Annotated in this window: 50 protein-coding genes, 4 tRNA genes and 1 other RNA gene; 38 read left to right on the top strand and 17 right to left on the bottom strand. The window is 72.3% G+C overall.

The features are described from left to right. Positions 1–67 precede the first annotated feature (67 nt). The 3 genes from AB0H12_RS40470 to AB0H12_RS40460 all read left to right on the top strand — a co-directional run bounded on the left by AB0H12_RS40470 (position 68) and on the right by AB0H12_RS40460 (position 5,080). A complete protein-coding gene (locus AB0H12_RS40470; RefSeq protein WP_499630569.1) occupies positions 68–1,048 on the top strand; it encodes a hypothetical protein in 981 nt (326 codons plus the stop codon). Between the two features lie 83 nt (positions 1,049–1,131). After that, the gene (locus tag AB0H12_RS40465; protein WP_499630566.1) at positions 1,132–4,221 is read left to right on the top strand and encodes a carboxypeptidase-like regulatory domain-containing protein; all 3,090 of its coding nucleotides are present in this window, start codon (positions 1,132–1,134) and stop codon (positions 4,219–4,221) included. 109 nt (positions 4,222–4,330) lie between these two features. Beyond that, a complete protein-coding gene (locus AB0H12_RS40460) occupies positions 4,331–5,080 on the top strand; it encodes a sulfite exporter TauE/SafE family protein (protein WP_499630563.1) in 750 nt (249 codons plus the stop codon). On the opposite strand, the gene hisC is transcribed toward AB0H12_RS40460, so the two are convergent. After that, positions 5,070–6,137 carry a histidinol-phosphate transaminase gene (hisC, locus tag AB0H12_RS40455; protein ID WP_499630560.1) on the bottom strand — a complete coding sequence of 356 codons (1,068 nt, stop codon included), beginning with the start codon at positions 6,135–6,137 and terminating at the stop codon, positions 5,070–5,072. The two genes, AB0H12_RS40460 and hisC, sit on opposite strands and share 11 nt — an antisense overlap. 121 nt (positions 6,138–6,258) lie before the next feature. On the opposite strand from hisC, the gene AB0H12_RS40450 reads away from it, so the two are divergent. The 7 genes from AB0H12_RS40450 to AB0H12_RS40420 all read left to right on the top strand — a co-directional run bounded on the left by AB0H12_RS40450 (position 6,259) and on the right by AB0H12_RS40420 (position 12,184). Next, complete coding sequence (locus AB0H12_RS40450) at positions 6,259–6,933, top strand: dienelactone hydrolase family protein (protein ID WP_499630557.1); 675 nt, start codon at positions 6,259–6,261, stop codon at positions 6,931–6,933. Between the two features lie 174 nt (positions 6,934–7,107). After that, a complete protein-coding gene (locus tag AB0H12_RS40445) occupies positions 7,108–7,716 on the top strand; it encodes a hypothetical protein (protein WP_499630554.1) in 609 nt (202 codons plus the stop codon). Further along, positions 7,716–9,047, top strand: a complete 1,332-nt coding sequence (locus AB0H12_RS40440; protein WP_499630551.1) for a PPE domain-containing protein — start codon at positions 7,716–7,718, stop codon at positions 9,045–9,047. The genes AB0H12_RS40445 and AB0H12_RS40440 overlap by 1 nt, the downstream gene beginning before the upstream one ends. Next, positions 9,044–9,808, top strand: coding sequence for an ESX secretion-associated protein EspG (locus AB0H12_RS40435; protein WP_499630549.1), 765 nt, complete (start codon positions 9,044–9,046; stop codon positions 9,806–9,808). The genes AB0H12_RS40440 and AB0H12_RS40435 overlap by 4 nt, the downstream gene beginning before the upstream one ends. A gap of 59 nt (positions 9,809–9,867) precedes the next feature. Next, positions 9,868–11,865, top strand: coding sequence for an acetoacetate--CoA ligase (locus tag AB0H12_RS40430; RefSeq protein WP_499630547.1), 1,998 nt, complete (start codon positions 9,868–9,870; stop codon positions 11,863–11,865). A 117-nt stretch (positions 11,866–11,982) separates the two neighbouring features. Next, positions 11,983–12,072 (top strand) — tRNA-Ser (locus tag AB0H12_RS40425). Positions 12,073–12,111: 39 nt separating this feature from the next. Then, positions 12,112–12,184: transfer RNA gene (locus tag AB0H12_RS40420), tRNA-Arg, on the top strand. A gap of 170 nt (positions 12,185–12,354) precedes the next feature. On the opposite strand, the gene AB0H12_RS40415 is transcribed toward AB0H12_RS40420, so the two are convergent. Further along, complete coding sequence (locus tag AB0H12_RS40415; protein ID WP_499630544.1) at positions 12,355–12,600, bottom strand: HNH endonuclease; 246 nt, start codon at positions 12,598–12,600, stop codon at positions 12,355–12,357. Continuing rightward, positions 12,597–13,295: a hypothetical protein gene (locus AB0H12_RS40410; RefSeq protein ID WP_499630541.1), complete on the bottom strand. Its 699-nt coding sequence runs from the start codon at positions 13,293–13,295 to the stop codon at positions 12,597–12,599. The genes AB0H12_RS40415 and AB0H12_RS40410 overlap by 4 nt, the downstream gene beginning before the upstream one ends. 242 nt (positions 13,296–13,537) lie before the next feature. Between AB0H12_RS40410 and AB0H12_RS40405 the strand changes: the two genes are divergently transcribed. From AB0H12_RS40405 to AB0H12_RS40385, 5 genes are all read left to right on the top strand, one after another. Then, a complete protein-coding gene (locus AB0H12_RS40405) occupies positions 13,538–14,077 on the top strand; it encodes a SigE family RNA polymerase sigma factor (protein WP_499630538.1) in 540 nt (179 codons plus the stop codon). Then, complete coding sequence (locus AB0H12_RS40400) at positions 14,067–14,930, top strand: hypothetical protein (RefSeq protein ID WP_499630535.1); 864 nt, start codon at positions 14,067–14,069, stop codon at positions 14,928–14,930. The genes AB0H12_RS40405 and AB0H12_RS40400 overlap by 11 nt, the downstream gene beginning before the upstream one ends. A 92-nt stretch (positions 14,931–15,022) precedes the next feature. Continuing rightward, positions 15,023–15,442, top strand: coding sequence for a hypothetical protein (locus tag AB0H12_RS40395; RefSeq protein ID WP_499630532.1), 420 nt, complete (start codon positions 15,023–15,025; stop codon positions 15,440–15,442). Further along, a complete protein-coding gene (locus AB0H12_RS40390) occupies positions 15,443–15,667 on the top strand; it encodes a helix-turn-helix transcriptional regulator (RefSeq protein WP_499630529.1) in 225 nt (74 codons plus the stop codon). Continuing rightward, entirely contained in the window at positions 15,664–16,626 is a 963-nt protein-coding gene (locus AB0H12_RS40385) for an NAD(P)-dependent alcohol dehydrogenase (RefSeq protein ID WP_499630526.1), read from the top strand. The genes AB0H12_RS40390 and AB0H12_RS40385 overlap by 4 nt, the downstream gene beginning before the upstream one ends. On the opposite strand, the gene AB0H12_RS40380 is transcribed toward AB0H12_RS40385, so the two are convergent. Next, positions 16,627–18,600, bottom strand: a complete 1,974-nt coding sequence (locus tag AB0H12_RS40380) for a glycosyl hydrolase family 28-related protein (RefSeq protein WP_499630523.1) — start codon at positions 18,598–18,600, stop codon at positions 16,627–16,629. A 217-nt stretch (positions 18,601–18,817) separates the two neighbouring features. Beyond that, entirely contained in the window at positions 18,818–19,642 is an 825-nt protein-coding gene (locus tag AB0H12_RS40375; RefSeq protein ID WP_499630521.1) for a serine hydrolase domain-containing protein, read from the bottom strand. 17 nt (positions 19,643–19,659) lie between these two features. Here AB0H12_RS40375 and AB0H12_RS40370 point away from each other — a divergent pair, with 17 nt between their 5' ends. Beyond that, complete coding sequence (locus tag AB0H12_RS40370) at positions 19,660–20,547, top strand: ribonuclease Z (RefSeq protein WP_499630518.1); 888 nt, start codon at positions 19,660–19,662, stop codon at positions 20,545–20,547. 102 nt (positions 20,548–20,649) lie between these two features. Here AB0H12_RS40370 and AB0H12_RS40365 read toward each other — a convergent pair whose 3' ends face one another. Beyond that, positions 20,650–21,534 carry an NAD-dependent epimerase/dehydratase family protein gene (locus tag AB0H12_RS40365; protein ID WP_499630515.1) on the bottom strand — a complete coding sequence of 295 codons (885 nt, stop codon included), beginning with the start codon at positions 21,532–21,534 and terminating at the stop codon, positions 20,650–20,652. 117 nt (positions 21,535–21,651) lie between these two features. Between AB0H12_RS40365 and AB0H12_RS40360 the strand changes: the two genes are divergently transcribed. Together AB0H12_RS40360 and AB0H12_RS40355 are read left to right on the top strand one after the other, a co-directional pair. Beyond that, positions 21,652–21,864 (top strand): hypothetical protein, encoded by a 213-nt coding sequence (locus tag AB0H12_RS40360; RefSeq protein ID WP_499630512.1) that lies wholly within the window; start codon positions 21,652–21,654, stop codon positions 21,862–21,864. A gap of 148 nt (positions 21,865–22,012) precedes the next feature. Continuing rightward, entirely contained in the window at positions 22,013–23,443 is a 1,431-nt protein-coding gene (locus tag AB0H12_RS40355; RefSeq protein WP_499630508.1) for a hypothetical protein, read from the top strand. Here the strand turns inward: AB0H12_RS40355 and AB0H12_RS40350 are convergent. Next, positions 23,433–24,251 (bottom strand): hypothetical protein, encoded by an 819-nt coding sequence (locus AB0H12_RS40350; RefSeq protein WP_499630505.1) that lies wholly within the window; start codon positions 24,249–24,251, stop codon positions 23,433–23,435. The genes AB0H12_RS40355 and AB0H12_RS40350 overlap by 11 nt on opposite strands. An 83-nt stretch (positions 24,252–24,334) precedes the next feature. Here AB0H12_RS40350 and AB0H12_RS40345 point away from each other — a divergent pair, with 83 nt between their 5' ends. From AB0H12_RS40345 to AB0H12_RS40330, 4 genes are all read left to right on the top strand, one after another. Continuing rightward, entirely contained in the window at positions 24,335–25,546 is a 1,212-nt protein-coding gene (locus AB0H12_RS40345; RefSeq protein WP_230570105.1) for a DNA cytosine methyltransferase, read from the top strand. 393 nt (positions 25,547–25,939) lie between these two features. Further along, on the top strand, positions 25,940–27,193 hold the full coding sequence (locus AB0H12_RS40340) for a thioester domain-containing protein (protein WP_499630501.1): 1,254 nt from the start codon (positions 25,940–25,942) through the stop codon (positions 27,191–27,193). Between the two features lie 187 nt (positions 27,194–27,380). Then, complete coding sequence (locus AB0H12_RS40335; RefSeq protein ID WP_499630499.1) at positions 27,381–28,007, top strand: putative glycolipid-binding domain-containing protein; 627 nt, start codon at positions 27,381–27,383, stop codon at positions 28,005–28,007. A gap of 361 nt (positions 28,008–28,368) precedes the next feature. Then, positions 28,369–28,659, top strand: coding sequence for a hypothetical protein (locus AB0H12_RS40330; protein WP_499630496.1), 291 nt, complete (start codon positions 28,369–28,371; stop codon positions 28,657–28,659). 129 nt (positions 28,660–28,788) lie between these two features. Here the strand turns inward: AB0H12_RS40330 and AB0H12_RS40325 are convergent, their stop codons facing one another. The 5 genes from AB0H12_RS40325 to AB0H12_RS40305 form a co-directional block, all read right to left on the bottom strand. After that, the gene (locus tag AB0H12_RS40325; protein WP_499630493.1) at positions 28,789–29,973 is read right to left on the bottom strand and encodes a thiolase family protein; all 1,185 of its coding nucleotides are present in this window, start codon (positions 29,971–29,973) and stop codon (positions 28,789–28,791) included. Between the two features lie 13 nt (positions 29,974–29,986). Continuing rightward, positions 29,987–31,789: a fibronectin type III domain-containing protein gene (locus tag AB0H12_RS40320; protein WP_499630490.1), complete on the bottom strand. Its 1,803-nt coding sequence runs from the start codon at positions 31,787–31,789 to the stop codon at positions 29,987–29,989. A 67-nt stretch (positions 31,790–31,856) separates the two neighbouring features. After that, complete coding sequence (locus tag AB0H12_RS40315) at positions 31,857–33,620, bottom strand: hypothetical protein (RefSeq protein WP_499630487.1); 1,764 nt, start codon at positions 33,618–33,620, stop codon at positions 31,857–31,859. Positions 33,621–33,629: 9 nt separating this feature from the next. Continuing rightward, on the bottom strand, positions 33,630–34,580 hold the full coding sequence (locus AB0H12_RS40310) for a prephenate dehydrogenase (RefSeq protein ID WP_499630484.1): 951 nt from the start codon (positions 34,578–34,580) through the stop codon (positions 33,630–33,632). A gap of 189 nt (positions 34,581–34,769) precedes the next feature. Further along, positions 34,770–36,005 (bottom strand): M20 metallopeptidase family protein, encoded by a 1,236-nt coding sequence (locus tag AB0H12_RS40305; RefSeq protein ID WP_499630481.1) that lies wholly within the window; start codon positions 36,003–36,005, stop codon positions 34,770–34,772. Positions 36,006–36,094: 89 nt separating this feature from the next. Here AB0H12_RS40305 and AB0H12_RS40300 point away from each other — a divergent pair, with 89 nt between their 5' ends. The 5 genes from AB0H12_RS40300 (at position 36,095) to AB0H12_RS40280 (ending at position 40,632) form a co-directional block, all read left to right on the top strand. Next, on the top strand, positions 36,095–36,583 hold the full coding sequence (locus AB0H12_RS40300) for a tRNA adenosine deaminase-associated protein (RefSeq protein WP_230570096.1): 489 nt from the start codon (positions 36,095–36,097) through the stop codon (positions 36,581–36,583). Positions 36,584–36,614: 31 nt separating this feature from the next. Beyond that, positions 36,615–37,049 carry a nucleoside deaminase gene (locus AB0H12_RS40295; RefSeq protein WP_499630610.1) on the top strand — a complete coding sequence of 145 codons (435 nt, stop codon included), beginning with the start codon at positions 36,615–36,617 and terminating at the stop codon, positions 37,047–37,049. Positions 37,050–37,132: 83 nt separating this feature from the next. Continuing rightward, positions 37,133–37,217, top strand: a tRNA-Ser gene (locus tag AB0H12_RS40290). Between the two features lie 154 nt (positions 37,218–37,371). Next, positions 37,372–37,911, top strand: a complete 540-nt coding sequence (locus tag AB0H12_RS40285; RefSeq protein WP_499630478.1) for a hypothetical protein — start codon at positions 37,372–37,374, stop codon at positions 37,909–37,911. A 270-nt stretch (positions 37,912–38,181) separates the two neighbouring features. Continuing rightward, the gene (locus AB0H12_RS40280; RefSeq protein ID WP_499630475.1) at positions 38,182–40,632 is read left to right on the top strand and encodes a DUF8508 domain-containing protein; all 2,451 of its coding nucleotides are present in this window, start codon (positions 38,182–38,184) and stop codon (positions 40,630–40,632) included. Between the two features lie 67 nt (positions 40,633–40,699). Here AB0H12_RS40280 and AB0H12_RS40275 read toward each other — a convergent pair whose 3' ends face one another. Both AB0H12_RS40275 and AB0H12_RS40270 read right to left on the bottom strand, forming a co-directional pair. Continuing rightward, complete coding sequence (locus tag AB0H12_RS40275; RefSeq protein WP_499630472.1) at positions 40,700–41,317, bottom strand: hypothetical protein; 618 nt, start codon at positions 41,315–41,317, stop codon at positions 40,700–40,702. A gap of 125 nt (positions 41,318–41,442) precedes the next feature. After that, positions 41,443–41,527: transfer RNA gene (locus AB0H12_RS40270), tRNA-Ser, on the bottom strand. Positions 41,528–41,788: 261 nt separating this feature from the next. On the opposite strand from AB0H12_RS40270, the gene ffs reads away from it, so the two are divergent. From ffs to AB0H12_RS40245, 5 genes are all read left to right on the top strand, one after another. Further along, positions 41,789–41,883: signal recognition particle sRNA small type (ffs, locus tag AB0H12_RS40265), an RNA gene on the top strand. Between the two features lie 31 nt (positions 41,884–41,914). Beyond that, the gene (locus AB0H12_RS40260; protein ID WP_499630469.1) at positions 41,915–44,119 is read left to right on the top strand and encodes a DNA polymerase III subunit gamma and tau; all 2,205 of its coding nucleotides are present in this window, start codon (positions 41,915–41,917) and stop codon (positions 44,117–44,119) included. Between the two features lie 53 nt (positions 44,120–44,172). After that, positions 44,173–44,520, top strand: a complete 348-nt coding sequence (locus AB0H12_RS40255) for a YbaB/EbfC family nucleoid-associated protein (protein WP_082403290.1) — start codon at positions 44,173–44,175, stop codon at positions 44,518–44,520. Next, positions 44,520–45,113, top strand: a complete 594-nt coding sequence (gene recR, locus AB0H12_RS40250; protein ID WP_123744628.1) for a recombination mediator RecR — start codon at positions 44,520–44,522, stop codon at positions 45,111–45,113. The genes AB0H12_RS40255 and recR overlap by 1 nt, the downstream gene beginning before the upstream one ends. 11 nt (positions 45,114–45,124) lie before the next feature. After that, on the top strand, positions 45,125–45,595 hold the full coding sequence (locus AB0H12_RS40245) for a uridine kinase family protein (RefSeq protein WP_499630465.1): 471 nt from the start codon (positions 45,125–45,127) through the stop codon (positions 45,593–45,595). Between the two features lie 114 nt (positions 45,596–45,709). Here AB0H12_RS40245 and AB0H12_RS40240 read toward each other — a convergent pair whose 3' ends face one another. Next, positions 45,710–48,970: an AfsR/SARP family transcriptional regulator gene (locus tag AB0H12_RS40240; protein WP_499630462.1), complete on the bottom strand. Its 3,261-nt coding sequence runs from the start codon at positions 48,968–48,970 to the stop codon at positions 45,710–45,712. A gap of 231 nt (positions 48,971–49,201) precedes the next feature. On the opposite strand from AB0H12_RS40240, the gene AB0H12_RS40235 reads away from it, so the two are divergent. From AB0H12_RS40235 to AB0H12_RS40215, 5 genes are all read left to right on the top strand, one after another. After that, positions 49,202–50,881, top strand: a complete 1,680-nt coding sequence (locus tag AB0H12_RS40235) for an ABC transporter substrate-binding protein (RefSeq protein WP_499630459.1) — start codon at positions 49,202–49,204, stop codon at positions 50,879–50,881. 72 nt (positions 50,882–50,953) lie between these two features. Continuing rightward, entirely contained in the window at positions 50,954–51,958 is a 1,005-nt protein-coding gene (locus AB0H12_RS40230; RefSeq protein WP_499630456.1) for an ABC transporter permease, read from the top strand. Beyond that, positions 51,955–52,881: an ABC transporter permease gene (locus tag AB0H12_RS40225; RefSeq protein WP_230570077.1), complete on the top strand. Its 927-nt coding sequence runs from the start codon at positions 51,955–51,957 to the stop codon at positions 52,879–52,881. The genes AB0H12_RS40230 and AB0H12_RS40225 overlap by 4 nt, the downstream gene beginning before the upstream one ends. A 6-nt stretch (positions 52,882–52,887) precedes the next feature. Beyond that, a complete protein-coding gene (locus AB0H12_RS40220; RefSeq protein WP_230570076.1) occupies positions 52,888–53,886 on the top strand; it encodes an ABC transporter ATP-binding protein in 999 nt (332 codons plus the stop codon). After that, entirely contained in the window at positions 53,883–55,025 is a 1,143-nt protein-coding gene (locus AB0H12_RS40215; RefSeq protein ID WP_499630452.1) for an ABC transporter ATP-binding protein, read from the top strand. The genes AB0H12_RS40220 and AB0H12_RS40215 overlap by 4 nt, the downstream gene beginning before the upstream one ends. A 43-nt stretch (positions 55,026–55,068) precedes the next feature. On the opposite strand, the gene AB0H12_RS40210 is transcribed toward AB0H12_RS40215, so the two are convergent. Next, positions 55,069–55,770, bottom strand: coding sequence for an SDR family oxidoreductase (locus AB0H12_RS40210; RefSeq protein WP_499630449.1), 702 nt, complete (start codon positions 55,768–55,770; stop codon positions 55,069–55,071). A gap of 81 nt (positions 55,771–55,851) precedes the next feature. On the opposite strand from AB0H12_RS40210, the gene AB0H12_RS40205 reads away from it, so the two are divergent. After that, entirely contained in the window at positions 55,852–56,280 is a 429-nt protein-coding gene (locus AB0H12_RS40205; RefSeq protein ID WP_499630446.1) for a winged helix-turn-helix transcriptional regulator, read from the top strand. Here the strand turns inward: AB0H12_RS40205 and AB0H12_RS40200 are convergent. Beyond that, on the bottom strand, positions 56,277–56,510 hold the full coding sequence (locus AB0H12_RS40200) for a hypothetical protein (RefSeq protein ID WP_499630443.1): 234 nt from the start codon (positions 56,508–56,510) through the stop codon (positions 56,277–56,279). The genes AB0H12_RS40205 and AB0H12_RS40200 overlap by 4 nt on opposite strands. Positions 56,511–56,739: the final 229 nt, after the last annotated feature.

Raw genomic sequence — 56,739 nt, 5'->3', positions numbered from 1 at the left:
CGCGTTGACGGGTATCAGAGCTCTGATCTAGCTTCGTACACATACATACACAAGTGGACGGAGCATCATGCGTTTCCTGATGGTTCTCGTGCTGGTGATCCTCACCGCCACCCCGGCCGCCGCCACGGCCGCGCCGGGCGTGATCACCGGCCGGTCCGCCGCACTGCACCCCGAGGGCATCGCCTGGGATCCCCTGCGGCACACGTTCCTGCTCGGCTCGATCCGGCGCGGCACCGTCGAGGTCGTCCGCGACGGCTCCACGAAGACGCTGATCAGCGACCCCCGGATGGTGTCGACGTTCGGCGTGCACGTGGTCCGCGACCGCGTCTACGTCGCGTACGGCGACATGGGCCTCGGCGCCCGGTCCACGCCGGACACCACCTACCGGGCGTCCGGGCTCGGCGTGTTCGACCTCGCCACGGGACGGCCGGTGCACGTGGTCGACCTGGCCATCGGCCCCGGCCGGCACAGCGCCAACGACGTCGCCGTCGACCGCGCGGGCAACGCCTACGTCACCGACCCCGCCTCCGACGCGCTGTACCGGGTCGACCGCGACGGCCGCCCCACCGTGCTGGCCCGCGACCCGCGTTTCGGCAGCGACACCATCGGCCTGAACGGCATCGTCTGGCACCCCAGGGGTTTCGCGCTCGCCGTCCGCTACGACACGGGCGCGTTGTTCAAGATCACCCGATCGGGTCGGGTCTCGGAGGTCGCCCTCGACCGGCCGCTGGTCGGCGGCGACGGCATGGACCTGCGCCCGGACGGCACGCTCGCCGTGGTCACCAACTCCCTAGGCGCACCGGGCGAAGCGGCCGTCAGCGTGCTGCGGTCGGTCGACGACTGGGGCGCCGCCCGCACCGCCCACCGCGTCGCGCCGTGGGGCGACGACGAGCCGACCACGATCGCCCGTTCGCCGCACGGCAGCTACGTGGTCGACGGCGATCTGGGCGTGCTGGTCAGCGGCGCGGGGCTGTCGGACGCGCACACCTTGCGGAAGTTCCGCGAAAGCCGGGGACGGCACGGCGGCGAACCGGTAGCTTCCGCGTGATCGTGCAAGGGCCCTGCCCGGCGGCGGCTCGGGGGACGCCGGCAACCCGCGGTGGGCAAGGACCTACCTACGGGGGACACCCGATGTCCGGCAGCACCAACGCGGGGCGAATCGCGCGGGCGGTCACGGCGGGCGCGCTGGCGCTCGCCGCGGCGCTCGGCGGTCCGGTCGCCTCAGCGCAGGAAACCACGACCACCACACCCACCACCACGGCGCCGTCCGAGACACCGACGGAAACGCCCGTCGAAACGACGACACCCACGACGACGACCACGACCGAGCCGTCGGTGGAGACCTCGTCGCCGCCCGTCCCGACCGATCCCACCACCGCGCCGGCCGAACCCGAGCCTGCGCCACCGGCCGTGCCGCGGGCCGCAGCGGCGCCCGTGCCGCGGGCCGACCTGAAGGTCTCGCTGGCCTTCGACCGCGCCGAGTACCCGCCGGACTCCGACATCGGCTTCACCGTCACGGTCCGCAACGCGGGCTTCGCGCCCGCGGTCGACGTCCGCTTCACCCACTGGGGCGACCTGCGGCTCACCGCGGGCGCGGCGGAGCTGCGCCGCGTCCCCGGCGCGACCATCGCGCCCGGTGAGGCGAAGACCTACCGGCTCGTCGGCCGGCAGCAGGTCCCGCTCTACGACCGCGTCGAGTACTCGGTGACCGCCTACACGGGCCCGCAGACGCTCCCGGACATGGACCCGACGCCGGAGGACAACACCGGCCGGGCCGGCACCCGCGTGCCGCTGACCTGGGGTTCGGCCCGCGGCGTGCTCTACCGCGACGCCGACGGCGACGGCGCGTTCGACGAGGGCGAGGGCGTGGCGGACTCGCCGGTCTACGCCGACGGCGGCCTGCCCTCGACCTGGCTGAGCGGTCGCACGGACGCCACCGGCCGGTTCACCTTCGGCGGCGACGTGCCCACCGGCCGCTACCGCGCCTACCTGATCGAGCACGGCAACCCGTTCGTCATCGCGCCGGGCCACGCCGAGTTCACCGTCGAGCAGGGCGTCACCACCGAACTCGCGCTGCCGATGACCTCGCCGGTCCTCGAAGTGCTCCGGCCCCGGCTGGAGCTCGACCGCGAGTCCTACCGGCCCACCGACCCGGTCGGCGTCGACGTGACCCTCACCAACACCGGCGCGACCGCGTTGACCGGGGTCGTCGCGGTGTGCGACGAGGAGCCGGACGAGGGTCGGCTGACCGGCGACGGCCCCGCGTGGGCCGCGCTGAGCCCGGACGGCCCCGGCGTCGCGCTCGCCGCCGGCGAGACGAAGGTGCTGCGGATCACCGACACCGTGCCCGAGGACGCGGCGGCGGTCGGCCGGATCGGCGTCGCCTGCAACTTCGGCAACAGCGGTCGCAGCACCGCGGGCTACATCGGCTCGTCGGACTTCGCCGAGGTCGGCTGGTTCGGCGCGGTCGAGGGCACGGTGCGGCACGCCGGCGGGGCGCCGCTGGACGACGCGCGGCTCGTCGCGCTCGACGGGCGCAGCGGCCTGCCGGTCGCCGAGGCCCGGTCGCACGGCGGCGGCGCGTTCTCCTTCGCCAAGCTGCCGGCGGGCCGCACGAAGGTCCTGGTGCTCGGCGAGTACCGGGACGCGGTCACCGGCGACGGCTGGTTCACCGTCGACGTCGTCGCCGACACGACCACGCGGGTGGAGCTCGCGGTCGCGCCGGGCCCGGAGGTGGCCGAGCCGGTCGAGGTCGACAAGCTGGAGGTCACCGCGTCGTTCGACAAGGCGGCCTACGACATCGCCGGCACCGTGACCGCCCGGATCAAGGTCACCAACGCGGGCGTCGGGCCGCGCAGCCCGGTCCGGTTCGTGCCGGAGTGGGTGCCGTCCACGATGAGCTACGACTACGACCAGTGGGGCCCGCTGTACCCGTTCCTGAACCCGACCGAGGGCCTGTACCTGTGGCCGGGCGAGTCGTACGAGGTCACCATCGTCGGCGAGCCGCGGCCGTGGGTCGGCGACCTGGTCTCGCTCAAGGGCCGGATCACGGTCGGCACGCGCGGCGCGTCGGCGCCGCTCGACCTGTCCGCCGCGGTGAGCCACGGCGTGGGCGACGCCACGATCCTGGTCTACGGCGACGCCAACGCCAACGGCGTGTTCGACGCCGGCGAAGTGCTGCCGCACCTGGACGTGACCGTCGAGGGCGGCATCCCCACGGTGTTCCACCGGGGCATCACGGACGCCGCCGGCCGCTACCGGCTCCAGGACGTCCCGGCGGGCAACTACCGGGTCCGCGCCTGGCACTCCTCCAGCTGGGCGCTGCCGATCGACTTCTACGACCGGTTCACCCTCGCCGCGAACGGCGACCTGACGTTCGAGATCGGCCTGGTCCGGCCCGCGAACACGCTGACCGCCGTGATCGCCTGGGACAAGCCCGAGTACCGGCCGGACGAGCGGCCCAGGCTGAACGTCACGATCACCAACAACAGCCTGGCGGACCTCACCGTGCACGCGGTGTGCGGCGGTGTCGGCACGCCGTACCAGGTCGAGAACGGCGACGAGTGGGGTCCGCTGGCCGAGCTCGGCGACGGCGTCCCGGTCGCCTCACGCAGGTCGTGGTCGACCACCGTGGAGGAGACCATGCCCGCCGGGTCGCCCGACCACGGGCTGATCACGGCCACCTGCGGCTTCGGCACGCGTGACGCCGACGGCCGGTTCCGCGAGCTCGCGCCGATCGCCAGGGCCAGGGCCAAGGTGCCGGGCGCGGTGTGGACCACGACCGGCCGGGTGGTCGAGTGCTGCGGGACGCAGTGGGTCGGCGTGCCGAACGTGACCGTGGTCCTGGTCGACCCCGACACGAACGAGACCGCGGCCCGCGCCACGGCGGACGCCCACGGCGTGTTCACGTTCCCCGACCTGGCGGTCGGCCACTACACCCCGCTGGTCCTCGGCCCGTGGGAGGTGGTCCCGACCCACGAGGGCCCCCTGTTCGAAGCGGTCCGCGGCTCCACGACGCCCCAGCTGATCGCGGTCAGGCCGGGGCCGGTGGTCGTCGACCCGGACGTCACCGCGCCGGGTGGCACACCGGCCGGTGGTGGCGGTCCGCCCCGGGACGCCTTGGCGACCACGGGCGCGAGCGTGCTCGGGCTCGGCCTGATCGGCTTGGTGCTGCTGGCGTTCGGCGTGGGCGCACGGGCGTTGGGACGACGCACGACGTAGCCCGCAAACCTCCGGCAGGCGGGGCGCCGTGTCGCAATCACCACACCGCGCCCCGCCTGACGCGGTGTTAGCGTCGCTGGCGAACCGCGAGAACCAGGGGAGAGTGGCCGTGACGACGGTGGAGGCGATCGTCGTCGTCCTGGCCGGTGTGTTCGCCGGCGGGATCAACACGGTGGTGGGTTCGGGCACCCTGGTGACGTTCCCGGTGCTGATGGCCGTCGGCTACCCGCCGGTGGTGGCCAACGTGTCCAACAGCCTCGGCCTGGTGCCCGGCTCGCTCAGCGGCGCGTGGGGCTACCGGCGCGAGCTGACCGGGCAGGCGGGCCGGGTGAAGCGGCTGCTGCCCGCCTCGGTGCTGGGCGCCGTGGTCGGCGCGATCCTGCTCGTGGTGCTGCCGGAGGACGCGTTCTCCGCGATCGTCCCGGTGCTGATCGCCGTCGCGCTGGTGCTGGTGGTCGCCCAGCCGTGGCTCAACCGCAAGCTCGCCGAACGGGAGCGGCACGAGCACGGCGGCGCGGCGCTGTGGATCGGCGTGTTCTTCGCGGGCGTCTACGGCGGCTACTTCGGCGCGGCGCAGGGCGTGCTGGTGATGGGCCTGATGGGCGTGCTGATGAGCGAGCACATCCAGCGGATGAACGCGCTGAAGAACGTGCTGACCGCGTTCGTGAACCTGGTCGCGGGCGTGCTGTTCATCTTCATCGCCGACGTGGCGTGGCTCGCCGTCCTGCTGCTGGCGGTCGGCTCGGTCATCGGCGGCCAGCTCGGCGCTAAGGTCGGCCGCCGACTCCCACCGGCCGCGTTGCGCGCGGTGATCGTGGTGGTGGGAGTCGTGGCCATCGCTCAGATCCTCACCCGCTGAACGATTTCGCCGCAGCCAGGAACACGTCGTTCTCCTCGGGCTCGCCGATCGTGACGCGCGCCCCGTCGCCGGCGAACGCCCGCACGACCACCTTGTGCGCCAGGCAGTGCTCGTTGAACGCCGCGGTCCGCTCGCCGAGCGGCAGCCACACGAAGTTCGCCTGCGACTCGGGCACCTCGAACCCGGCGGCCAGCAGCTCGCCGCGCACCCTGGCCCGCTCGGCCACGATCGCCCGGCACCGCGCCATCAGCTCGGCCTCGGCGTCCAGCGACGCCAGCGCCGCGACCTGCGCCAGGGCGTTCACGCTGAACGGCACGTAGACCTTGCGCAGCGTCTCGGCCACGGCGGGCGACGCGACCGCGTACCCGACGCGCAGCCCGGCCAGCCCGTACGCCTTGGAGAACGTGCGCAGCACGGCCACGTTGTCCCGGCCCGCGGCCCACTGCGCCTTGGCCAGCTCCACGCCGTCGGGCACGTCCGGGTCGTCGACGAACTCCTTGTACGCCTCGTCGATCACCACGAGCACGTCCGAGGGCACCCGCTCGACGAACCGCTCGATCTCCGCCCTGCGCAACGCCGTCCCGGTCGGGTTGTTGGGGTTGCACACGAACACCAGGCGGGTGGCCGGCGTGATCGCGTCGGCCATCGCGTCGGGGTCCAGCGCGTGGCCCGGCGTCAGCGGCACCCGGTTCTGCCGCGCGCCGACGACCGCGGTGATGATCGGGTACGCCTCGAACGAGCGCCACGGGAACAGCGCCTCGTCGGCCTCGGTGCACGTCGCCTGCACCAGCTGCTGGCACAACGTCACCGAGCCGCAGCCGACGGCCACCTGCCCGGCGGGCACGTCGAGCTTGTCCGCCAGGCGCGCCACGAGCTCGGTGGCGGCGGTGTCGGGGTAGCGGTTCACGGCGGTGGCGGCGTCCGCGATCGCCCGCACCACGCTGGGCAGCGGTCCGGCCGAGACCTCGTTGCTGGCCAGCTTGATCGCGCCGGGGATCGTCTTGCCGGGCACGTATCCGGGCAGCGCAACGAGGTCGGCACGGGTTCGCACGGTCATCCAAGGACTCCCTTCGGGGTTCTGAGCTGGACGTTATCCGGTGAAAGACCCGGATGGGGCATACCTGCCGTACGGATGCTCACGTTGACTGCCGTTCACCCCCTCGTGGAAGGGTTGGGCCATGACTTCTACCCGCACCGAGACGCTCTCCCTCACCGACGGCCGCGAGCTGCGGCTGACCGTCGCCGAGCCGGAGAACGCCGTCCGCGGCGGCCTGGTCGTGCTGCACGAGGCGCGCGGCGTGACCGACACCGTCCGCGGGTTGGTGAGCGGCCTCGCCGCCGAGGGGTGGTTGGCGGTCGCGCCGCACCTCTACGACGAGGTGTCCGGCGACGAGGCGCCGGCGATGGTGAGCGGGTTGTCCGGCGACGCCGTGCTGGCCGACACCGACGTCGCGTTCGTCTGGTTGGCCCAGCGGGGCGTCAGCCAGGACCGCATGGGTGTCATGGGCTTCGACCTGGGCGGATCGGTCGCGATGGTGGTTGCGGGAAGCCGAACCGTCGGCGCGGCGGTGTCCGTCGGCGGTGGTGGGATCCTGGAACCGCTGGCCGAAGGGTTGCCGTCGCTGGTGGAGATCGCGGAAGAGCTGACCTGCCCGTGGCTGGGCCTGTACGGTGACGACGACGAGATCCCGTTCAGCGACGTGGAGAAGCTGCGCGACGCGGCGGCGGCGGCGCCGGTGGCGACCGATGTGGTCCGGTTCTCCCGCACCAGCCACCGGTTCGACACCACGCCGGAGGCCGGCGCCGAGGCGTGGCAGCGCGCGTTGAACTGGTTCGACTCACATCTTCGCTAAGCCTCTGGTCGGCGGCTTGGAACCGAACGGGCTTCCCGGTACATCTAAGGAAGGCGTCCGGAACGCCTGATTTCGGTCGTCGTCGGCTAACGCGTGGTGGGCCTGCGGCGAATCGCAGTGCAGGGGGTAGTGATGAGCGACGGGAACACGGTCCCACTGGCGGGTGCACAGACGGTGCAGATCCCGCCTGGCTTCACGCCGTCCGCGGCGGTCCAGCCCGGTGCGGTGGCGGACGCGCCGGTGGCCGTCGTGCCACCGACTCCCACGGCGACCGCTCCACCGGCGACCGCTCCACCGACCGCGGCGCCCGCCACCGACGCCACCGTGACCCTGCCCGCCGCGGCCGAGTCCGAGCCCGACGCGGCCAAACCCGTGGCGGAGAGCTTCGCGAAGGCCGCGCAGACCGACCTGGACAAGGCCACCACCGCGCTGGACGCGGTGGACAAGGGCTCGGTCCAGCTCGACCTGGACAAGCAGGGCGTCGACGACCTGCTCAAGCTGGTCGTGCAGGCGCGCAACCTGGTCGACACCGTGCACGGCCGCGCGGTCGACAACCTCGACGTCGAGCTGAAGTTCGGCAACAACTGGGTGAGCGACGCGATCAGCAGGCGGCTGCGCGAGGTGGCCGTGGGCAACGAGGAGTCGGCGGTCAACGTGATCGGGGACTTCATGCAGGTGCTCTTCGAGGTCGAGGAGACCATCCGCGAAGCGGCGCGGAACCTGGAACAGGCCGACGACGAAGCGGCGGACGCCTTCGGATCCGCCGGGGAGGCCAAGGGCTGATGGGCGACAACAAGCACGGCGGCGGTCAGGGCCAAGGGCACGGCGGCGGCCAGGGGCAGGGCCACGGTGGCAACCACGGTGGCGGTCAGGGGCACGGCGGTGGCCACGGCCACGGCCACGACAAGCCCACCGACCTCGGCCAGAAGGTCGACTGGATGACCTACAGCCACCAGGAGCTGTGGGAGATGATCAACACCGGCGTCGACCTGAAGGCCGCGAGCAGCGCCCAGGCCGACTGGGCGGCGGTGGGCAAGGCCCTCGGCGAGGTGCAGGAGTACCTGGCCAAGGCGATCGGCCGGTCCAGCCAGGCGTGGACGGGCGAGTCGGCCGAACGCGCCCGCGAGGCGCTGGAGTCGGTGGAGAAGTGGGCGCTGAACACCAGCGAGCACGCCGACAACGTGGCCAAGTGCATCGCCACCGAGATCGACCACGTGCAGACGGCGCGCGAGATGATGCCGCCGCCCGCGCCCGCGCCGCCGGTCGTCACGCCGGTCGCCGACGGGTCCTCGACCCCCGTCGCCACCCCGACCCCGGCCGTCACGCCTCGTTCGCCGTTGGTCGACAACCGGCTGGCGGAGGACGCCGGCTACCGGTCGCCCACCCTCTCGTCGCACGAGGGCCTGACCGCGGGCTCGACCCCCATCACCCGCTCGCCCGGCGCGTTCACGGGCATCGACACCATCGCCGGTCCCGCGATCGACTCGGTCGTCACCGCGGACGCGACGCACCGCCAGGCCGCCGAGGTCATGGCGATGTTCCAGCAGAACTCCTACGAGGTCGACCGCACGGTGCCGTCGTTCAGCCCGCCGACCAACCCGGTCGCGCCGCCCCCTCCGCCGCCCGTGGTCGTCACGCCGAACCCGCCCGTCACCGACGGTGGCGGCAGCGGTGGCGGTGGTGGCGGCAGCCAGCCCGTGGTGAGCACCCCCGGCGGCGCGCCGAACCAGCGCCCCGGCGGCACGTCCGCCCAGTTCGGCCGCGGTGGCTTCGCCGGTGGCCGCGGCGGCTACGGCGGTCGCGGCGTCATGCCCACCCCGGTCGGCATGGGCGGTGGCGGTGGTGGCGGCGGTCCGGTGGCCGGTCCCGGCGGCGCGACGGGTGCGATCGCCGCCGACCGCGGCTCCGCCAACCCCGGCAGCGTGACCAGCCAGTTCCAGGCGCCCAAGTCGGTGACGCCGCAGTCCGGCATGATCGGCGCCGCGCCGATGGCCGCGCCGCCGCCCGTCGCCGGCGGCGGTGAGAAGGACCGCAACCGGCCCGGGTACCTGGAGGACGACGACAACGTCTTCGGCGTCGACCGCAAGGCCGCACCACCGGTGATCGGCCTGTGACCGAGCGCGTCTTCCGGCTCAGTGAAGTGGAGTTCTTCCTGCTCTGGCAGGCGGTCCACCGCGACGCCCACCCGGTCCCGCTCGGCGTCCGGCACTTCGGGCACACCCAGCGGGAGCGGGACGCGCTGATCGAGACCGCGTCCCGCGACCTGGCGGCCCGCGGCCTCGGCACCGTGCGGCGGCCGGACGAGGAGCTGTACGGGCTGCTGCGCGGCCTGGCCGAGTTCGAGATCGGCCTGGAGGTGTTCTTCACCGTGCGCGGCGCGCAGGCGCGCGGCCTGGCCACCGCCGCGTGGCACGGCGCGTTCGCGGGCAGGCTCGGCAACCAGGTGCAGGTGGCCGGGTTCCGGCCGACCGCGCTGGCCGCCACCACGGTCAACACGCTGCCGGCCGCGCCACCCGGCAGCGGCCGGTCGGTGAACGTGCGCTGGGACGACTACCTGGCCGCGGGCCGGGCCGGCGAGCACGACGGCAGCGAGGGTTTCCTCGACGCGCTGCGCGGCGTCGGCCTGCGCGAGCCGGAGGCCAACACCCTGATGCGCGCCGTGACCACGCGCAGCGGCGGCGGCCAGGTCGGCGTGATCGCCCGCAACCGGGCCGGCTACCTGCACCCGACCGGCGCGGCCGTGTCGTGGCTGGACACCGCCGAGGGCCGCTACCTCGTGCGGCGGGACGACGGGTGGCTGGTCGTCGCGCCGGCGGACGCGCCGAGGCTGATCTCCGCGGTCGAGGGACTGGTGGCGAGCGCCGGCCGGAACTGATCCGGTGTGTGGATGCCTGCTGTGGTTCCGGGCCGTCCGATCGGCTAGGAACTTCAGGTATGACCGAGATGCGTGCCGGCGCCGCCGCCGGCGAGGCGGAAGTCCTGTGGCGCCCCGACCCCGACCGGGTCGGCGACACCAGGATGGCCGCGTTCCGCTCCTGGCTCGCCTCGACCAAGGGCCTGGACCTCCCCGACTACGAGTCGCTGTGGGAGTGGTCCACCTCCGACCTGGAGGGGTTCTGGGGCGCGATCGCGGAGTTCTTCGAGGTGGTGTTCCACAGCCCGCCCACGCGCGTGCTGGAGGCGCCCGTGATGCCCGGGGCGGTCTGGTTCCCCGGCGCCACGCTCAACTACGCGGAGCACGCCCTGAGGGGCCCGGACGGTGACCTGGCGGTCGTGTTCCACCGCGAGGACGGGCTGTCGTCGCAACTCACGTACGGCGAGCTGCGCCGCCGCGTGGCCGCCGTGCGCGCCGGGTTCGTGGAGCTGGGCGTGCGGACCGGTGACCGCGTGGTGGCGCTCGTGCCGAACTCGCCGGAGGCGCTGATCGCGTTCCTGGCGGCGGCGTCGCTCGGCGCGACCTGGTCGTCGTGCTCGCCGGACTTCGGCGCGCGGGCGATCTCCGACCGGTTCGCCCAGATCTCGCCGACCGTGCTCGTGGCCGTCGACGGGTACCGGTACAACGGGCGGGCGTTCGACGTGCGGCCCACCGTGGAGCGGCTCAGGTCGGAGATCCCGTCCCTGCGCGCCACCGTGATGATCGACTACGTGGGCGGCGGCCCGTTGCCCGGCGCGGTGACCTGGGACTCCCTGCTGTCCGCGCACGCCGGCGCCGAGCCGGCCTTCGCGCCCGTCCCGTTCGACCACCCGCTGTGGGTGCTGTACTCGTCCGGCACCACGGGGCTGCCGAAGGGCATCGTCCAGGGCCACGGCGGGATCGTGGTCGAGCACCTGAAGATGCTGGCGCTGCACAGCGACCTCGGCCCGGGCGACCGGTTCTTCTGGTTCACCACCACCGGCTGGATGATGTGGAACTTCCTCGTCTCCGGTTTGCTGGTCGGGTCCACGATCGTGCTGTTCGACGGCAGTCCCGCGCACCCCGACCTGAACGTGCTCTGGCACCTGGCCGAGCAGCACCGCGTCACTTACTTCGGCACGTCGGCGCCGTACATCCAGTCGTGCCTGAAGGAAGGCGTCCACCCGGCGGAGCGCTACGACCTGACGGGTTTGCGCGTCGTCGGCTCCACCGGCGCGCCCCTCACCCCCGAGGGCTTCCGCTGGATCGCGTCGGCCGTCGGTCCGGACGTCCAGATCGCCTCGGTCTCCGGCGGCACCGACCTGTGCACCGCCTTCGTCGCCGCCGCACCCGACCTGCCCGTCTGGCTGGGCGAACTCTCGTGCCGCGCCCTGGGCGCCGCCGTGGAGTCGTTCTCGGAGTCCGGCGTGCCCGTCGTCGACCAGGTCGGCGAGCTGGTGATCACCAAGCCGATGCCGTCGATGCCGGTGTGGTTCTGGGGTGACGAGGACGGCACGAAGCTGCGTGAGGCGTACTTCGACACCTTCGAGGGCGTCTGGCGGCACGGCGACTGGATCAGGATCACTCCGCGCGGCTCGGCGGTGATCTACGGCCGGAGCGACTCCACCCTGAACCGCGGCGGCGTCCGCATGGGCACCAGCGAGTTCTACCGGGTGGTCGAAGGCATGCCGGGCGTCGCGGACTCCCTCGTGATCGACACTTCGGGCGCCGGCCAAACCGACGGCGAACTGCTGTGCTTCCTGGTCCTGGAGCCGGGCGTCACCCTCGCCGACCTCGAACCCCGGCTTCGCTCGGAGCTGCGGACCAACCTCTCACCGCGCCACGTCCCGAACCGCTTCGTCGCCGTGGCCGAGATCCCGAGGACCCTCAACGGCAAGAAGTGCGAGGTCCCCGTGAAGAAGATCCTGGCGGGCACCCCACCCGAGCGCGCCGTCAGCCTGGACGCCCTGCGCAACCCGGCAGCACTGGACCCATTCCTCGCCCTGTCCCGAGACCTACCTCACCCCACCACTGCCTGAGGCCGCTCCAGCGCCCCCTTCTACCCCCTCTGACCAGGTCGGATGCGGTAAAGAGGGGGGCGTTTTGCTAGAGTGGTGGGGGCATGTGTAATCTATGCGTCGTAGCCGAGGGCTCCGGGAGGCTTCGCCTAGTCTGGTCTATGGCGCCGCACTGCTAATGCGGTTTGGGTTTACCGCCCATCCCGGGTTCAAATCCCGGAGCCTCCGCAACACCCGGCTTCGGCCGGGTGACAACTGAAGAACGATGCGCTCGTAGCTCAACGGATAGAGCATCTGACTACGGATCAGAAGGTTGCAGGTTCGAATCCTGCCGAGCGCGCAAGAGTAAGTCCAGGTCAGGGCCTTGTTTCGGTTAACGGAACGGGGTCCTGATTTGTTGTGTGTCGTCACTCCTCTGTGGAGCTTGCCGAGAGTCTCGGTGCCGTGGGGAGACCTTCATCACGCGCGGGCTCAGGTCGAGTGCACGAGTCGGGCACGCAGTTGCTCAGCTCAGCGTCGGTGCATGGCCCAGTGCTTCGCGATCCAGTCCTGTTGGCGATCGGTGAGTTCCACGTGCAGCTTCTTGCCTTGGAGGCGGTGGTACTCGGGATAGTCGCGGATGGTCTCCGAGACGTCGACGGTGTGGTCTCGCGGGTCCACGGCGAGGTGGCCGAGGTCGAAGAGGCGGTGGACGTCGCGGCGGAGGAGAAGTCCGCCTTGGTCGTGGTGTCGCCCGTCGGCGGCGAAGCTGTTCAAGTGTGCGGCTTCGAGCGCGGAGTGCGGCCGGTGAACGCGCAGGTGTCGTCGTACGCGTCCAGGAGCAGGCGGCGGAAGGCGCCCTGTCCTCGCCGCACGCGCACGACCGCCGTGGTGTGGCCGCCTCTCAGGGTGGTGGCCAAAGCGGCCTCGACCGGTGACAGGGACGGTCGTCCCGGTGCCGCCCGCACGGCCTCCTGGAACCTCGGGTAGTCGAGTTGGCGGATGCTGAGCTGTGACTTCGGCAGCGTGCACAGCCCGCGCAACCGGTCACCGGTCAGCTCCCCGGTGAGATCCACCCAGGCGATGTCGTGGTGCGACCGGTAGGTGGTGACGCTTTTCCGGGTGGTGGCCACCTCCGCCTCCTCGAACGTGCCGGTGCACCTGGAGCACCGGTAGGGCGGGTTCTCGGTTTTTCGCAGCTTGATACCGGCCTTGCCGCAGTGCGGACAGCGGTGGAGGGCCTTCTCCTCCTCGCCGATGACGATCTTCTGGATCACCGACGCACCCAGCAGGATTTTCTTGTCCCACAGGACGATCACATCACCCGCCTGCGGTAGCTGGTGGTTCGGGACCGAGCTGTCCCAGCTGTAGTGGGCCGCCGGCGCGTCGTCGTAGCCGTCGTTGCTGCGGCGCGGCCGGTCGTCCCCGACCGCGAGCATCAGCCAAGCGCCCCGCTGTGCGTCTGTCCGCATGATCCCCCCACGACGATGCAACCGTTTCGCGAAGGTCATCGCCACGCACTCGTGTCGCGTTAGGCAGGCCACCCGTTGCTCAGCACGAACGCTCCAAGTGCAACCGCGAGTGGCGCCGGCCGTTCGGTGGACCGCCCGGTCGCGACGCGGTCCGCGGGCGAGCAGACGCCGTGCCCTGACTGCCGTGAAATTCCTCGACTAGCGTGACAACCCGGTCGGGTGGGAGGACGTTCATCCTGGTTGTGTTCTTCAGACGGAGTACCGGCGGGCTGCCCGACGCCCGCTTCGAGGAGTTCGTGCGCGCGCAGTCGCCTGGCCTGCTGCGCTTGGCGCTCCTGCTGGTCAACGACCGCGGGCACGCCGAGGACCTCTTGCAGACCGCCCTGCTGAGGACCGCGCTGCGCTGGCACCGGGTGCTCGACCACCCCGAGGCGTACGCGCGGCAGGTGGTGGTCAACCTCGCGCGGGACCGGTGGCGGCGGGTGAAGCGGCGGGTCGGCGAACTGCCGCTGAACGACTTGGTCGCGCCGCCGGCTCCCGGTGACCACGCCCGCACCGTGGTGGACCAGCAGGCCGTGCGGCAGGCGGTGGCGGCGCTGCCCCAGCGGCAACGCGAGGTGGTCGTGCTGCGGTTCTTCGCGGACCTCACCGTCGCCGAGACCGCGCGGACGATGGGCACCACCGAAGGAACGGTGAAGTCCCAGACCCACCGGGCCCTCTCGCTGCTGCGGCAGTCGCTCGACGGCTCCGAGACCTTCCAGGAGGCCAACGATGTCCACTGACGACCGGCTCGACGACCCCTTCGTGCACGAGCTGCGCGTCGCACTGCGGTCGGGCGCGGACGAAGTGCCGCCCACTCTGCTGCCATCGCTGGCCAAGCGCTACGGCCGCCGCGTCGCCCTCCGACGGGCAGGACTCGTCGCGGTGCCCGTCGTGCTCGCGCTCGTGGTCGGGATCGTGGCCGTGCGCCCCGGCCCGACCTCGCCGGACCCGGACGCGCGCCAAGGGCCCTCGTCGGTCACCACCGCGCCGAACGTGGACATCGCGCTGGTGGCGCGGCAGGTCACGACCGCTCTCGACGGCGTGGACGGCTGGGTCGTGCACCGGACCACGACCGAGGAGTCCGGCAAGTACGGCAAGCCGGGCAGACCCGCGGTCTACGACAACTACAGCCTCGGCGACGGCACCGCCTTCCGGTCGTCGGTCCTCGTGGAGGGCAAGCCCGTCATCGACACCAGCACCGGGCGCGACGGCGCCACGACCGCGGTCGACCACGTGAACCGGACGTGGCGGCACACCCCCGGCTACTACTCGCCGGGACGGGCGGTGGTGGACACCGACGTGGTGACGCCGGCGCGGATCAAGCAGGCCCTCGCCGACGGTCGGCTGCACGTCGTCGCCCAGGGCGAGTCCGTCAACGGCAAGCCGACCGTCCACCTGGAAGGAGACCTCGGGCTGAAGGCGACCCCGCCCGTGGGCCTCTGGGTAGACCTCGGAACGTGGCTCCCGGTGCGGCAGCAGTACCTCCAGGACGACGCCGCGCCGCCCACCCAGGTGGAGTGGCTGCCCCCCACGCCGGAGAACCTGGACAAGCTCGTCGCGCCCGTGCCGGACGGGTTCACCGAAGTGCGGTGAACGGGACGTTGCATGTCAAAGATACTTGACATCGAGTCAAGAAGAGCTGACACTGACGATGTCAAGTTTCTTTTACATCGGAGCGGGGTGCCATGTCGTACGAGGAGAAGGGGATCTTGGTGTACCTGGTGGTCAGCGTGCTGACCTACCTCGGGTACGTCGTGGTCGTCCTGGGACGGGCCGGTGACGGGCCGGTGGCCGAGGTGCCGTACGTGTCGCCCATGTTGTGGGCCGTCGGGATCGCCGTGGCACTGGCCGTGGTCGGCCGGGTCGTGCTGGAGATGGCCAAGCCGAGCGAGAGCCACAAGGCCGATGCCCGCGACCGCGACATCAACCGGTTCGGCGAGCACGTGGCCGGCGTCGTGCTGGGCGTGGGCATGGTGCTGCCCTTCGGGCTCGCGCTGGCCGAAGCGCCGCACTTCTGGATCGCCAACGCGATCTTCCTGGTGTTCAACGCGTGGGCCGTGCTCGGGGCCGCCGTCAAGCTCGTCGCGTACCGCCGGGGGTTCTGAGTGGGCAAGCCGACCAGGATCACCAACTCGATCCGCGCACTCCGCTTCGCGCACGGCGAGATGACGCAGGCCGAGCTGGCCCGCCGACTCGACGTCACGCGCCAGACCGTCATCGCCATCGAGCAGGGCCGCTACTCGCCCTCGCTGGAGATGGCGTTCCAGATCGCCCGGGTGTTCGAGGTCCCGCTCGGCGACGTGTTCCAGTACCCGGAGGACGACTCATGAGAGCGATCACCCAGGACGCGTACGGCGTCCCCGAAGAAGTGTTCCGGCTCGACGACGTCGACAAGCCGGAAGTGGGTGACGGCGAGGTGCTGGTGCGCGTGCGGGCCGCCGCGGTCTCCGGCTCGGACTGGCACCTCCTGCGCGGCCTGCCCTACGCGGCACGGCCGGTGGTCGGGGTGCGCCGACCGCGCAACCGGGTGCCCGGCCTCGAACTGGCCGGCACGGTCGAAGCGGTCGGCCGGGGCGTGACCGGCACGAAGATCGGCGACGAGGTGTTCGGGTGGTGCTCCGGCGCGTTCTGCGAGTACGCGGCCGTGCCCGAGGGCCAGGTGACGGCCAAGCCCGCCAACCTCACGCCGGAGCAGGCGGCGGCCGTGCCGATCGCCGGGTTCACCGCGTTGCAGGCGGTCCGGGACGCCGGACGGGTCGGCGCCGGGCAGAAGGTGCTGGTGCTGGGCGCTTCGGGGTGCGTCGGGGTGTACGCCGTGCAACTCGCCAAGCACTACGGCGCCGAGGTGACCGCGGTGTGCAGCGCGGCGAAGGCGGACCTGGTCACCGGGCTCGGCGCGGACCACGTGCTCGACTACGCCGCCGGGCCGTTGACCGCGAGCGGCTTCGACGTGGTGATCGACCTCTACGGCAACCCGCCGCTGCGGACCCTCAAACGGCTGCTGAAGCCCGGTGGCACGGTCGCGCTCGTCGGCGGCACGGGCGGGCGGTGGTTCATGGGTGTCGACCGGTGGCTGCGCGCGCCGCTCGCCGCGCCGTTCCTCGGGATCAAGGCCCGGCCGCTGGTGCACAAGGACCGCCTCGACGACTTGGTGCTGCTCCGCGAGCTCATCGAAGCCGGCGCGGTCACGCCCGCGCTCGACCGCACCTACCCGTTGGCCGACGCCGCCGCCGCGATCGAGGACGTGCGGCGTGGCCGGGTGCGCGGCCACGCCGTCGTCACGCCCTAGTCACCACCGCGAGGGCGCGGGTGGCGGGACGACCTGAGGGCGGTCGTCGCACGTGATCGTGTTCGGCAGCAACCAGGGCGCGAGCCAGCCGTCGTTGCCGCCGAGGTCGGTCAGCGCGAACTCCGAGCCGGTGGCCGGGAAGTTGAACGAACCGCAGTTGTTCACGGGCACCGCGCCGACGTTGCGGGCGTCCACGTTCTCGAACGTCGCCGAACCGGCCGCCCGCGCGCTGACCACCGACGTGCCCGTGCCGTCGACGCGGACGTCCTCGAAGCGCACGCCGGTGATCGAGTGGAGGTCCTTCACCGACCACTCGCTCACCAGCATGATCGCGTTGTAGGTGTTGTCCAGGAAGTGGTTGCCCACCACGCGCACGTCCGCGTCGATGTCCCGCTCCAGCGCGTAGAACCAGATCGCGCCGAGCCCGATGTTCCAGTTCAGCTCGTGCGTGCCTGCCCGGACGGTGGTGTTGTCGGTGATCAGGACCTGCCCGGTGAACGGCTGCGCGCCGAACCGCGACCCGAGCTGGATGCCGCTGCCCTCCCGCACCGGGTCGGCGACCAGGTTGCCCACCAGGGCGTTGTCCGCGCCGCCGTAGAGCGCGATGCCGTTGGCCAGCACGGGCGACTGCACGGTGTTGCGCTCGAACCGGTTGCGCGCGTCCTGCTGGTGCTCCGACCACATGGCGAGGCCGTCGTCACCGGTGTTGCGGATGAAGTTGTTGCGCACCAACGAACCGGTGACGCCGGTGTGGAAGTTCAGCGCGTCCGCGACCTGGTCGGCCACGATGTTGTCGGTGACCGAGACGTTCGACATCGGACCGTCGAACCACAGGCCGACCTTGGTGTGGTGGAGGTACAGGCCGTGGACGGTGGAGTCGCTGAGCGCGCCGCCGATCCCGTTGACCTGGTCGGTGTCGACGCGCTCGCGCACGTCGCCCTCGATGGCGAACCCGCGCAGGTGCACGTTGCGACTGCCGCCCTCGGCGGCGGGCTTGCCGTAGAAGCCGACTCCGGTGTGGACGGAGCCGTCCGGCGCGGGGGTCGGGAGGGCGACTTCACGGCCCTTGATCACGGTGTGCCAGTTGCCCGCGCCTTCGACGGTCACGTCGTCCACGACGATGTGCCGGTTGACCTGGAACGTGCCCGGCGGCACGTAGACGGGGAGCCGGTGGCGCCTGGCGAACGCGATGGCGCGGTCGAAGGCGTCGGCCGAGTCGCGCCGGCCGGTCGGGTCCGCGCCGAACAGCAGCACGTTCGCCGCGACCGGGTTGACGTGCGGCGGTGCGACCAGCTCGGTGTCCAGCAGGTCGATCACGGTCCACGCGGCGTTCGTGCCGGCGGGGGCGGTGAGGCGGATCCGGTCACCGGCGCGGTGCGTCCTGCCGAGCTTGAGGCGCTGCTCGTCGTAGAAGTGGCTGGGGCGGAACGGCTTGCGGATGACGGGCGCGGGCGTGGTCTGGGACGGCACGCAGGCGCACTCGGCGATCCACCAGTCCGGGTGCAGCAGGTCGGCGTTCGGGTCGTTGGTGAAGGGGTACTGGTTGTAGAGCCACGCGTACTGCGAGGTGAGCGTCATCGTCTTGCGGTGCTTGCCGTTCACCGTCACGTCCAGCGGCGCGGTGATGCCGCCGCCGGTCGGCGCGTCCGGGATGCTGTAGCGGACGGTGATCGCGTTGGCGGCCTCCGGCAGGGTGAACTCGACGTGCTGGCCGGGCATGAGCCGGACCGCCCGCCTACCGGAGGCCTCGGACGGCAACGCGTAGGCCGCCCGGTCGGGTCCGATCACGGTGCCGGTCGTGGTGGCGTTCTCCGCCTCCTGCTCGACGAACGCGACGTCCGCGCCCCGGCCCGCGACGAGCGCGGGGTCGAGCGCGGCCCGCGTGACGACGGGCGCGGGCGCGGCGTCGGCGGCGACGGGCACCGCGAGCCCCGACGCCACCACCGCCGCGACCAAGCCGAACCTGGCAGGCATCCGCAACATCGAGGACTCGCTTCTCTTGAGGCCGGGGAGCCGACCTTAGGCACGCTGTGGCGCAACCCACAAGGTGTTGGCGAGTAGTTGCGTACTTCTGTCAGGCGTTTGCGCGCATGGCGCATTCAGTTGCGGTAACTTGCCGCTGGTTGCGCAGCACCGCAGGCGCGGTGTCGGCACCGCCGTGCTGGGCGCACCGTCCGCGAGCCGGTCGACGTCAGCCGCGCGCTCGACCCAGCTCCGCCAGCACCCCGTCGGTGAACGCCGGCCACGCCGACGCGGCCCACTCGCCGAAGTCGCGGTCGGTCAGCGTCACGCACGCCACCCCGGCGTCCGGGTCGACCCACAGGAACGTGCCGCTCTGCCCGAAGTGCCCGAACGTCCGCGGCGAGCTGGCCGTGCCGGTCCAGTGCGGCGACTTCCCCGCCCGGATCTCGAACCCGAGCCCCCAGTCGTTCTCCTTCTGCGACCCGAAGCCCGGCAGCACACCGCGCAGCCCCGGGAACGCCACCGTCGTCGCCTCCGCCGCCTGCTCGGCCGACACCAGCTTCGGCGCCTGCACCTCCGCCGCGAACCGGACCAGGTCGGACACCGTGGACGTGCCGCCCGCGCCCGCCGAGCCGTCCAGCGTGGACGACGCCATGCCGAGCGGCTCGAACACCGCCTCCGCCAGGTACCGCTCGAACGGGATCCCGGTCGCCTCCGCCACGAAGTCCGCGAGCACCTGGAACCCCGTGTTGGAGTAGATCCGCCTGGTTCCCGGCGCGGCCTGGACGTCGTCCGAGTCGAACGCCAACCCGGACGTGTGCGCGATCAGGTGCCGCACCGTCGACCCCGCGGGCCCGGCCGGCTGGTCCCACTCGACCGCGCCCTCCTCCACCGCCACCAGCACCGCGTACGACGTCAGCAGCTTGGTCACCGACGCCAACGGGAACCGGCGGTCGACCGGCCCGTGCGTGCCGAGCACCTCACCCCGCACGTCGACCACGGCCGTCGCCGCGGTGTCCACCGGCCACGACGAGACCGCCTGCAAGCTCTCCATGCCGCAGACTCTGCCATGTGTCACCACGAGAGCTGGTCGTGCTCGGCACCGCGAGCCAGGTGCCGACCCGCACCCGCAACCACAACGGCTACCTGCTGCGCTGGGACGCCGAGGGCTTCCTGTTCGACCCGGGTGAGGGCACGCAGCGGCAGATGGCGCGCGCGGGCGTCGCGGTCACCGACGTCACCAGGCTCTTCATCACCCACTTCCACGGCGACCACTGCCTCGGCGTGCCGGGCGTGGTGCAGCGCATGTCGCTCGACCGGGTGGCGCACACCGTGTGCGCGCACTTCCCCGCAGAGGGGTCGGAGTACTTCGAACGGCTCCGGCACGCCAGCTCGTTCCACGACGTGGCGGACGTCCGCGCGCACCCGGTCGCCGAGCCGGGCTTGCTCGCCGAGGGGCCGTTCGGCCGGCTGGAAGCACGGCGGCTCGACCACACGCTGCCCGCGTACGGCTACCGCCTGGTCGAGCCCGACGGCCGCACGATTATCCCCGAACGGCTGGCCGAGCGCGGCATCCGGGGCCGCGCGATCCGCGACCTCCGGCCGCCGCTGCTGGACGAGGTGAGCGTGCCGCGCCGGGGTCAGCGCTTCGCCTTCGTGATGGACACCCGGCTGTGCGACGGGGTGTTCGAGCTCGCCGACGGCGCGGACATGCTGGTCATCGAGTCGACGTTCCTGCACGTGGACGAGGCGCTGGCGGTGGAGTACGGCCACCTCACCGCTCGTCAGGCGGCGCGGGTCGCGGCGGAGTGCGGCGTGCGCAAGCTCGTCCTCACGCACTTCTCGCAGCGCTACACCGATCCCCGGCTGTTCCACGACGAGGCGGCGGAGGTGTTCGACGGCGACATCGTGGTGGCCGCCGACCTGGAACGGGTGCCACTGCCCCGCCGGCGCGCGTGACCCCGGATCACCGCGCGCCGGGCCGACCGCCGAAGTGTCGACCACCGCACTGTCGGCCGCGGCGCAGTCGACCACCGGAATTGTCGGACCCCGTCGGTAGAATCACTGCAAGGGTTCCCCTTGGCGGGGACGCTCGCGCAGCCCTCCGGTCCTGCCCGGCCGGCACTCGGCGGCCCACTGGTCGCGGACCACGGTGTCCAGGTCCGAGCAGGTCGGCAGCCAGCCCGACGAGCGAAGCCTGGTCGTGTCCGCGCGCAGCACGGGCGCCTCGCCGGGGTGCGCGGGTCGCCGCACGACCGGCACCTCCCGACCGGTCACCCGGGCCACCGACGCCAGCACGTCCGCCACGCTCGCCGGCGTCGCGCCCACGTTGAGCGCCACGTACCCCTCCCCGGCGCACTCCACCGCCGTCACGAACGCCCGCGCCACGTCGCGCACGTGCACGAAGTCCCGCACCGCCGACCCGTCGCCGAACACCTCCATCGACGGCAGCCGCCCGGCCGCCACCCCGCACGCCCTGGTGATCAAGCGCGTGTCGTCCACGTCCCCACCCCCGGCGACGTTGAACAGCCGCAGCGCCACCCCGCGCACCCGCCCGGCCGCGGCGGCCCAGGCCAGCACGTCCTCGGCGGCGGCCTTGGAAGCCGCATAAGGACTGCCCGGCGCACGCGGGCAGGACTCGTCGATCGTCGCGACGCCGCCCGACCCGTACACGCCGGCCGTGGACGCCAGCACGAACCGCGGCGGCGGCGAGCGCAGCAGGTTCACCGTGCCGCCCACGTTCACGTCGTAGTACCGCACGGGATCGGCGAACGACTCGCGCACCCGACCGAGTCCCGCCAGGTGCACGACCGCGTCGACCGACCCGTCGACGGACCCGACCCGCACATCACCCGAAAAGGGGATGGGGGTGTGGCCCGCGGCGGACAACTCCGCCGACACCACCCGTCCGACGTACCCGGTCGACCCGGTGACCACAACGCGCATGGCGACATCCCAGCACGTCCGGCGCGTCGTCCGCCTCTTCGAACTCGGTGCAAATTCACCCTAAAGGTCGGGACAGGTGGGGCCGATACAACCCAAGTGAGTTACCCGCATCCAGTCATGCGCACGAGCATCGAGGGCGTTCTCGCCGAGCACGCCGCGCACGAGGCCAAGCGGCAGCGGTTCCTGGAGAACGCCGCCGCGATCGTGGCCGCCGCGCCTCCGTCGGTGGACGACACGCTGCTGGGCCTGCTGCTCCCGTTCCCCAAGGCCCGGGGTCCGCGTGCCTTCCTCAACCGGGTTGACCAGGTACTTCGCGACGCCGCTCGATGATCTCGCGCAACCGCCCCTGATCCCATCGGCAAGTTTCATCGGTCGTTGCCGGACCGTGCTGGGCCGATCCCGTCGCCTGCCTCTACAGTGCGTGGCACCGGCGCTCGCCGGCTGTCTCGTCTGCTTCTCATAAAGCGAGTTCTCGGCGATGGATGACGTCCTTTCCGCGCTTCAAGCGCGCCTCGGCACCCTGTTCGGCGACCGGTTGGTCGTGCTCGCGGGCGGCACTCGGCTGAGTAGTCGCGTCGGCGAGCTCCACCAGCTCGGCGCCCGCCATACGCTCGTGCTGTCGACGGACGACCACGCGCCGCTGCACGACTCGGACGTGGCCCGCTGGGTGCCGCTCGGCATCGCGGGCGGCTTCGTCGCGGTCGAGCAGAACCGGCTCACCAAGCTCCTCACCGCGCCCGGCCCCAAGGTCCGCGCGGTGCTGGAGGACTTCGACCCGCGCGGCGAGGCGCTGGTGATCAGCACGCCGTACGCGCACACGCCGGAGTTCGCGGGCCGTCCCGTGCTCAACGCCCGCCGCCCCGAGTGGGTCGAGCTGGAGAACAAGACGACGATCGACGGCCTGTGGGACGAGCTGTCCGCGCCACGCGCGCCCGCCGTCGTGCTCGGCCTCGACTTCGACGGCCTCTGGGCGGCGACCCAGCGCCTGGACCGCGGCGCGGGCGTCGTCTGGTCCGGCGACGGCCCGGCGATCAACGGCGGCGCGAACTTCGTCCGCCGCGTCCGCGACCGGCAGGAGGCGCGCGACGCGTTCGACGTGCTCGCGGCCAAGTGCGAGTTCGTCCGGGTCATGCCGTTCCTGGAGGGCATCCCGGTGAGCGTGCACGGGATCGTGTTCCCGGACGGCACCGCCGTGCTGCGGCCGATCGAGATGGTCGTGCCGCGCCGCGCGGGCCAGGCCCGGTTCCTGTACGCGGGCTGCGCGTCCTACTACGACCCGCCCGCGTGGATCCGCGAGGAGATGCGCAACCTGGCCCGCCGGGTCGGCGAGCGGCTGCGCGAGTCGGTCGACTACCGCGGCACGTTCACCCTCGACGGCATCGCCACCGCCGACGGCTTCCTGCCCACCGAGATCAACACCCGTTACGGCGGCGCGATGGTGTGCTTCGAGGACGCCCTGCCCCAGCTGCCGCTGTCGCTGGTGCAGGTCGCGCTGGTGGCCGGGCACGACCTCGGGGTGTCGTCCATCGAGTTCGAGGAGCTGCTGGTCTCCGCCGCGGACGACTACCGGCACGGCTCGGTCGGCGCGAACGTCCGCGCGGTCCACCCGACCGAGGTGGTGGAACGCGCGATCGTGTTCACCGAGTGGTCGTGCCGGTTCGCGCACCCCGAGGAGACGCCGCACGGCGTGCTGCGCCTGCGCCCGTCACCGCTCGGCGCGCGGCTGGAGCTGGACTTCTACGCCGACCAGCTGCCGCCGGCCCGTCCGGTGGTGGCGCTGACCGTGGCCGCGTTCGCCCTGGCCGACCAGGAGTGGGGCACCGGTCTGGGCCCGCTGGAGCCGGCGGTGCCGGTCGCCGACGTCGAGGCCGCCGCCGCGGTCGTGGAGCCGACCGCCGTCACGGCGTGATCGTCAGGTCTTCCTCGCCGTCGTCCGGACGGGGCTCGCCGTGGGGCGTGCCCTCGTACGCGGCGAGGAAGGCGTACCGGTAGCCCATCAGCTGCAAGGTCACGTGCGGCGGCTGGTTCGCCGGGTAGGCCTTGTCCCGGTAGGCGCGCAGCAGGTCCTGGTTGCACTGCGCGGTGGCGCGCAGCAGCGTCGGCGTGATCGGCGTGTCGCTCACGAGGTGCAGCGCGACCCGGGCCGCGAGCGCGAGCAGCCGCGGCGAGCGGTCGGCGGAGGACAGGGCCTCGGCCACGGCCACCACGTGCCGCGGCACGGCCTCGGGCACCGCGATCGCCAACGCCATGGAGCAGGCCACCTCCGCGCCCGCCAGCGCCTCGAACACCTTCGGCGCGCCCTTGGCCACCTCGTACCGCGTCTGCGTGATCCAGTCCGGCGGCCGACGGGGCAGCTCGCGCCCGAGCGCGTTCCAGCGGCGGCGCGTGCGCTTGCCGTCGTCGGTGAAACCCGCGCTCGCCAACGCCATCGCGGCCAGCAGGAAAATCACCCGATCGCGGCTGTCCGCGGGCACCCGGTAGCTCGCGCCCATCTCGACCAGGAAGGGCACGGCCCACACGCTCGCCTCGGACACCGTGTCGTCGACGAGCAGCCGGTCGGTGAGTGCCTGGCAGGCGACCTCGCGCGTCACGCGCTCACCGTGCACCACGCGGCGCATCAGGTCGTCCACGCCCGCCCCGTGGGCGAGCACCGACCAGGGCATGTCCTCCAGTCCACGCAACGGGTCCGGCCGTTGCCACGCAGGTGGGAGCTCCATGGCGCGCAACGTACGCGATCATCGGGATCGGTACCGGCGGGATCACTCGCCTGTGGGTGGTGTCCCCACCGTACGATCACGCGGTGCGCGGACCCACCTTCAAAGTCGTCGACCTGTTCTCCGGCGCCGGTGGCATGAGCCTCGGCTTCCAAGCGCACCGGGACTTCACCATCGTCGGCGCGGCCGACGCGCAGATCGGCAAGCCGTCGTCCCGGCTGGGCTCGTTGCGCTGCAACGGGATCTACCGGGACAACATCGGCGTCGACCCGCTGCAGGTCGACCTGGGCCGGCTCGACCCCGCCGTGCTGCGGCAGGTGTGGAACCTCGCGCGGGGCGAGCTGGACGTGCTGGTGGCGTGCCCGCCGTGCTCGGGCTTCACCCGGATCGCGCCGGCCAACCACCTGCGTGACGACCCGCGCAACTCGCTGGTGGGGCGGGTCGCGGCGTACGTGGCCGAGTTCCGGCCGCGGGTGCTGGTGCTGGAGAACGCGCGCGAGCTGGTGAAGGGCAAGCAGCGGCACCACCTGGACGGGTTGGCCGAGCAGCTGCTGGAGCTCGGGTACGAAGTGGACGCGAGCACGCACATGCTGTCGCGCTTCGGGCTGCCGCAGCTGCGCGAGCGCGCGATGGTGGTGGCGGTGGACGCCGGCGTGCCGCTGCGCACGTTGGAGGACCTGTGGCAGGGCTGGGAGGTCCGGCCCGGCGCGGTGACCGTGCGGCGGGCGATCGGCAAGCTGCCGCCGGTGGAGGCGGGCGAGGCGCACCCCGAGGACGGGATGCACGTGTCGCCGTCGTTCCGCCGTGACCGGTCGCTCGACCGGATGCGGGCCATCCCGGCCGACGGCGGGTCGTGGGGCGACCTGGTCGGCTCGCCCGCGGAGCAGCTGCTGAACCCGGCGCAGCGCAAGATCATCGAAGAGGGCAAGTGGGGTTCGCACCCGGACGTCTACGGCCGGCTGTGGTGGGACGAGCCGGCGCGCACGATCAAGCGGGAGTGCGGGCACGTCGGCAACGGGCGGTACGCGCACCCCGAGCAGCACCGGTTGTGCACGGTGCGGGAGATGGCGCTGCTCCAGGGCTTCCCGCGCCGCTTCCGGTTCGACGTGTCGGTGATCGGCAACGCCTACCGGCACCTGGGCGACGCCGTGCCGCCGCTGATCTCCTACCAGCTGGCGTCGCTGGTGAAGTGGATGCTGAGCGGCCGGCCGCCGACGGCGCGCGACCTGTGCCTGCCGGGCACGTCGTTGCGGGTCGGCGACATCCGCCCGGTCACGCCGTCCGCCCTGGTGGCCTAGATCACCGTTTGGCAACGGTGTGGCGTCGAAACCGGGTCGGCAGCTATTACGTGCAATCCACTGTGGATCGTCTGAGCTGCGAGAACGCGCTGCTTCGGGGTTCCGCGCCCGGTTCGCGGTCCGCCGAAACGGACCCCCGGTGGTCAGTGGTCGACGGTCCGTCGACTATGGTGGATCATCCATTGTGGATGGACGACCCCGGTCTCCGCTGCTGGCAGGCGGTTCTGCGGTCGGTGTCACCCATCCTCGATCGGGTGGGGCACGATCAGCTACTGTTCGGCTCATTCCTGTCGTTTCGGTGTCGGAGCGCTCTGCCAAGTTGCTCCCCGGACGACACGGACCGCCGCCTTGAACCACACCAACGGGCTACCCTCGCGAGCCTCAAGGAGACAAATGGCATCCCGGTCGACTGTGAAGCGCTTCGGCGCTGCGATCCTCGGCGCCGGCCTCGTGCTGATGTCGGCCCTCCCCGCGGCCGCCGACAAGCCGAAGGTCGAGCCCTACGACGGCGCGAACGAGTCCGGCATGGGCGTCTACCTGGAGCGTGACGGCCAGGTCCTGGACAACGACAAGGACAAGCCGGGCATCCAGGCGTTCAACGCCAGCCTCCTCGGCCTGCGCCTGCAGGAGGGCAACGACTCGCAGACCGCCAAGGCGTACTGCGTCGAGCTGCCGACCCCGCTGCAGGACGGCAAGCCGCTGGTCGAGGTGCCGTGGGGCGAGCACCCCAACCCGGACACCAAGTTCAAGGAGAACGCCGCCAAGATCAACTGGGTGCTGCAGAACAGCTACCCGGCGCTCGAGGTGGAGGACGCCTACGAGCTGTACGGGCTGGACCCGAAGAACAAGCGCAGCATCCTGATCGCCGCGACCCAGGCGGCCGTGTGGCACTTCAGCGACGGCGTGGACCTGCGTGAGGACGACTCCACCACGGAGAACGAGGACGTCCACGGCGGCACTGTGGACGGACTCGTCTACAAGGTCTACGAGTACCTCACCACCAAGGCCGTGGACCTGGCCGAGCCCAAGCCGACCCTGTCCATCGAGCCGGGCGAGCTGACCGGCAAGGCGGGCGAGAAGATCGGCCCGTTCGTCGTCTCCACCACGGCGACCGAGGCCGTGCTGACCGCCGACCTGCCCGAGGGCGTCACCGTCGTCGACGCGAACGGCAACCCGCTGCCCATCGCGGACCCGGACGCCATCGGCGTCGCGGCGGCGTCGAACGTCGCCGAGGTGTGGGTGAAGGTCGACGAGGGCGTCGAGCCCGGCGAGGTCGAGTTCACCGTCACCGCCAGCGCCAAGCTGCGCAGCGGCCGGCTGTTCGTGTCGAGCGACCGCAACCAGAAGACGCAGTCGCTGATCATCGCCAAGTCCGAGGTCTTCCCGGTCAAGGCGAAGGCGAAGGCGAAGTGGGTCGAGGGCACCGTCGTGACCACGACGACCGAGGCGACCACCACCACCGCGCCGACGACCACCACCACGACCGAGGCGCCGGTCACCAGCACCACGGTCCCGGCCGGCGGCGGCAGTGACGACGACCTGGCCGACACCGGCGCGTCCATCTTCGTGCCGCTGCTGATCGGCATCGGCCTGCTGGGCGCGGGCGCCGGGGCGCTGCTGTTCCTGCGTCGCAAGCGCACTGCCTGATCCTGATCGCTCGGAACGGCCCCCCGGGAGTCCCGGGGGGCCGTTCCGGCGTCCGGGGGCGGTTGCCGCTGGGGACGTGGCGTCGATTCAGGTAGCCTGCGTCAGGAGTGCGAAGGAGCACGATGAACTTCGACGAGCAGGTCACATCGGCGGCCGAGCAGGCCAAGGACGTCCTTCCGGGTGGAGAGTGAACTCGTTCAACACGGCTGAGCGGGCGAACCCGTCCGGGGAGAGCGCCCGTTCCGCCGCCGCGCAGATGGTCACCTGGCAGGGCTACGACGTGCCCAGGCTGGAGCAGGTGCGGTTCCTGCTCTCGGAGCGCAAGCTCCGCGCCTCGGGCAGGTTGGTGACCGCCGGTCCGGCCGAGCAGTTCAGCGGGTCGTTCGAGGTGTCGGTCGGCGAGACCGGCGCGGTGAAGCGGCTGCTGCTGCGGACGGCGACGGTGTCGGAGGAGCGGCAGATCTCGGTGAGCCGCTCGCCGGAGGGCGTCTGGCTGGTCGACTCCGGCCAGGGCGCGGAGCGGGCGGACTTCGAGGGCGCGGTGGACGTGGACGTGCAGTTCGCGGTCCTGTTCAACGCCATCCCGATCCGCCGCCTCAACCTCCAGCTGGAGGAGGGCGACCACGAGATCCCGGTCGTCTACGTGACCCTGCCGGACCTGTCGGTCCAACTGGTCCGCCAGCGCTACCGCACGGTCTCGATCGGCGAGGACCGGGCGGTCGTCTCCTTCACCCACGGCGAGTTCGAACAGGACATCACCGTCGACCGGACCGGCCTGGTCGTCGACTACCCCCGCATCGCCTACCGGATCTGAGCCAGGCCGGGACGACGTCGCCCCGGCCTGGCGATCGGTCATCAGGTCGGGCGAGCAATCGTTTGCCCGTCGTGCGAGCGCGCAACGATTGTTGGGTGCGCACCCACGCCTTCGTCGACGAGTCCCGTCGATCCAGCTACCTGCTCGTGGCCGCGTTCGTGGAAACGCGTCAGCTCCCCGGGGCCCGGACGCTGATGCGACGGCTCCGCGTGGCCGGTGAGCGCAGGCTGCACTTCAAGAGCGAGAGCGACACCGTCCGCGAGGACGTCATCGGGCGGTTGGACGACGCCGGTTTCCGCAGCCGCATCTACCCGGGGCGCGGGCCTCGGAGGCCGTCCGGCAGAGGTGCCTGGCGAGGTTGGTGGTCGACCTGGTCGAAGGACGCGTCACGCGACTGGTGCTCGACGGGCGTGGTCCGATCGAGGACCGCGTCGGCCGCCGCGTCATCACCCGTTCGCTACGGGAGTGCGGTGTGCCGGACGACTCGATCTTGTACGAGCACCTGAGCTCGCACGGCGACCCGGCGTTGTGGGTGCCCGCTGCGATCGCCTGGTGCCACGATGCCGGGGGCGAGTGGCGCAAACGCGTCTCGCCGCTCGTGGAGGCGGTGGTCGACATCGGAGTCGTCACCCGACGCGAACAAGTGCGGTGAAAAGCGCGAAGCCCTGACTCCCGCCGTCCGACGGGCCTACCAGGGCTCACTTCCTCGGTCGAGCGACCTCGGCTGTGGCCAAACTTAGCAAGCCGTCGACGGCGGCGCTGTCGCTCGATCAGGCGATCTTCACACCCGGACCGCGATCGCCATGCCCTGGCCGACGCCCACGCACGCCGCCGCCACGCCCAGGCCGCCGCCGCGCGCCCGCAGGTGCCGGCACAGGTCCACGATCACGCGCGGGAACGAGGCGCCCAGCGGGTGGCCGTACGCGATCGCACCGCCGTGCACGTTGACCTTCTCCCGGTCGACCTCCGGCAGGTGGTGGAGCACCGACAGGGCCATCGCCGCGAACGCCTCGTTGATCTCCCACAGGTCGACCTGCGACGACTCGATCTTCAACCGCCCCAGCAGCTTCCGGATCGCCGACACCGGCGCGAGGGTGAACCGCTGCGGGTCCTCCGCGGTCACGGCCGAGCCGAGGAACTCGCCCAACGGGGTGATCCCCAACGAGGTCGCCACCTCCTCCGACCCCATCAGCACCGCCGTCGCGCCGTCGTTCAACGGCGACGAGTTGCCCGCCGTCACCGGCCCGCTCTCCGAGAACGCCGACTTCAGCTTCCCCAGCTTGTCCGCCGACGTCTCCGGCCGCACGGACTCGTCCCGCCGCACGGGCGCCCCGTCCCTCAGCTGCACGGGGAACGCGAACCCGTCGTGGACCCCGGCGTCCCAAGCCGCCGACGCCCGACGGTGCGACCGCAGCGCGAACAGGTCCATCTGCTCCCGCGTGATGCCCAACGACACCGCGACGTCCTCCGCCGCACGCCCCAGCGGCACGGTCCACTCGGCCTTCATCCGCGGGTTCACCAGCCGCCACCCGAGCGCCGTCGACACCGACTCCAACCGGTCGGCGAACGGCTTGTCCGGCCGCGGCACGACGAACGGCGCCCGCGTCATCCCCTCCACGCCACCGGCGACGAGCAGCGAGGCGTCACCGAGCGCCAACGCCCGCGCCGCCTGCACGATCGCCTCACCGCCCGACGCGCACAGCCGGTTGATCGCCACCCCCGGCACCGAGGTCGGCAGCCCGGCCAGCAACGCCGCCATCCGCCCGATGTTCCGGTTCTCCTCGCCGGCGCCGTTGGTGTTGCCCATCAGCACGTCGTCGATCGACGCGGGGTCCAGCGAGGGGTGCCGCCGCAGCAGCTCCACGATCGGCAGCGCGGCCAAGTCGTCCACGCGCACACCGGACAGCCCACCGCGGTAGCGGCCGAACGGGGTGCGGGCGGCGTCGAGGACGAGGGGGCGCGACATGCGCCCCATCCTCTCACCGGCCGACGAAGAACGGGATGTAAGCCGAGGTGGGACGGGTCTCACCGGACGTGCCGAACAGCCGGACCTCGATCAGGTGCGGCCCGGGCGACATGCCGCTGGTGTTCAGCGCGAACCGGTACCGCCCGGCGATGCCCGGCCCGCCGGACGCGGTCGGCACGACGGCCACCCGGTCGTCGTCCACCCGCACGCTGAACCCGGCCAGCCCCGCCAGCAGCACGCCGGTCCGCCCCTCCAGCGCGAGGTCGAACACCATCCGCCCGGGCTGCACCGCCGCGCCCTCCGGCACGGTCTGGCCGCTCGCGTCGAGCACCGTGCCGTTGACCCGCGGCAGCTCCGGCACCCGCGCGATCAACGGCGCCTTCGCCGTGCTCGGCGGCGTGCCCGAGGACGAGCCGCTCAGCTCCAGGTCCACGTGCGTCGCCTGCACCCGCAGCCCGGTCACCAGCGTGACCGCCAGCTTCCCCGACGACCCGACCCGCAACGCCTCCGCCGGCAGGTCCGCCACCAGCGGGTACGCCACACCGGCCCGCCACGGCGCACCGGCCGCCGCGGGCCGCGCCGGCACCACCACCCCGCCCGCCGACACGCTGAACGACGGCGCTTCCGGCGACGCGTCGGTGTGCAGCAACGCCATCCGCAGCTGCCCGCCCGTGACCCCCGGCAACGCCCGCGACTCCTCCACCGCCGCCTCGACCGCCACCGACACCTCGACGTCGGGCCCCGGCACCCACGGGGGCGCGGTGGCCTCCGCCGCGTCGAACGCGATCAGGCTGATCGCCGCGCGCTGCCCGGTCGGCCCCGCCACGGACACCAGCGCGGTCGCCTCACGCCACGCGGGCACCGCCGGACTGGTCGCGACCAGGTCGCCGTCGAGCAGCACCCGTGCGCCGTCACGCCGCAGCAGCAGCTCCCAGCGGTGGCTGAGCCCGGTCTCCAACACGGGCACCGCCCGCACCGCCGTGGTCGGCGTCCCGGCGGGCACGAGCACCTGCACGGACGTCGTGCCGGCGCTCGTCGCCACCCGCAGCCGCACCGCGTCCGGCGGCAGCGCGTCACCGCTGACCAGCGACACCGGCCCCGGCACGAGGTCGAGCACCAGCTCGCCGTCGCCGCCGGGCGCGTCGGTCTCCACCACGAACCGGCCGAGCTCGTCGGCGTCCCGCAGCACGAACGGCGTGCGCGATCGCAGCGTCGCCGGAGCCGCCGCGCAGTTGTTGCCGAGCACCAGCCGCCGCCCGTCGTCGTCCTGACCGGGTGTGGCGCGCGCGCAGTTGCCGCGCGACGCCAGCCGCCACCGGGTCGGGTCGGGCGCGTCCGGCTGGTCGAACCGGTCCTCCAAGGCGTAGTCGCCCGCCGGGCTCGCGTGCGGCGTCCCGGTGGACCTCGCGGGCGAGGAGCGCTGCCCGAACGCGTCCACGGCGGACACCGCGACCTCGTACATCCGCTCGTCCTCGAGCCCGTCGATCTGGGTCACCCGCTCCGTGACCAGCTTGGTGCGGTCGAGTCGGCCGACCTCGCCCCACCGCACCTCGTAACCGGGCGCGTCACCGTCCCACCGCAGCTGCAACCGACGAGGTCCGGAGGTCACGCGCACCTCGCGGGGCGACTCCGGCGGCGGACCGGCCGTCGGCGCCAGCACGCCCTCGGCGGCGTACGGCTCCAGCGACGTGGGCGGCGGCGCGGACGCGCTCGTCCTGGCGACGGGTTCGCCGACGCCCTCGGTCCGCAGCACCGTGATCACCCCGGCGAACAGCACCACACCGGCGGCGATGAGGGCGATCCGTCGACGTTCCATTGAGTCAAGCTAGGTCGCGTGGTGACCGCCGTCACCAGGTCGTTGCCCACCCGATACCAAGAAGGGCCTAGAGCGGCCGGATCTCGAACGTCTGCTCGTACGACTGCACGCCCCGCCGTTCGTCCACCGGGAGTACCCGCACGTCCAGCTCGTGCCGCCCGCCGGCCAGCCCGGCGAGGTCGATCAGGAGCTCGTGCCGCCCACCGGCCGAGCCGTTCGTCGGCAGGACGGCGATCCGCTCGCCGTCGAGGTCGACCTCCACTCCCTTGACGGCGGCGACCTCGCGCGCCCGCGTGTCGGCGAGCTCGACGGTCAGCCGCACCTTGCCCTCGTGCGGGAAGAGGGGGAACGACGAGTCGTTCACCGACTCGTGCACCACCGACACCGCAGGTGGGGGCACCAGCGGGTCGGGCAGCGGGCGGCTGACGAGCCGGGGGAGCGGGTGGCGCGCGTCCTGACCGTCGGCGATGACGAGGTGCGCGTGGTAGGCGGTGAGGCCGCCGTCGGAGCGCAGCCCGACCTTCGGGTTCGAGTCCGGCGACGGCAGCGGGAAGTCGGCGTAGACGACGGACGGGCGGGACGGGTCGAGGCCGAGGTCCGGCGGCATGAACACCGCGGGCGCGGACCGCGTGCCGAACTCCACGGTGACCGGCGCGGCGCGTTCGGACACCACGGACGCCACCACGCGCACGGAGGACGCGCCGGCCAGCTGGGAGTTGGCCACGTTGCCCATCGACACCCCGCCGGCGTCCTTGGCGCTCGGACCGAGCGGCGCCACCGACCCCGCCGCGGGCGTGCCCGGCACGCCGCCGATGCCGAAGGTGTCCAGGTGAGTGCCCTGCGCCTGCCGGAACGCCAGGCGCACCCGGGCGGACGTCCACGGCAGCCGGACCGGCGCGGACGCCACTTCGACCCCGTCGCGCAACGCCACCGCGGAGCCCGCCAGCACGCGCAGCTCCCAGCGGTGGCGGACGCCCGACGTCGGCGGCGGGTACGTGCCGAACGTCTCACCGGGCGGCGCGTCGTGACCCAGGTCGAACTGCGCGCCGAACGGCGTGATGCGCAGGACCAGGGCGCCCGGCGGGAACGGTTCTTCCAGGTGGCCGAGGTCGTGCACCGGTTCGGGCAGCAGGGCGATCAGCACCGCGCTGTGGTCCGGCCGGTAGCCGATCGGGCCGTCGGTGGTGAGCGAGACCCTGGCCACCGCGCCGTCCGCCGCGGGCGCGCCGAACCGCAGCGGCACGTTGGACTGGAGGTCGACGCGGTCGCAGTCGATCTCCAGCCGCTTGCCGTTGAGCGGGCGGAGGCAGAGGCAGTCGGTGTTGCCGCGGTCGAACACCCGCCACCGGCGCGGGTTGAGCGCTTCCGGGCCGTCGAACAGGTCGAGCGGCGTCATCAGGCCGTCGAGCCACGTGTCGTCGTGCGCGAGCCTCGGCACGGCCTTCGCGGTGGCGGGGGCGGAGCGGTTGCCCATCGCGTCCAGCGCGCGCACCTCGACGGTGACGTCGGCGTTGGCGTCGAGGTCGGTCAGCTCCGTCTCGGTGCCGCGGACCAGGCGGGACCGGCCGTTCCAGCGCACCTCGAAGCCGCCGTGGCCGATGCCGTCGGTGGCCGTCCAGGTGGCGCGCAGGCTCGTGCGGTCCAACGCGGTCAGCACCAGGTCGGTGGGCGTGGCCAGGCGTTGGGTGTCGGGGACGTACTCGACCGCCTCGTCCAGGAACCGTTCGAAGGCCTGCGGGGGAGGGGGAGCGGATTCGTTGCGCAGCACCACCACCGCACCGCCGAGGAGCGCGAGCCCCCCTAGGACGGCGATGAGCCTGCGACGCTCCACTGGTGCACCTTATGGGGTGCGCGCGAGCGCGGTTGTGCCGTTCAGCGCAACGACGCGGCCTCCGCGTGACCCCAGGTCGCGCAGGGCGCGCAGGGCGTCGGGCGCGGTGAGGTCGATGGTCAGGTCGGTGCGCGTGGTCTGGTTCTGCAACGCCACGCGTGCGGCGTGACCGGCGTCGATGGTCTTGGCCAGGCCGCCGGTCGAGGCGAGCGAGCCGCGGGCCGCGCCGAGCCGGCCGAGCGCGTCGTCCACGGCGTCGAGCAGCGCGCCGCGGTTGCCCTCGCACATGGCGCGGACGAGTTCGGGTCGGCTGCCCGCGACGCGCGTGCCGTCGCCGAACGAGCCCGCGGCCAGGGAGAGCGCGAGCGGTCCGCCGTCCGCGCCGACGCTGGCCAGCACGGCGGCGAGCAGGTGGGGCAGGTGGGAGATGCGGGCCACCGCGGCGTCGTGCTCCAGGGCGGTGGTGGGCACGACGTGCGCTTTCGCCGCGAAGGCCAGCTCCATGACGTCGGTGAGGACGTCCGGGTCGGCGTCGTCCTCGGCGGTGACGACCCAGGCGGCGTCGTGGAAGAGGTCGGCGCGGCCCGCGGGCCAGCCGGAGGAGGAGGTGCCGGCCATGGGGTGGCCGCCGACGTACCGGGCGTGCGGCGCGACCCGGCGGACCAGGTCGGCGACCGGGCCCTTGACGCTGACCACGTCGGTGAGCCGGACGCCCTCGGGAAGGGCGCGGAGCACTTCTTCCACAGCCGGCAGCGGAACCGCCACGACGACGAGCGCGTCGTGAAGACGCGCGCGTTCGAGTGCGCCGGCGAGGTCGACCACGTCGTAGCCGTCCTGCCGGGCCGCCTCCGCGTCGGCTGTCGAAGCGGTCGCGCCCCAGGTCACGCACCCCGCGGCGGCTGCCGCGCGCAACACCGAACCACCGATCAACCCGAGCCCGACCACGCAGACGCTTCGCACGGCGCTCATCCTGCCGGCGCGGACCGGCAACCCCTATTTGTCCACAGGACAGGAGTTGTCCACAGATCGGCGATCGCGCCTCGCACCACCCCGCGCCCGACGGCAAAGTCGAGGCCATGAACACCACGGCCCCGACCCCGCCTCACACCCGGCTTCGGCCTCCCGCAGGGCCTTCTACCGGCGACCGCCCTACCGCAGGGCGTCCAGCGCGAACGCGGTGTAGACGACGACTCCGTGCTCCATCGCCGCTTCGTCGAAGAGCACCCGGTTCGAGTGGTTCGGCTCCGCCCGGTCCAGCTCGACCCCGCGCGGGCAGGCGCCCAGGAAGGCGATCGCGCCCGGCACCCGTTGCAGCACGTACGAGAAGTCCTCGGCGCCCATCAGCGGGTCGTCCATGGGGGAGGCCCACCGCGAACCGAGGGCCGCCGTGGTGATGTCGATGACGTGCGGGCCGACCGCGTCGTCGTTCACCGTGACCGGGTAGCCGGGGATGATCTCGACCTCGGCCGTGCAGCCGTGCGCGGCGGCCACGTGAGTGACGACCTGCTGGAGCTCGCGGTGCACCAGGGCCCTGGTGTCCTCCGAGAGCGTCCGGATGGTGCCCTCGACCAGGGCGGTCTCCGGGATGATGTTGGTCGTCGTGCCCGCGGCGATGTGGCCGATGGTGACCACGGCCGGGTGGTGCACGCTGACCCGCCTGGCGACCATCGTCTGCAGCGCGCCGACCATGGCGGCGGCGGGCGGCACGGGGTCGATCGCGTCGTGCGGCATGCCGCCGTGCCCGCCGCGGCCCTTGACCGTGATGTGGAAGGTGTCCGCCGAGGCCATCGTCGGCCCGGGGCGGCAGACGACGACGCCCGACTGGAGCGTGGAGGTGATGTGCAGGGCGAACGCCTTCTCCACCGGTGTGCCCGCGGCGTCGAGCACGCCCTCGTCGAGCATGTGCCGCGCGCCGTGCTGGCCCTCCTCGCCGGGCTGGAACATGAACACGACCTGACCGGCCAGCGCCTCGCGGCGTGAGGAGAGCAGGCGCGCGGCGGAGGCGAGCATGGCGACGTGCGTGTCGTGGCCGCAGGCGTGCATGGAGCCGTCGATCTCCGAGGCGTACGCCAGGCCCGTCTCCTCCTGCAGCGGCAGCCCGTCCATGTCGCCGCGCAGCAGGACGGTCGGTCCCGGCTTGCCGCCGCGCAGCACCGCGGTGACCGAGCTGCTGGACCCGCCGGTGGTCACCTCGAGCGGCAGGCCGGACAGCGAGTGCTGGATCGCGGCCTGGGTCGCGGGCAGGTCCAACCCCTGCTCCGGGTGCCGGTGCACCTGCCGTCGCAACGCCACTGTCCTGGGCTGGAGGGCTCGGGCGGCTTCCACCAGCCCGGTGAACCGGGGCTCGGGGGCGGTGGGCCTGGCGTTCGGCAGAGTTGTGCTCATCCCTCGATAGTGGCATCGCTCGGCCCCCCGTGCCCGTGGCCGAGGCCCCCGTGCTACCGGGTGCCGAGGTGTGGCCCTACGGTGTGCACATGGCACACCAGGAGCCGGTCAACGGCTTCGCTGTCGCGGTCGTCCGTGAAGACGGCCGCTGGCGGTGCAGCAAGATGGACAGCTCCGCGCTGTCCGAGCTCGACGCGGCGATCACGGAACTGCGCCAACTGCGCTCGACGGGTGCCGTCTTCGGGCTGCTGGCGGTGGACGACGAGTTCTTCATCGTCCTGCGCCCGGTGCCGGGTGGGGTGTCGCTCCTGCTGTCCGATGCCGCGGCCGCGCTCGACTACGACATCGCCGCCGACGTCCTCGACCTGCTCCGGGTCGACCCGCCGGACGAGGAGGACGACGAGCTCTGGCCCGAGGGCGACCTCGCCGTGCTCGCCGACCTCGGCATGCCGGAGCACGAGATGCAGGTGATCGTCGACGAGGTCGACCTGTACCCGGACGAGCAGCTGCAGATGGTCGCGCAGCGCTGCGGGTTCGGCGACGAGTTCACCAAGCTGCTGGACAGCCTCCAGGCGTGATCGCGTGATCAGCCAGGCGTCCGACGAGGCGATGGTCGAAGCTGCCCTGGAGGTCGCCGCCGAGGCGCCCAGGACCGGCGACATCCCGATCGGCGCGGTCGTCTACGGGCCGGACGGCGCCGAACTGGCGCGTGCCTGCAACGCCCGCGAAGCCCTGGGCGACCCGACCGCGCACGCCGAGCTCCTGGCCCTCCGCGCCGCAGCCGCGGCCTACGGCGACGGCTGGCGCCTCACCGGCTGCACCCTGGCGGTGACCGTGGAGCCGTGCACGATGTGCGCGGGCGCGCTCGTCCTGGCCCGCGTGGACCGGGTGGTCTTCGGCTGCTGGGAACCCCGGACCGGCGCCGTCGGCTCCCTGTGGGACGTGGTGCGCGACCGCCGCCTCAACCACCGCCCGGAGGTCGTCGGCGGCGTCCTGGCCGAGCGGTGTGCCGCCCTGATGGAGTCCTTCTTCGCCGACCTGTGACCCCACTACCGCTCTGACCAGCGCAGATCTGATCGACCACCCCCTGTTGGGGCGGAGCTCGCCGGTCTTGTATTGTTCTCGGCGGTGGCGTGTCCGAGCGGCCGAAGGAGCACGCCTCGAAAGCGTGTGAGGTGAAAGCCTCCGTGGGTTCAAATCCCACCGCCACCGCTGCTCAGAGCCCCGGTTGCCGATCACGGCAACCGGGGCTCTGACGTTTCACGGCCCCCTGGCTCGCCCTCGCCGAACGCACGGTCCGGTCGACCTGTGATCGGTAGGGCGGGCGCCCGCGGTCTCCTTCCGGCACGTCGGAAGGAGAGTGGCGATGAGGCGGTTCCTGCGCGTGCTGGTGGGCCGGGGTGCGGTGGTCCTGGCGCCGGCGTCGGTCGGCTACTACCTGTGGAACGGGATCACGGGCAGCGCTGACGACCGGTGGTACGGCGAGGCGATGGTGTACGTGATCATCGCCCTCACCCTGATCACACCAGCGTCGCTGATCGCGACGTTCAGCACGTCGAGGGTCCGGCAGGGGTGGCTGCGGGTCGAGCACAGCGGGCCGTCGGACCTGTCCGAGGGGTTCGAGCAGTGGCACGCGTGGACCGACCACGACGACCCGATGACGCACCCGCTCTACCGGTCGACGGTCGGCATCCGGGTGCGGATCGACCGGATCGCCGACACCAAGCACTCGATCCGCGGACACCCCGTCGTGCGACTCGCGGTGCGTGGCGAGATCGAGGGCGGGTTCGAGGTGGTGGCTGTCGTGCCGCGGATCGCGGTGCCGCGCGTCGGGGACGTCGTGCGGGTGGTGGCCCACCCGACCGACCCGAACCGCTACCGGTACGCGGGCCCGGTCGACCACTAGCGCCGCCTGCGACGAGGGCGGCGGCACGGCAGGCCGACCACGCGCACGGGCGCCGATCCGGGCCTCGTCAGGTCCGGGCCGGCGCCCCTGTTGTGCGTGTCGCGTCCGCACCGGCGCTGGGAGGGCCACCGGGCAGGCACGGCCATGACCCTACCTTACGTTCGAACACACGTTCGAGATCGGGTAATGGTCAACCGTTAGTGACGGTGTCTTCCGCCGTTCACTCGATACGGGGAGGATGCGCCCAGCCGCCAACTACCGGAGGACCCGTTGAGACCTATCCCGCTCCGCGTCGGACTGGCGGTCACCGCCGCCTCGGCCGTGACGTTCGCCCTCGCCACGCCGATCCACGCGGCCCCGAGCCAGGACGCCCTGATCGCCGAGGTCTACGGCGGTGGCGGCAACTCCGGTGCCACGCTGACCCAGGACTTCGTCGAGCTGGCCAACGCGGGCGCCGCGCCGGTCGCCGTCGACGGCTGGAGCGTGCAGTACCTCCCGGCGAGCGCGAGCGCGTCCAGCCAGTGGCAGGTCACCCCGCTGACCGGCTCGATCGCCGCGGGCGGGCGGTTCCTGGTCGCTCAGTCGAAGGGCGCGGGCGGCACGGTGGAGCTGCCCACCCCGGACGTCACCGGCACGATCGCCATGGGCGGCTCCGGCGGCACGATCGCCCTGGTCGCCGAGACCTCCGCGTTGACCTGCAAGACCGCCGCCGACTGCGCTGCCGACGCACGCGTGCGCGACCTCGTCGGCTACGGCTCGTCGACCGTGGTCCGCGAGACCACGCCGACCGCGAACCCGGGCAACGCCACCTCGGCCGCCCGCCCCGCGCTGACCGACACCGACAACAACGCCGCCGACTTCACCATCGGCGCGCCCACCCCGGTCAACTCCAAGGGCCAGGGCCCCGGCAACCCGGACCCCGACCCGGAGCCCGAGCCCGGCGACAAGCGCGTCCGCGACATCCAGGGCACGACCCGCATCTCGCCGCTGCTCGGGCAGAAGGTCACCGGCGTGCCCGGCGTCGTCACCGCGACGCGCGCCACCGGCGACCGCGGTTTCTGGCTCCAGGACACCGCGCCGGACACCGACCCGCGCACGAGCGAGGGCGTGTTCGTCTACACCGCGGCCCTGGCCCCGACCGTCGAGCCCGGCGACGAGGTGCTGGTCTCCGGCACCGTCGCCGAGTACCGGCCGGGCGGTGACGCGGCGAGCAACTCCAACCAGACGCTCACCGAGATCACCGGCGCCGCGGTCACCGTGAAGTCCAAGGGCAACGCCCTGCCGACCCCGGAGACCCTGAACCCGCCGGCGGGCTACCTGCCCACCGCGAACGGCGGCAGCATCGAGGCCCTCCCGCTCGACCCGGCCACCTACGGCCAGGACTACTACGAGTCCCGCGAGGGCATGTACGTCCAGGTGGCCGACGCGCGCGTGGTCGGACCCACGAACAGCTTCGGCGAGACGTGGATCACCACCAACCCGACCCAGAACCCGACCGCCCGCGGCGGCACGATCTACCTCGGCTACGACCAGCCCAACAGCGGCCGGATCAAGGTCAAGCCCGGTGCGGCGGCGCCGCAGACCAGCAACGTCGGCGACGTGTGGCGCGGCGCGACCGTCGGCAACGTCGAGTACACCAACTTCGGCGGCTACACCCTGGCCACCAAGACCGTCGGCGAGCACGTGTCGGGCGGCATCACGCCGGAGGTCACGAACGCCCAGCGCGCCTCCGAGCTGTCGGTGGCCACGTACAACGTGGAGAACCTGGCCGCCACCAACGACCAGGCGAAGTTCGACCGACTCGCCGCGGCCGTGGTCGGCAACCTGAAGAGCCCGGACGTCGTGGTGCTGGAGGAGATCCAGGACAACAACGGCGCGACCGACGACGGCACGGTGGCGGCGGACGCGACGTTCGCCAAGTTCACCGACGCCATCGTGGCCGCGGGCGGCCCCCGCTACCAGTGGCGCCAGATCGACCCGGTGAACAAGGCCGACGGCGGCGAGCCGGGCGGCAACATCCGGGTGGCGTTCCTGTTCAACCCGGCCCGGGTGTCCTTCGTGGACCGCCCGGGCGGCGACGCCACCACGCCGGTGTCCGTCGTGAAGCAGCACGGCCGTGCCGCGCTGTCGGTGTCGCCGGGCCGCGTCGCGCCGGCCGAACCGGCGTGGAACAGCAGCCGCAAGCCGCTGGCCGGCGAGTTCACGTTCCGCGGTCGCACGGTGATCGTGGTCGCGAACCACTTCAACTCCAAGGGCGGCGACCAGGCCATGCACGGCCGCTACCAGGAGCCGGCGCGCAACTCGGAGGTGCAGCGCGCTCAGCAGGCCGCGCTGCTGCGCGGTTTCGTGGACCAGGTCAAGGCGGTCGACAAGGGCGCCAACGTGGTCCTCGCGGGTGACATCAACGACTACCAGTTCTCCCCGGCGGTCGGCACCCTGACCGGCAAGGGCGACGTGGTGGCCCTGATGGACACCCTGCCCGCGGCCGAGCGGTACAGCTACGTGTTCGAGGGCAACTCGCAGACCCTCGACCACATCCTCATCAGCGCGAACATCACCCGGTACCGCTACGACGTGGTGCACATCAACGCGGAGTTCGCCGACCAGGCCAGCGACCACGACCCGCAGGTCGTGAAGCTGCGCCCGAGCACCGGCAACGCCCACGTCGACCAGTGGGTGTTCCTGCTGGAGGACATCGCGGAGCACCTGCCCAGGGGATAGCTCCCGCAGCGGCGAACGGGCCCCTCGGACACCACGTCCGAGGGGCCCGTTCTCGTGTCGCGACCGGTTACCGGCTGGACGTGGTGGTGACGGTGGGGCGGGCCGTCGTGGTGACGGTCGGCTGGGGCGGCGTGGTCACGGTGGGCCGCGCCGTCGTGGTGACGGTCGGCTGGGGCGGCGTGGTCACGGTCGGCCGGACCGTGGTGGTCACCGTCGGCCGGGGCGGAGTGGTGGGGATGCCCGTGGTGGTGGGGGCGGGCCTGGTCGTGGTGGGGACGGGTGTGGTGGTCGGGGGCTTGGGCGCGTCGGCGCAGTGCGCCTCCTTGGGCAGGTTGGCGAACTCGTCCCCGGCGAAGTAGATGGCGCTGGACCACTGGGTGCCGCCGTCCTGCCTGCCGACGTTCAACCAGACGTCGTTGGTGTAGCCGTAGTCCGTGACCGTCTGGCCGTGCACCCAGCAGTAGACCCCCACCGTCGTGCCTTCGAGGATCTGACCACCCGCCGCCGGCAGGCACGCCGTCGACGGGCAGATGCGGACGTTGACGTTGTGCCAGGCCGTGGCGCTGTACTTCGGCGCGGCGCTCGCGTCGGCCTCGCCCGCGGGCTGGGCCAGTGCCACGGCGCCGCCGGCGAGCAGGCCCGAACCGGCCAGTGCCACGGCGACGGCCGTGTTGACGATCCTCATGTCCGTGTCCTCCCAGTAATCAGTCGATCACTGGTTAAGACGCGTCAGGGTGGTGCGATGTTGCATCGACGCGGCGGCGCATGCGCAGAGCCCCGGTCACCTGACGGCGCCGGGGCTCTGGACTGCGGAGGATACGGGATTTGAACCCGTGAGGGGGTTAACCCAACACGATTTCCAGTCGTGCGCACTAGGCCACTATGCGAATCCTCCGTGGCGGAGTCTAACGGAGGGTTCGGGCGTCCCCCAAAACGGGTGGTCGGTGGGCCGGACGCATCGGCCGCCGATAAGTACGGCTAGCGGAGGTGGCCCCTGACGCCGGGGTCGAAGTCCATGCTCGCCGCCCGCCCGCTGTGGACGGGGTGGGCCCTCGTCTGGTTCCTCCTTCACCGGGTAGCGCCACTAGCCGGTGAAAATCTCCCTTGCCCGGAGTGGGTGGGGACAGAGCCGGGTGGGGCGACCGGCTACACTGGTGGCGGACCTCGTGCGGCACATATCTCGCGAACCTCCCCAGGGCCGGAAGGCAGCAAGGATAAGCGGGCTCTGGTGGGTGCACGGGGTCCCCTTTCTTTGTCGGACCCTCCCGGTAAGGTCCCCGGCGTGGCGCTCGCCCTCTACCGCAAGTACCGTCCGGCGACCTTCGGCGAGGTCGTCGGCCAGGAGCACGTCACCGAACCGCTGCGCACCGCCCTGGCGGCCGGTCGGGTCAACCACGCGTACCTGTTCTCGGGGCCGCGAGGGTGCGGCAAGACGTCCAGCGCCCGCATCATGGCGCGCTCGCTGAACTGCGTGCAGGGCCCGACACCCGACCCGTGCGGCGAGTGCAACTCGTGCGTCGGCCTGGCCCCCAACGGTCCGGGCACCGTGGACGTGGTCGAGCTGGACGCGGCCAGCCACGGCGGCGTGGACGACGCCCGCGAGCTGCGGGACAAGGCGTTCTACGCGCCGGCCGAGTCGCGGTACCGGGTGTTCATCATCGACGAGGCGCACATGGTCACCACGCAGGGCTTCAACGCCCTGCTGAAGATCGTGGAAGAGCCGCCCGAGCACCTGATCTTCATCTTCGCCACCACCGAGCCGGACAAGGTGCTGCCCACCATCCGCTCGCGCACGCACCACTACCCGTTCCGGCTGATCCCGCCGAGCTCGATGCGGGCGCTGCTGGAGCGCAACTGCGCGGCCGAGGGCGTCACGGTCGACCCGTCGGTGTTCCCGCTGGTGATCCGCGCGGGCGGTGGGTCGGCGCGGGACACGCAGTCGGTGATGGACCAGCTGCTGTCCGGCGCGGGCCCCGAAGGGGTGCGCTACGACCGGGCGATCGCGCTGCTCGGCGTGACCGACGTGGCGTTGATCGACGACGTGGTGGACGGCCTGGCGAACGGCGACGGCTCGGCGGTGTTCGGCACCGTCGACCGCCTGGTCGAGGCCGGGCACGACCCGCGCCGGTTCGCGTCCGACCTGCTCGACCGGCTGCGCGACCTGGTGCTGCTGCACGCCGTGCCGGACGCGGCGGACCGCGGCCTGGTGTCCGCGCCGGACGACGAGCTGGCCAAGATGATCGCGCAACGCGACGCGACCCGGCCCGCGACGGTCACCCGGTGGGCGGAGATCCTGCACCAGGGGTTGACCGAGATGCGCGGCTCGACCGCGCCCCGCCTGCTGCTCGAACTCGTCTCGGCGCGGATGCTCCTGCCGTCGGTCGGCGACGTCGAGTCGGGCCTGCTGCAACGCGTCGAACAGCTGGAACGCCATGGCCCGCCGGCCGGCGGCGCACCGGCGGGACCTGCGGAAACTCGCTTCCAGCGCCCCTCGCAGCGTGCCGCCGAACCCGCCGCGCCGCAGGCCTCTGCCGCGCCACCCGCCGCCATGCCCGCCGAGACCGCGCTTCCGGCGGCTGCCGCGCCGCAGACCGCTCCGCCCGGACTGCCCGCCCCGCCCGTGCTGCGGTCGGCGGCGATGAGGTCCGCCGGCGGAGCCCTGGGCGCTGCCGAGAGCCCGCACGCCGGCGCGCCGGACGTCGACCAGCGCGGCGGGGGCGTCGCGCCGTCGGCGGACGCGCCGCAGGGTCGGCCGAGCACCGCGCCGCCGCCGCACGCCGTGGCACCGGGCACGTCGCCGGGTGCCGCGCAGCCGCCGCAGGGCGCTCACCCGGGCGCGTCCGGCAACGCGCCCGGCGCTCCACCCGCGGACCTGCCGGCCGAGGCAGCCGCACCGGCGGCGCCCACCGGCGGTGTCGACGCGGTCGAGGTGCGTCGGCGCTGGTCGGAGCTGTTGGGCGTGGTCCGCGGCACGAGCCGGAGCACGGAGGCGATGCTCACCAACGCCACCGTCGCCGACGTCGACGGCACCACGGTCACGCTCACCCACACCTCCGCGCCGCTGGCCCGCCGGCTCGCCGAGCCGCGCAACGCCGACGCCATCGCCGCCGCGTTCGCGCAGGTCCTCGGCGGCACGTGGCAGGTGCGGTGCGTGCACGGCGACGCGGCTGCCGCGCCGGCCCGCCAGGCTGCGCAGAAGCCGCAGCGACCGGCGGTGACCAGGCCGAGCCAGGCGCAGCAGCCCGGCCAGGCCCGCCGGCCGGAGTCCCCTCCGGCGCCGTCCGGCCGACCACCGGCCGACGACGTGCCGCCGCCCCCCGAGCCGCCGGAGCCCGATGAGCCCCTCCCACCGGAGCCGGTGGACGAGGAGGAGATGCTGGCCGAGGCCGCCCTGCCCGGCGACGCGGACGACCAGCGGCTCGACCCGGAGGCCGTCGTGCTCAAGCTCCTCGCCGACGAGCTTGGCGCTCGGCCGTTGAAGGGCTGATCGACGCGACTACGCTGGTGAACGGCGGCATACCCCGAAGAGAGGAACCCGCGGTGCAACCCGGTGGGCCCAACATGCAGCAAATCCTCCAGCAGGCGCAGAAGATGCAGCAGCAGCTCGCTGAAGCCCAGCAGGAGCTGGCCGAGGCCGAGGTCACCGGCACTGCCGGCGGCGGTCTGGTCACCGCCGTCGTGTCCGGCGGCGGCGAGCTCAAGAGCCTGGACATCGACCCGAAGGCGGTCGACCCGGACGACGTCGAGACGCTGTCCGACCTGGTCGTCGCCGCCGTGCGCGACGCCAACCGCGCCGCGCAGGAGTTGGCGGCCCAGAAGATGGGCCCGCTCGCCAGCGGCATGGGCGGGATGGACGACCTCGGCGGTCTCGGGAAGCTGTTCGGCTGATGTACGAGGGGCCGGTCCAGGACTTGATCGACGAGCTCGGCAGGCTGCCGGGCGTCGGTCCGAAGAGCGCGCAGCGCATCGCCTTCCACCTGCTCGCCGCGGACCCGGCCGACATCGGCCGGCTCCAGGACGCGCTGCAGAAGGTCAAGGACGGCGTGGTGTTCTGCGACGTGTGCGGCAACGTCTCGGCCGAGGCGACCTGCCGCATCTGTCGCGACCCGCGCCGCGACCTGACCCTGATCTGCGTGGTGGAGGAGCCGAAGGACGTCCTGGCGGTCGAGCGGACCCGTGAGTTCAAGGGCCGCTACCACGTCCTGGGCGGCGCGCTCGACCCGTTGTCGGGTGTCGGGCCGGACCAGCTGCGGATCAGGCAGCTGCTCACCCGGATCGGCACGGACGTGTCGGAGATCATCATCGCCACGGACCCGAACACGGAGGGCGAGGCGACCGCGACGTACCTGGTGCGGATGCTGCGCGACTTCCCGGGCCTCACCGTCACCAGGCTCGCGTCGGGCCTGCCGATGGGTGGTGACCTGGAGTTCGCCGACGAGCTCACCCTCGGCCGGGCCCTGTCCGGCCGGCGCAGCATGTGAGGCTCGTCGCGGTGGACGGGCCGTCGGGCTCGGGCAAGTCGACGTTCGCGGCGCGCCTGGCGTCGGAGCTGGGCGCGACCGTGGTGCCGACCGACCACTTCGCCACCTGGACCGACCCGGTGTCGTGGTGGCCGCGCCTGGTCGCCGAGGTCCTCGACCCGCTCCGGCACGGCCGCGAGGCCCGCTACCGGCGGGTGGAGTGGACCGGCGGCGTGCCGCGCCTCGGCGGCCTGGTGCACGTGCCGGTGCCGGACGTGCTGGTCATCGAGGGCGTCTCGGCGGCCCGGCGCTCGATCGCGCCCCGCCTGGACGAGGCGATCTGGGTCGAGGTGCCCGACCCGGAGGAGCGGCTGCGCCGGGCCGTCGAGCGGGACGGCGAGTCGAGCCGCGCCCACCTGCGGCGCTGGCAGGCGTTCGAGCGCGGGTGGTTCGCCGTGGACGGCACGAAGGCCCGCGCCGACCGGATCATCACGCCCGCCTGAGGACACCCGACCGAACTCCGGCCATCGAGCCTGCGCCCAGCCGAGCCCCGCCTTGCCGAAGCCACATCGGGCCGAAGCCACGTCGGGCCGAAACCGCAGTGACCGGTCGGCCGGTCACCCGTCGAGCGACGCCCGCACCAGGTCCGCGTCCGGCGACCCGATCGCGCTGAACCACTCCAGCGCCGTCCGCCAGTGCCGGCGCGCCTCGGCGTCGTCGCCGGTGGCGGCCAGGACGTCACCGGCCAGGTGGGCGGCCCGCGCGTGCACGCACCGCTGCCCGGTGGACCCGCTCAGCTCCAGGCACCGCAGCGCCAGGTCGAGCGCCTGCACCCCGTCGCCCTGGTCGAGCCTGATCCGCCCGAGCACGGCCAGCACGTCCACTTCGGCGATCCGCAGTCGGTACCGGACCGCGCTGTCCAGCGCCTGGCTCGCCGAGTAGCGCGCCTCGTCCAGCCTGCCCGCCGCGTGGTGGGTCAGCGCCAGGCTCCGCCGCGCCGCGCAGATGCCCAGCGGATACCCCGTCTCCTCGGCGATCCGCAGGGCCTCCGTCGTGCGTTCGACGGCCTCCTCCAGCCTGCCCAACCCGCACAACGCCTCACCGAGGGCGTTCTTCGCGTCGCACAACCCCTTCAGGTTGCCCAGCTCCTCCGCGATGCTCACGGCCCGCTCGGCCTCGCGCGCGGCCTCGGCCCACCGGCCCCGCATCACGTGCGCCAACGCCAGGCCCTCGTGCGAGAAGTGCGCGAACCGGCGTGCGCCTGCCCGTTCGTACAGCTCGCCGCACCTCTGGTACAGCTCGGCGGCACGGTCCGGCCGGCCGAGGAACAGGTGCGCCTCGGCCAGCGCCCGTTGGCTGTCGGCCTGCGTCATCCACGCGCCGAGCCGGTTGCCGACGTCCAGCGCGCCCTCGAACGACGACACGGCCCGGTCCAGCTGCCCGAGCTGCATGTAGACGCCGCCGAGGTTGAGCTGGGCGATGCCCTCCTGCTGCAACGCGCCGATGGCCCGCGTGATCACGAGCGCGCGCTCCAGGTGTTCGGCGGCCTGCTCCAGGTCGCCGATGTCGATGCAGACCGCGCCGAGGTTGGCCAGCACGGCGGCCTCCACGGCGGGCGCGGCGCCGGTGCGCTGCTGGATCGGGATCGCCCGGCGGAAGTAGTCGACGGCCACCCGGTGCTGCCCGATCGCCCAGTACAGCGTGCCGAGCGACGACAGCATCGCCACCTCGCCGAGGGCGTCCTGGGAGGACTGCGCGACGGACAGCCCGGCCTTCGCGGTCGCCAGCCACTCCACCGGCAACCCGATCGTGTAGAAGTACCGCCGCAGCGCGTCGGCCAGCTGCCACACGTCGCGGTCGGGCTGGCGGTCGGCGGCGTGCACGACGAGCCCGACCAGGTTGCCGCGCTCGGCGTCCAGCCAGGCCAGGGCCTCCGCCGAGGTGGAGAACAGGCGCGGTGTGACGCCCGCCACGACGTCGGTGCGCGGCAGCCGCAGCAAGGTGCTCTTGAACGCGTCCGTGGCGTTGTCCACCGACCGGATCGACCAGTCCAGCAGCCGCCGCGACGCCTGCGCGCTCTCCTCCGGGTCGTCCTCGATCCCGCGCCGCTCGGTCGCGTAGTCCCGCAGCAGGTCGTGGAACTGGTAGCGGCCGGGCGAGTGGTTGTCCACGAGGTTCGCCGTGGCCAGCCGGTCGAGCCGCCGCCGCGCGTCCTGCGTGGTCAGCCCGCCCAACGCCGCCGCCACGTCCGGCGTGATGTCCCCCGGCGCCAGCGACAGCAGCCGGAACAGCGACGCCAGCTCCGGCTTCAACGCCGTGTACGACAGGTCGAACGCCGCGTGCACGGCCGCCCGCTCGTCACCCTCCACGGCCAGCGCCGCGAGCCGGTTGCCCGCGCGCAGCTCCTCCACGTAGGACGCGATGGTGATCTCCGGCCGGGACAGCAGGTTCGCCGCCGCGATCCGCAGCGCCAGCGGCAGGTGCGCGCACAGCTCGGCCAGCTCGTCGGCCGCGTCGGACTGCGACGCCACGACCTCCTCGCCGAGCATCCCGGCCAGCAGCGCCCGCGTCTCGGACCGGTCGAGCACGTCGAGCCGCACGTTGGACGCGGCGTGGCTGACCGCCAGCCCGCGCAGCGTGTCGCGGCTGGTCACGAGCACCGCGCACCCCGGCGAGCCGGGCAGCAGCGGCCGGATCTGCTCGGCGTTGGCCGCGTTGTCCAGCACCAGCAGCACCTGCTGATCGGTCAGCCGCGACCGGAACATCGCCTCCTGCTCGTCCTGGTCGAGCGGCACGGACTCGGGCGGCACGCCCTGCGCGCGCAGGAACCGGGGCAGCACGTCCACCGCGCTCAACGGCGGGCCCTGGGCGTAACCGCGCAGGTTGACGTACAGCTGCCCGTCGGGGAAGCAGTGCCGCATCTTGTGCGCCGCGTGCACGGCCAGCGCCGTCTTGCCGACGCCAGGCGGCCCGGCCAGCGTGACCACGGGCACGCCCTGCGCGGTCCGCAGCAACGCCTCGATCAGCTGAACGGCCTGCTCACGGCCCACGAAGTCGCCGATGTCGGCGGGCAGCTGCGAGGGCACCACCCGGTCACGCCGCGCGGTGGACGCGTTCTGCCCCAGGTCGAGCGCCGACGACCCGCCGAGCACCTGCTGGTGCACGCGCCGCAGCTCGTCGCCGGGGTCGATGCCGAGCTGGTCGGCCAGCAGCCCGCTGACCCGCCGGTAGGCGCCGAGCGCGTCGGCCTGCCGCCCGGACCGGTACAGCGCGATCATCAGCTGCGCCCACAGCCGTTCCCGCAGCGGGTGCTCGCTGGTCAGGCGGGACAGCTCGGGGATCAGCTCGGCGTGGCGGCCCAGCTCGAGGTCGACCTCGACCCGGCGCTCCTCCACGTGCAGCCGCCGTTCGCCCAGGCGCGGCACCTCGTCGCGGTGCAGCACCTCCGACGGCACGTCCACCATCGCGGGCCCGCGCCACAGCGCCAGCGCCGCGGTGAAGATCGCCGACGCCGACTCCAGCCTGCCCGCGGCCCGCTCCCGCTCGCCCTCCTCGACGAGCTGCTCGAACCGCATCACGTCGATCGTGCGCTCGTCGACGTCGATCAGGTAGCCGTCGGGCACGGTCCGGATCGGCACCGCCGGTCCGAGCACCTGCCGAAGTCTCATCACGTAGGTCTGCAGCGTGCCCCGCGCCCGCGCCGGAGGATCGGCGCCCCAGATGTGCTCCGCGAGCTCGTCCACCGAGACGCCGGCGCCGGCGCGCATGAGAAGGGACACAAGGAGGGACCGCTGCCGACCCGCCCGCACCACGACCTGCTCGCCGTCGACCAGCACCTGCAACGGGCCGAGGACGCGGAACTCGACCACAGGGCTCACCAGCGACCTCCCTCCGCGCGTGTGCGGGTTTCTGTTGTCCGTTGTACAGCGTAGGAGGGTGTTCGCCCGATCCACCGTGGTCACGTTGGGTCAGCGAAGCTGAGCGGGACGTGTGTTAATGCTGATTCACGTGGCCGGATCGTGACCTCGGACGAGGCGGAAGGGTTGTGGGGACCGGTTAGGGTCCGTGACCACACCGTGAGATCCCGGATTTCCCTAGGGGTGTGTCAAATGCTTCAATCTCGAACGGCCCGGCGCCGATGGTTGGCCGCGATCGGCCTGACCGGCGTCGCGGCACTGGCACTGTCGGCCTGTGCCCAATCCGAGCGCGGCGACGACTCGGGGTCCGGCAAGGTCGGCGGCACGATGGTCTTCGGCGCCGCGGGCGAGCCCAAGAACTTCGACCCGATCTTCAACGACGACGGCGAGAGCTTCCGCCCCATCCGCCAGATGTTCGACACGCTGGTGACCTACAAGCGGGGCACCGCCGACCTCGCGCCGGGTCTCGCGGAGAAGTGGACGCCGAGCGAAGACGGCAAGTCGTGGACCTTCGACCTGCGCAAGGGCGTCAAGTTCCACGACGGCACGGCGTTCGACGCCGCGGCCGTCTGCTTCAACATGGACCGCTGGTTCAACATGAAGGGCGCTGCCGCCCAGAGCCAGATGATCTACTACGGCGACGTGTTCGAGGGCTTCGCCAAGAACGAGGGCGACGCGGCGGGCGAGCCGGTCTACAAGTCCTGTGAGGCCAAGGACGAGCACACCGCCGTGCTGAACCTGAACAAGTACAAGGGCGCCTTCCCGGCCGCCTTCGGTTTGACCGCGCTCTCCATCTCCAGCCCCGAGGCGCTGAAGAAGTACGACGCGGACAACGTCGTGCAGTCGGGCGACTCGTTCACCTATCCGGCTTACGCGACCGAGCACCCGACCGGTACCGGCGCGTTCAAGCTGGAGAAGTTCGACAAGGCCAACAAGACCATCACCCTGGTCCGCAACGACGACTACTGGGGTGAGAAGGCCAAGCTCGACAAGCTGATCTTCAAGATCATCCCCGATGAGAACGCGCGCAAGCAGGAACTCAAGGCCGGCACGATCGACGGTTACGACTTCCCGAGCCCGGCGGACTACAACTCGCTGAAGACCGACGGCTTCAACGTCACGCCGCGGCCCGCGTTCAACATCCTCTACCTGGGCATCAACGGCGCGAACAACCCGGCGCTGAAGGACCTGCGCGTCCGCCAGGCCATCGCCTACGCCGTCAACCGCGAGCAGCTGGTGAAGACCAAGCTGCCGCTGGGCGCCGAGGTGGCGACGCAGTTCATGCCGAAGACGGTCGCGGGCTACGCCGACGACGTGCAGAAGTACCCGTACGACTTGGCGAAGGCCAAGGACCTGCTCACGCAGGCCGGCGTGTCGAACCTGAGCCTGAAGTTCTACGTGCCCACCGAGGTCAGCCGGCCGTACATGCCGAACCCGTCCGAGATCGCGGCGGTGATCGTCGACGACCTGAAGGCCGCGGGCATCAACGCCGAGATCGTGTCCCGCCCGTGGAACGGCGGCTACAAGGACGACGTGCAGAAGCTCGGCAAGCACGACCTGCACCTGCTCGGCTGGACCGGCGACTACAACGACGCCGGCAACTTCGTCGGCACGTTCTTCGGCCGGGAGAAGAAGGAGTTCGGCTTCGCCGACCAGTCGATGTTCGACGGGATCGCCGCGGCCGACGGCGTCGTCGACCAGCAGAAGCACGCGGACGCCTACAAGCAGGTGAACCGCGACCTCATGAGCAAGTACCTGCCCGCGATCCCGGTGTCCCACTCGCCGCCGGCGATCGTGGTCAGCAGCAAGATCTCGGGCCTCGTGCCCAGCCCGCTGACCGACGAGCGCTTCGACACGGTGAGCAAGGGCTGAACCGAACGGTAGGCGGGTGGTGGCGCTCGTGATCCGGGCGTCACCACCCGTGCTGTCCAGAGGGCTTCCATCATGCTGCGATTCATAGTCCGTCGCCTGCTCCAGGCGATCCCCACACTGCTGATCCTGTCGTTGCTGGTCTTCGTCTGGCTGCGGTCGCTGCCCGGCGGTCCGGCCGGCGCGCTGCTCGGCGACAAGGCGACCCCGGAGAAGATCGAGGCGCTCAACAAGGTCCTCGGCCTCGACCAACCGATCTTCATCCAGTACCTCAAGTTCATGGGCCGCATCCTCAGCGGTGACTTCGGCAGCTCCTTGATCAGCGGCGAGCCGGTGGTGGCCGAGATCGGCCGCGCGCTGCCCGCCACCATCGAGCTGGGCCTGACCGCGTTGTTGTTCGCCGTGGTGCTCGGCATCCCGCTCGGCTACCTGGCGGCCAGCCACCGCGGGCGGTTCCTGGACAACACCACCGTCATCGGCACGCTGGTCGGCGTCGCCGTGCCGGTGTTCTTCCTCGGCATCCTGCTCAAGCAGCTGTTCGCGCAGGACCTGGCGCTGTTCCCGCCGTCGGGCAGGCAGGACGTCACCATCGACCCGACGCACGTCACGAACTTCGCCGTGCTCGACGGGCTGCTGACCCAGGAGTGGGACGCCGCGGCCGACGCGCTGTGGCACCTCGTGCTGCCCGCGATCGCGCTGGGCACCATCCCGCTCGCGGTCATCGTGCGGATCACCCGCGCCTCGGTGCTCGACGTGCTCAACGAGGACTTCGTCCGCACGGCCAACGCCAAGGGCCTGCAGGCGACGCTGGTCCGCCGCCGGCACGTGCTGCGCAACGCGATGCTGCCGGTGTCGACCACGATCGGCCTCCAGACCGGTCTGCTGCTGGGCGGCGCCGTGCTCACCGAGCGGGTGTTCGTGTGGGGCGGGCTCGGATCGTTGCTGGCCCAGGGGATCGAGCGCCGGGACTACCCGCGCCTGCAGGCGTTGCTGCTGCTCGCGGCGGTGGTCTACGTGCTCGTCAACCTGCTGGTCGACATCTCCTACGCGATCATCGACCCGAGGGTGCGGGCATCATGACCAGTCTCCTCAAGCGCAAGCAGCAGCGGGTGGACGCCCTGGCGGAGTCGGCGGGCACGAGCCTGGCCGCCGACGCGCTGCGGCGGATGCTGCGCAGCCCGGTCGCCCTGATCGGCGCGTTCCTCGTGCTGATGTTCCTGGTGCTGGCGATCATCGCGCCGTTCATCGCGCCGAAGGACCCCTACCAGCGCTACCCGGAACTGCTGGAGGACCTGCGGCCCGACTTCATCCCCGGCCCGATGCCGGGGTTCCTGCTGGGCGGCGACGAGCTGGGCCGCGACTTCTTCAGCCGGCTGCTCGTCGGCGCGCAGCAGTCGCTGATCGTCGGCGTCGGCGCGACGTTGATCGGCCTGGCGCTCGGCATGCTCATCGGCGGCGCGGCCGGCGCGTTCGGCGGCTGGGTGGACAGCTGGCTGATGCGGTTCACCGACATCATGCTGTCGATCCCCAGCCTGCTGCTGGCCATCTCGATCGCGGCGCTGGCGAGCCGGGGCAGCCAGACCACGGTGATCATCGCGGTCGCGGTGACCACCGTGCCGATCTTCGCCCGGCTGCTGCGCGGCGCCATGCTCGCGCAACGGCACAGCGACCACGTGCTCGCGGCGACGGCGCTGGGCGTGCGGCGGCGGACCGTCGTGTTCCGGCACATGCTGCCGAACTCGCTCGGCCCGGTCATCGTGCAGTCGACGCTGACCCTGGCGACCGCGATCATCGAGGCGGCGTCGCTGTCGTTCCTCGGACTCGGCGACCCGGACCCGTCCCGGGCCGAGTGGGGGCTGATGCTCGGCAACTCGCAGCGCTACATCGACGTCAAGCCGGAGCTGGCGTTCTACCCGGCCATCGCCATCATCATCGTCGCGCTGGGCTTCACGCTGCTCGGCGAGGCGCTGCGCGAGGCGCTCGACCCGAAGAACCGGAGGTGAACCGCGATGGCGTTGCTCGAAGTGCGTGATCTGCGGGTGGTCTTCCAGCGCAGGGGCACCGAGCCCTTCACCGCCGTGGACGGCGTCTCCTTCGACGTCGACCCCGGGCAGACGGTGGGACTGGTCGGCGAGTCCGGCTGCGGCAAGTCCGTGACCTCGTTGGCGATCATGGGCCTGCTGCCCTCGCGCGGCAACAAGGTCACCGGCTCGGTCCGGTTCGAGGGCACCGACCTGCTCACCCTGAACGACAAGGAGATGCGCAACCGGCGAGGCCGCGACTTGGGCATGGTGTTCCAGGACCCGCTGTCGTCCCTCAACCCGGTGATCCCGATCGGGCTGCAGGTCACCGAGGTGCTGGAACGGCACCGCGGCATGTCCCGCAAGGCGGCGATGGTGGAGGCGGCCGACCTGCTCGGCCGGGTCGGCATCCCCGACCCGCAGCGCAGGCTGAGCGAGTACCCGCACCAGCTCTCCGGCGGCATGCGGCAGCGCGCGCTGATCGCGATCGCGCTGGCGTGCCGGCCGCGGCTGCTCATCGCCGACGAGCCGACCACGGCGCTGGACGTGACGATCCAGGCGCAGATCCTCGCCCTGCTCAAGGAGCTCGTGCGGGACATGGGCACGGCGCTGATCATGATCACGCACGACCTGGGCGTCGTGGCGGGGCTGTGCGACGAGGTCAACGTGCTCTACGGCGGCCGGGTCGTCGAGAAGGCGGAGCGGTACCCGCTGTTCGCCGACCCCCGCCACCCGTACACGCACGGCCTGCTGGCGTCGATCCCGCGGCTCGACGGCGCGCGCGGCGAGAAGCTGGTCCCCATCAAGGGGTCGGTCGCCGACAACATCCCGTGGGACCACGGGTGCGCGTTCGCCCCCCGTTGCCCCAACGCGTTGTCGGTGTGCCGCGAGGTCACGCCCGAGCTGGAGGCCGGTGACGTGCGCTCGCTGCGCTGCCACAACCCGGTGCTGCCGGGAACGCCCGCCGCCCAGGAGGTGCCCGCATGACCGCCGCTGTCGAACCGGCAGCAGCCGACGCGCCCACGGGCGACACGCTGGTGTCGGTCGAGGGCCTGAAGATCCACTTCCCGATCAAGCGCGGCCTGCTGGTCGACCGCACGGTCGGCCACGTGTACGCGGTCGACGGCGTGGACCTGCGGATCAACCGCGGCGAGACCTACGGCCTGGTCGGCGAGTCCGGCTGCGGCAAGTCGACGTTGGGTCGCGGCATGCTGCGGCTGGTCGAGCCGACCGACGGCCGCGTGCTGTTCGACGGCACGGACCTGGTCGGGCTCAAGGGCGAGGAACTGCGCCGGATGCGCCGCCGGATGCAGATGGTGTTCCAGGACCCCATGTCGTCCCTGGACCCGCGGCAGTCGGTGGATTCGCTGCTGGTCGAGGGCCTGCGGGCGCACGGCCTGGACAAGGGCCGCGAGACGACGGGCAAGCGCTTGCGCGAGCTGCTGTCGGCGGTCGGGCTGCCGTCCACGTCGCTGCGCAAGTACCCGCACGAGTTCTCCGGCGGCCAGCGGCAGCGCATCGGCATCGCGCGGGCGCTGGCGGTCGAGCCGGACCTGATCATCGCCGACGAGCCGGTGTCCGCGCTGGACGTGTCGGTGCAGGCGCAGGTGGTCAACCTGCTGGAGGACCTGCAGGACGAGTTCGGGCTCACCTACCTGGTGATCGCGCACGACCTCGCCGTGGTGCGGCACATCTCCGACCGGGTCGGCGTGATGTACCTGGGCGGCCTGGTGGAGGAGGCGACCTCGGACGACCTCTACGCCGAGCCGCTGCACCCGTACACCAGGGCGTTGCTGTCCGCGATCCCCGTGCCGGACCCGGTGGTGGAGGACGAGCGCGAGCGGATCCTGCTCACCGGCGACCTGCCCTCGCCCGCCAACCCGCCGACGGGCTGCCGCTTCCACACGCGCTGCCCGTGGAAGCAGGCGACCCGGTGCGACACCGAGCGGCCCGCGCTGCGCGAGGTGCTGCCGGGGCACAAGGTCGCGTGCCACTGGGCGGAGGACATCCGGGCCGGCAAGATCCGGCCGCACGAGGTCAAGGCCGAGCTGGTGGAGGAGGGCGGCATGTCGCCGGACATCCCCCTGGTCGGACCCGCCTCGATGACGGAGGCGTTGAACCCGTGAGCCCTGCGTCCGGGGGCGCCGACCGGCGCCCCCGGACCGGTGCTCAGACCACCTGCGGGTAGAGGGTGCGCGGGTCGGCGGACAGCGCGGCCTTCAGGTCGACCACGCCCTGGTCGGCCAGCACCTCGACGAGGTCGGCCTCGACGCCGTCCAGCGCGGCGCGCACGACGTCCGCCGGGTCGTTCTTCGGCACGTCGATGCCCGCGGTCATGTCGGTGTCCGTCGGGCCCAGGTGCACGCCGGTGACCAGCGTGCCCTGGCCCGCGAGCTCCACCCGCACGCCGTTGGTGAGGCTCCACTGCGCCGCCTTCGCCGCGCTGTACGCGGTGGCGCGGTCGTAGGACACCCACGACATCGACGAGAGCACGTTCACGATCGCGCCGCCGCCGTTGGCCGCGAGGATCGGCGCGAACGCCCGGACCATCGCCAACGTGCCGTAGAAGTGCGTGTCCAGCTCCAGCCGGATCGCGGCGAGGTCGCCGGTGACCAGGTTCTCGCCGGTGATGATGCCCGCGTTGTTGACCAGCAGGGTGACGTCGCCGGCGGCCGAGGCCGCGGCGGCGACGGCGGCCGGGTCGGTGATGTCCAGCGACAGCACCTCGACGCCCGGCAGGTCGATCGAGCCCGCGTCGCGCGCGGTGGCGTAGACCTTCGCCGCGCCCCGATCCAGCAACTGCCGCGCGAAGTGCAGGCCGAGGCCGCGGTTGGCCCCCGTGACCAGGGCGACCGAGTTGGCGATCTTCATGGAGGGTTCTCCCAGGGGTGAGTTGGCATTGCCAACCTAGCCGGGCTGGCTTGGAATGCACAACCGAGCCATACTGGGACCGTGACGGCACCGGACGAGAACTGCTCCTTGGTCAAGGCGGTGGACCTCGTCGGCGAGCGCTGGACGTTCCTGGTGCTGCGCGAGGCCCTCGCCGGCGCGACCCGCTTCTCGGAGTTCCGCGCGCGCCTCGGCATCGCCTCCGACGTGCTCACGGCCAGGCTCGCGAAGCTGGTCGACAGCGGCCTGCTGGCCAGGCGGTCCTACCGGGAGCCGGGGCAGCGACCGCGCGACGCCTACTGCCTCACCGAGGCGGGCAGGCGGGTGAACCTGGTGCTGTGCGCGTTGCAGGAGTGGGGCGACGAGCACCTGCCGGACACCGTGTCCACGGTCGTCTACCGGACGGGCGACGGACGCCGGGTGACCGTGCGGTTCGTCGACGGCGAAGGCGCCGTGGTGCCCGCGGGCGACGTGCACCCGGAGCAGGGCTAGCGGCTCACGGGCCGGTAGAGCAGTCGGAGGACCACCAGGCAGGCGGCCTGGACGGCGAGCGCGATGAGGGCGTGCACGAGCCACGCGCCGACGAGGGTGGGTCCGCCCCACGCGCCGCCGAGGCCGGGGTCGGCGGTGAACGGGTGGCCGATCGCGCCGATCGTGTCCGGCCAGAGCGGGTAGAACCAGCCACGTGCCACCAGGTAGAGGGCGAGCAGCACGGGGACCACGGCGACGAGCGCGGAGGAGCCCGGGCCGCGGGTGGATGCCGAGGGTTTTCACGGCACGGACGCTAGGCGCGCGCGAGGCGCGGGTCGTCACACCGCGGAGCCATCCCCGGCGTCGTACCGGGGTAGCGGGTCGACCGGTTGGAGGTGAACAGCGCGCCGATGGCGCCCGCGGCGGTGGCGTTGTTGCTCCGGCCGACCGAGCCGCAGCGACGCGTGGCGTCGTTGTCGT

Source organism: Actinosynnema sp. NPDC023794, assembly GCF_040639675.1.
In the GTDB taxonomy this organism is placed as follows: Bacteria; Actinomycetota; Actinomycetes; order Mycobacteriales; family Pseudonocardiaceae; genus Actinosynnema; species Actinosynnema luteola.
This window is presented reverse-complemented; position numbering and strand designations above follow the sequence as displayed.

Coding starts and splice junctions, on each gene's coding strand:
- AB0H12_RS40470 (WP_499630569.1), top strand. CDS start 68: ATGCGTTTCCTGATGGTTCTCGTGCTGGTGATCCTCACCGCCACCCCG.
- AB0H12_RS40465 (WP_499630566.1), top strand. CDS start 1,132: ATGTCCGGCAGCACCAACGCGGGGCGAATCGCGCGGGCGGTCACGGCG.
- hisC (WP_499630560.1), bottom strand. CDS start 6,137: ATGACCGTGCGAACCCGTGCCGACCTCGTTGCGCTGCCCGGATACGTG.
- AB0H12_RS40450 (WP_499630557.1), top strand. CDS start 6,259: ATGACTTCTACCCGCACCGAGACGCTCTCCCTCACCGACGGCCGCGAG.
- AB0H12_RS40440 (WP_499630551.1), top strand. CDS start 7,716: ATGGGCGACAACAAGCACGGCGGCGGTCAGGGCCAAGGGCACGGCGGC.
- AB0H12_RS40430 (WP_499630547.1), top strand. CDS start 9,868: ATGACCGAGATGCGTGCCGGCGCCGCCGCCGGCGAGGCGGAAGTCCTG.
- AB0H12_RS40410 (WP_499630541.1), bottom strand. CDS start 13,295: ATGCGGACAGACGCACAGCGGGGCGCTTGGCTGATGCTCGCGGTCGGG.
- AB0H12_RS40400 (WP_499630535.1), top strand. CDS start 14,067: ATGTCCACTGACGACCGGCTCGACGACCCCTTCGTGCACGAGCTGCGC.
- AB0H12_RS40395 (WP_499630532.1), top strand. CDS start 15,023: ATGTCGTACGAGGAGAAGGGGATCTTGGTGTACCTGGTGGTCAGCGTG.
- AB0H12_RS40385 (WP_499630526.1), top strand. CDS start 15,664: ATGAGAGCGATCACCCAGGACGCGTACGGCGTCCCCGAAGAAGTGTTC.
- AB0H12_RS40380 (WP_499630523.1), bottom strand. CDS start 18,600: ATGCCTGCCAGGTTCGGCTTGGTCGCGGCGGTGGTGGCGTCGGGGCTC.
- AB0H12_RS40375 (WP_499630521.1), bottom strand. CDS start 19,642: ATGGAGAGCTTGCAGGCGGTCTCGTCGTGGCCGGTGGACACCGCGGCG.
- AB0H12_RS40365 (WP_499630515.1), bottom strand. CDS start 21,534: ATGCGCGTTGTGGTCACCGGGTCGACCGGGTACGTCGGACGGGTGGTG.
- AB0H12_RS40360 (WP_499630512.1), top strand. CDS start 21,652: ATGCGCACGAGCATCGAGGGCGTTCTCGCCGAGCACGCCGCGCACGAG.
- AB0H12_RS40355 (WP_499630508.1), top strand. CDS start 22,013: ATGGATGACGTCCTTTCCGCGCTTCAAGCGCGCCTCGGCACCCTGTTC.
- AB0H12_RS40350 (WP_499630505.1), bottom strand. CDS start 24,251: ATGGAGCTCCCACCTGCGTGGCAACGGCCGGACCCGTTGCGTGGACTG.
- AB0H12_RS40340 (WP_499630501.1), top strand. CDS start 25,940: ATGGCATCCCGGTCGACTGTGAAGCGCTTCGGCGCTGCGATCCTCGGC.
- AB0H12_RS40325 (WP_499630493.1), bottom strand. CDS start 29,973: ATGTCGCGCCCCCTCGTCCTCGACGCCGCCCGCACCCCGTTCGGCCGC.
- AB0H12_RS40320 (WP_499630490.1), bottom strand. CDS start 31,789: ATGGAACGTCGACGGATCGCCCTCATCGCCGCCGGTGTGGTGCTGTTC.
- AB0H12_RS40305 (WP_499630481.1), bottom strand. CDS start 36,005: ATGAGCACAACTCTGCCGAACGCCAGGCCCACCGCCCCCGAGCCCCGG.
- AB0H12_RS40300 (WP_230570096.1), top strand. CDS start 36,095: ATGGCACACCAGGAGCCGGTCAACGGCTTCGCTGTCGCGGTCGTCCGT.
- AB0H12_RS40295 (WP_499630610.1), top strand. CDS start 36,615: ATGGTCGAAGCTGCCCTGGAGGTCGCCGCCGAGGCGCCCAGGACCGGC.
- AB0H12_RS40285 (WP_499630478.1), top strand. CDS start 37,372: ATGAGGCGGTTCCTGCGCGTGCTGGTGGGCCGGGGTGCGGTGGTCCTG.
- AB0H12_RS40275 (WP_499630472.1), bottom strand. CDS start 41,317: ATGAGGATCGTCAACACGGCCGTCGCCGTGGCACTGGCCGGTTCGGGC.
- recR (WP_123744628.1), top strand. CDS start 44,520: ATGTACGAGGGGCCGGTCCAGGACTTGATCGACGAGCTCGGCAGGCTG.
- AB0H12_RS40235 (WP_499630459.1), top strand. CDS start 49,202: ATGCTTCAATCTCGAACGGCCCGGCGCCGATGGTTGGCCGCGATCGGC.
- AB0H12_RS40230 (WP_499630456.1), top strand. CDS start 50,954: ATGCTGCGATTCATAGTCCGTCGCCTGCTCCAGGCGATCCCCACACTG.
- AB0H12_RS40225 (WP_230570077.1), top strand. CDS start 51,955: ATGACCAGTCTCCTCAAGCGCAAGCAGCAGCGGGTGGACGCCCTGGCG.
- AB0H12_RS40220 (WP_230570076.1), top strand. CDS start 52,888: ATGGCGTTGCTCGAAGTGCGTGATCTGCGGGTGGTCTTCCAGCGCAGG.
- AB0H12_RS40215 (WP_499630452.1), top strand. CDS start 53,883: ATGACCGCCGCTGTCGAACCGGCAGCAGCCGACGCGCCCACGGGCGAC.
- AB0H12_RS40210 (WP_499630449.1), bottom strand. CDS start 55,770: ATGAAGATCGCCAACTCGGTCGCCCTGGTCACGGGGGCCAACCGCGGC.